Source organism: Vibrio sp. 10N.247.310.98 (assembly GCF_041467395.1).
GTDB lineage: Bacteria > Pseudomonadota > Gammaproteobacteria > Enterobacterales > Vibrionaceae > Vibrio > Vibrio crassostreae_C.
Map to the genome: position 1 here is coordinate 1 of NZ_JBFSUL010000024.1, position 57671 is coordinate 57671.

Genomic DNA, 57671 nt, shown 5'->3' on the forward strand with positions numbered 1-57671 from the left:
GCTGATCAGATCGTAGGTTCTTGATTTAGTTCCATTGAATTACGCAACAAAGCCTTTTAGCATCCAAAGTGGTCTCAGATATTGTTCCATTCACGAGTGAATACATACAGAGCCTATTAGACAATCACTCGTAATTACCGCCTAAGCTCTTGTATCCTTAGCTCTAATCAAATAGAAATATAAAGGCCTTTGGCTATTTGGATGGCACACTTTCATATTGACACTCAAATTGGAAACTGAACTCGATAAATAATAAAAACCCATTAAATCAAATGCTTAAAATTGGCACATAACTTGTAACTGTATCTGTACCTTCCATCACAAGGATGTAGATATGAGAATTACAACGTTAAGTTTGCTATTAAGTGCCCCTCTAGTCGCCAACGCAGCGCCATTCGATACCTGCCCTAGTCAAGCATACCTCTTTCAGTCGAAACCCGTTGAAGTTTGGGGGGTAAACCTTGTAACAGGTTCAACCACTCTGTTGGAAGACGATACGGGTATGAATGCCAATATCAATGGTGTCGGTTTCGACTTTCAAGACAGATATATTTATGGCTATGACACCACCAACAAACGTTTAGTGCGTCTTGGTCAAGACTTCCAAGCAGAAGTTATCAATACCAGTGGCTTACCAACCGATCACACTTTCTATGTCGGCGACGTCTATGACCATGTTTACTACTTGTATCGTACAGGTAAGGGACTATTTACTGTTGACCTCTCTCCTTTAGACTCTGATCCGAATGCGACCGTCACGGTCAACAAAATCGCTGGTAGTCCAGCAACTGTGAGGTTGACCGACTTTGCCTTCCACCCAAGTGATGGCTCTTTATATGGTATCGATAATAACTCGGGTGGCTTGTACCAATTCAACCCAACCACAGGCGCAGAAACCTACATTGGTGACACCGGAGAAACAGGGACATTCGGCGCAGGTTATTTCGATGTAAACGGCTACTACTACGTATCTCGAAATCAAGACGGTAAGATCTACCGTATCAACCTGTCCCCAGATAACGCTGCAAACATCGCTGCAGGTGTCGTTCCTGCTGTAGAGTTCGTATCGAATGGCCCTTCTTCGAATCAAAATGATGGTGCTCGCTGTGCGAATGCGCCTGTCGTAGATGAAGATTCCAAGATCGACTTCGGTGACGCTCCAGATACCTATCTAACGTTATTAGCAAGTAACGGTCCTCGACATGAACTAGATGGCGTGACTTGGTTAGGTACAGACGCGCCCGACGCCGATCTTGACGGCTACGTAACACCGCAATCGGATGAAAGTGTGGGTATTGATGATGAGTGGGCGAACGGTGGTATCGGTTTTGTAACCGCACTTGAAGCTGGTCTTGATTCAAAAGTGGTGATTGAGGCTTCAACAACCGGTTACCTTTCGGCTTGGATAGATTGGAACCAAGATGGCAGTTTCGATGGCGCCAACGAGCAAGTATTTACCGATTACCTGTTAGATGCGGGTGAAAACGATCTGTTCCTAAATGTCGATATCAACGCTCTGACCGGTACGACGTGGGCTCGCTTTAGATTCAGTCAACAAACCAACCTAAGTTACTTTGGCGGTTCAACCTCTGGTGAGGTGGTCGATATTCAAGTCGATGTTCTTAACGATGGTGCCACCGCTCGTTACTTCCCAAGTGCTTCTGGCTACGCAACGCTCGCGTACGAAGATAACTGGCCATATAAAGCAGATTACGACATGAACGATGCTGTTCTTATGTATCGCATTACTGAGATCCTTAAAGATGGAAAAGTCGTTAAGTCCACTATCGACGGCCGCCTAGCTGCTGTCGGGGCAACGTACAGAAATGGTTTTGCTGTTCGACTTCCTAACCTCGACCCGAGCTTGGTGAGTAGTGGTAGCTCTTACATGAAACACAACGGCGTATTCACTGACCTTGACCTAGAAGATGGACGTAGCGAAGCAATCTTTGTTATCGCCAATGACCTGACAGAAAAAATCAGCACTGGCTGTACCTTCTACCGCACCAGTAATAGATGTAAAGAAGATGAGCAGTTCTCGTTCCAAATTGGTATTACTTTAGCCGGTGACGGTGTGAGTACTGGCAGCTGGACCGATATGCCTTACGACCCGTTCATCTTCGCAACGCCTGGGTATTATCATGGTGAAAACCTACCTCTACATCCAGGACGCAGCTGGGAGGTTCACTTGCCAGACCAAGCTCCAACCGAAGCATTTGATACCACTAACCTCTTTGAAGCTGGTTTAGGCGTCGATGACAGTAATCCATCAACAGGTAAATACTTCAAAACAGTAGAAAACCACCCTTGGGCACTAATAGTGACTTCGGATGACGAATGGGAGTGGCCTTTAGAGTACGTCGATATTGTTACCGCTTACCCAGGGTTTAAAGAATACGCAGAATCCGGCGGTGAAACGAACCAAACATGGTACCAATCACCTGCAGACAACCAACGTTACGAACCATAAGGAGAGACGTTATGACTATTCACACTAAACAATATCGAGACAATCATTGCGTTGATTCAAGTCGCAATCTCTTTGAGGAAAAACGTATGTCTGTACAAAGCACTTGGAACATCAAGAAGTCACTAGCCGTTATTTTAGCTGCAGCGCCATTAGTATTAGCCGGCTGTGGAGGCGGCGGCGGGGGCGGAAGTACATCTACGGCATCACCATCTACACCCTCGACACCTGCAACTCCGTCGAATCCGGTAACAGCAACGACTCCGGTAACAGCAACGCCTTCGCCGTCTCCCGCGACAAGTGCGGTAGCAGCCCAGAGCTATACGATGAGTGATTTGGTGGTACCTGATGGATTTGACTACAACTCTGTTGAACAGTTTGATCTCAACATTGACATCAGCAGCATTTCGACAGACCGTTCTTTTGTGACCGTTTATAGCCGCTTTAGTACAAGAGATGACTCAACCTTGAAGCCGGATTACTCCAGCAAGGTCATTGCGGGCCCACTAGATAACGGTGTGTTCGCCTCCAACTTTGCAGCACCAGTAAACCATGACGCACTCTTGATAGAGATTTGGTTTTACGATGGTCAACCTCCATTACAACAAGTGGTTTCTAGCGGCGACTCTCAGATTGTCTGGCAGTAAATTGTTTAACAGCAGGTAACTTGTCGTTAGCGAGATCTCTGACGAAACAGAGTCAAAATGGATTGTTTGTAAGTAGGAAGTGAGCAGAAATGCTCACTTTTTTATTTTCGTCGAAGAGCAGTTAATTCAGCTTTCTTAGCGAGTAGCATTCACTTTACCACCAACCTCACTTATATTTTCAACATAACCTTCAAAGACTTACTCTCATGAAACAGTTAAAAATAGGTCTATTTATCTTAATGTGTGGCGTAGGCGTGTTAGTTGCCCTTGCCTATTTCCCGCTAACATCAGAGACGGGGCAACGTATTCAAGCCAAAGTAATTTCGAACACGCTTACTCAATCCTTAGATGGGCACAGGCGTTATCTGACGGTTCAGACAAAAGATAATGACGTATTTCGGCTCTCTATTGCTCCTACCACAGACTGCCCTATTGATTCTGTGGTCGCGCTTGATACATTAAACAATCAAATAACCGGACAAAGCAGTTATCAGTTCATCCACTGTCGAGCTGCACAGTAGCCATCGATGCAACAACGGTATTCGTAAAGCAACTGTATTCGCAAAAGCAACAGTAATCGCTCTACCACTGTATTCGCTAAAACAGTAAGAATCGCTAAAACAACAAGAATGGATATAACAATAATGAATCAGCCACTCATTTCACCACAACAACTTCAACAACGTTTGCTAGCAGAAGACAATATCATCATCCTCGACGCCAGCATCGAGTTTCAAATTCCAAGCGAGTCAGAAAAGATCAAAGGACAAATGATTCCTGGTGCTATTCGTTTTGACTACGACAAAGACTTTTGTAACAAGCACACTCTGCTTCCTCACATGTTTCCGAGCGAAAAACACTTCAACACTCGCACAAAAGAAATTGGCATCAATCAAGACAGTACGATTGTGGTTTACGATAACTCCGGAACCTTCGCTTCTCCTCGTGCGTGGTGGATGTTTATGGCAATGGGACACAACGACGTATTCATCTTAGATGGCGGTTTGCCAGCTTGGATCGAAGCCGGTTACGCGACCGAGACTGACTATCGCACCGAAGTAAAAGCGGGCAATTTTGAAGGCCATATTCAAGACAACTACTTTGTCAGTGCTCAGCAGATTGAAGGTTACTCAACTGACAAGAGCGCAAACATTGTAGATGCTCGTTCTCAAGCTCGTTTCGATTCAGAAGTTCCTGAACCACGTGAAGGCTTGCGTAGTGGCCATATACCGAATTCTATTTGCCTACCATTTGCCCAAGTACTCAAAAACGGCAAGTTAAAGTCCCAAGAAGAGCTTATTGATATCTTTTCAACGCTAGAATTAACGCCTTCTCAACCTATGTTCTTTAGCTGTGGCTCTGGCGTAACAGCTTGCATCATATTATTAGCCGCTAAACTCGCTGGCTATAACGGTGAAATGGGTGTTTACGATGGTTCATGGACGGAATGGGGTGCTAACGACAAACTCCCTATCGCCGTGACTAAAAAGTAATTCAACTTCGCTTAATGCAACTATTAGAATATACTGCGCATGCATAAAGAGCTTACTGATAATGATGGCCCCACGTCTCATGAAGTAAGCCTCTATGTCGCAGTCAACGCTATGTTCATTTGAGACCAAGACTCGATTCACGCCGTTTGATTTGTAACCCACATCAACTTGCTAACCATAATTCGTGATTAATCATAAACTAATCGTTATCGACGTTATGAATACTAATTTTTCACTCAAGAATCTCTGCTCGTAGTCGTTACACTATTTAATCATTAATACTTTCATCATTGATGTTTGTATTTTTCGTTGCATGAATCGCGCTGACAACCCAATAGTTTGTCACTTGCAGTCTGTTAAAAGTAGTAACCAACAAAGGCATCTCATGGCTCTATTTAAGCAAAATATCTGGTCGCTGTACGCGTTTGTCGTACTACTGACCCTGATACTTTTCGCCGCGTTGGGAATAACAAACTGGAAAGCAAACAGAGACGACTTCATAGAGCAGCAACACATTCAGGTTGAGCTTTTTTCTAGCTCCGTCAACTCGCTGCTGACCAGTCAAGAAGCCTTGTTAGAAGTGGTTGGCCATCAACTGGCTCAACAGTCTGATTTCACACGTACTGCATCTATCCAGATTAGGCCAATATTAGACAAGCTACTTGAGACCCACCCTGCGATAGCAGCGTTTGGCTTGTTGAACACCGACGGTGATTACCTCTCGATTAGCTCAAATCTCGAACTTGCGAATCAAAGGAACTTGCTGCAATACGCGCCAACCAGAGGCTCCTTCCTAGACGCCCTATCAAGCAGTAGCATGGTGCTTGGCCGTACCTATTTTCAAGATTCGTTGAATAGCTTAGTCATCCCGCTGAGAAAATCCATTTCAATCGATGGCAAGAAAACCGATGCAGTAATGACCGCAGGGCTACGATTAGACGCAACGATCGTATTTGAAAATAATGCTCACGCCGGAAGTTTCAATACACTAAGCCTGATCAGAAAAGACAGCTATCGCCAGTTTTATTCAAGTGATATTGAATCTGAGAGTGCCTATTCCTCTCCAGTCGGCAAAGATGTCATACAGCGTATTGCAAGTATCTTTACCGACCACTTCGGAATTAGCGTACAAGAAGCGATGAATGGGCAAGAAACCTATTCTTTTGTCGTCGACGATGAAGAGTACCACTCTTTGATGAGCGCGAAATACATCCCAAACTATAAATTATGGGTGGTAGGACGTACGGATCTAACTCACGTCGATAGTATATTCATACAAGAGTTCAGTATTCTTTTCGTTGCCTTTATTTTTCTTCAGTTTGGTTTCTACTTTTTGGTTAAGTCGATTGCCAAGAATGAACAACGGACTCGTAGCCAACTCATTTATCAGGCGAACCATGACCCTTTAACCTCTCTGCCAAACCGTTTGTACATGCGTAGAAACATTGGTAAATGGATTGACGATGAGTCAGAGCCGTTTTCGCTGTTGTTTATCGATATCGATAACTTTAAATGCGTCAATGATACCCACGGGCATGACTTTGGAGATAAGGTTCTCAAACAGATCGCTTTGCGTTTGATGAGGTTCCGATCTCGCCTCAACCTATTGGTACGTGAATCCAGTGATGAGTTTTTGTTCTTGACGCCCTTGTCGAATGAAGCTGAAATTAAACGACTCGCCAAGCGCATTATTGAAGTGCTTTCTCAACCTTATGAAGTTGAAAGCGCTCAGTTTTTGTTAGGTTGCAGCATCGGCGTAGCGCGTTTCCCAGAACACGGAAAAGATCTGGATAGCCTGTTACGTTCTGCCGATATTTCAATGTACAAAGCGAAACAGCAGCAAAACTCGTACAGTATTTTCACAACGGAAATGCAAGATGCTCATCTCTACAAAATGAAAGTAGAACAAAGGCTACGCATCGCTATCGAGAAACAAACGCTGTTCATGGTTTTCCAACCGCTGGTTCGTGCAAATGAAAGTATTCATGGTGTAGAAGCACTCGTGCGCTGGATTGATGAGGAATTGGGTTTTGTTCCGCCAGATGTCTTTATACCGATAGCAGAGAACACGGGTTTAATGCAAAAACTGGGGACTTTTATTATTGAGTCCAGCATTATGCAGATCGCCCACTTGCACCTAACAACAGAACAAAAAATCGGGCTGTCGATCAACATATCAGTGCGTCAGTTTTCTCATCAATCCTTCTCTGAGCACTTGTTCGCGACACTAGAAAAGTATCAACTCTCTCCTAGCTGTGTAACGCTAGAAATTACCGAGAGCTTGTTCATTGAAGATGTGACTTTGGTGAAACCGACTTTTGAAGCCCTCAAAGAGAAGAATATAAAGATCTCTTTAGATGATTTCGGGACAGGTTATTCATCACTAAGTATGTTGAAAGCACTGCCTATCGATGAACTTAAAATCGATAAGAGCTTTATTGAGAACATTGCTGTCGATCAGCAGTCACTCACCATGGTGCAAAACATCATCGCAATCGGTAAGAACTTCGGCATGGTGGTATTAGCAGAAGGCGTAGAATCAAACGAACACTTCGCAATTCTAAAGGCATGTGGATGTGACTTAATGCAAGGCTATTACTTCTCTCGCCCTATTCCTTATGATGAGCTGGCTACTCACCTAAACAAGAAAGTGACCGAGCACGCGGAATGTTCTGTTTAAGAACGTGAGTTAAATAGACGAGCTAAATAAGGTAGGCGGCTAAACACCTACCTTATTTTCTAGGTATTTTCTGTTCAGTTATTTATTCATTTCACTTTTTATTCATTTCACTATGCATAACATCGATCAACTGCCCGGAAGGATCTCCTGATAATTCCCAAGTAAAAATGCCGCCTAGGTCTGATTTCTTCGCCCATTCTGCCTTTGCTTTAATAGAACGCTGATCTTCAAAAGATATGAATACTTTTTTATCTGGGTTCCACAAATAAGGTGCTTGAGCTTGCTCATCATACTTATACTCATAACCTTGTTTACTGCTGTAGTTATTCATAAGATCCCAAAACATGAAGTAACCGTTTTCACCGGTACCAAACTGCGCCCCTTGTTCAGAAACTAGGTCACCTTTAGGCAGCTCTCCAGCAAAGTCTTTTGTCCCTTGCCAACCTCGACCATAAAAAGCCGCCCCGATCACGAGCTTCTCGCTAGGAATACCTTGCTCTATCATCTGATTAATGAAGACATTAGCTCCCATTCCCCACCAACTACGCTCGGTGGCATGTAAGTTTGTTGTGTGACCTGTTTGAGTTCCCCAGCCTCCGAGGAAGTCATACGTCATCGCAAACATGTTCGTCAAATATGGGCTAGCTGCGTTCCAGTCAACTTGAGCTGCCTTAGCACCAACACCGACAGCCGTTGAAAGCTCGTAATCTCTTTGAGTCGTCTTTGATAGAGCGTCCAAATCACTTCTGATTGTTTTTACTAAAAGAGTAAAAGCTTCACGCTCTAGCGCTTTTTGCTCATCCGTTAGTTTCGTCTCTGGGTTCCAAGGCGAAGTGGTTAAGCCGCCGCCTCCTGGGTATTCCCAATCAAGATCAATACCATCAAAGAAGTCGTATTTTTGGATCAATTCAACAGCAGTTTTTGAAAAGTGCGCAATGGCTTGAGGATCTTTCGCCATCGCATGGAAAGGTTCAGACATTGTCCACCCTCCAAATGAGGGCAAAATTTTGATATTTTGATTGTCGGCCTTCAGTTGAGCTAACTGGGCAAAGTGACCTTTATAGGCGACATCAACACCCACGTCTCCGAAATCGACTTCTAACGCAGCTTCTTTATCCACAATAATCGCGGTATATGGTTGTTTGTCTGCACATTGCTGCTGAATTTGTTTTTGGACGGGCTCACCAGCACCGCTATGAGGACCACACATGCTCAAGAAGGCGTAAATAATATGTGAGAGCTTGTCTGCAGGTATGTCGTCAACGGTATAAGGGTTGTCTTTATTCAGATATTGCCAATCCGCAAAATACCCTGCGACGACTTTATCATCGGCATGTGCCTCAGGTGTGAGCATACAAGCCGTGGTGATTAAGCTAAGCGCAATGACGGAATTAGATTTAAAGATAGAACTTGATTGGTCACTGTTGCTAGAAATAGCGCGTGTGATAAATGACAGTTTCATAATTATCTCCTTTAGTGTGGCTTAACATTAAAGAGTGATAATTCTTTCAACCGCTGAACAAATTCACTATTCGAGTCATGTCTAATAGTTATCCCCCTTATTGCACTGGTTTCATCAGGGGAATTTCCATGATTACTCAAATAGTGAATTCAACGAAGCTTAAGTATCTTACGATTCACTGCTGTTTGGTTTATTCACGCTAAGTTGTTCATCTAAGTTAAGTACCGTCAAAGCATTACTTACGCTGGTCGCTATCACATCGACCACACCGGTTCTTAGTGCGCCTAATAGAGCTAATGGCTTACTGTTCTCCGCTGCAATGGCAATGACTTCCGCTATTGGGCGAAATTCTTCCAAGGCCAAACCAATCACACGGTCACTCATTACTGTGTTTGCTGTTTTACCGTGAACATCGAAAAAGTCATAACCCGCAAAGTCACCGACGACACCTTGTAATAAACGAGATTGAACGACCTCACCTGCGGTAAACCAGCCTAAGTCGACCATATAGCTGTTTTCGCTCATATCACCGATACCGACCAAAGCGACATCGGCTTTTCGAGCGAGATCGAGGGTCTGCTTAACGGTGCTGTTTTCCATGAATGCGGTTTTTTGCGCTTTATTCTCGGCATAAGCGGGCGCGTATAAGGTTTCAGAAGATCCACCGTACTTTTTGGCTAACTGCCTGCATATATGGTCGGCATTAAACATACCGCCTCTTGGGTGAATACCGCCGATACCACACACGAATTTGCAGTCTCGTGGCGTAATGACGCCAGTGTGATGAGCAACAGACGATACGTTTCGCCCTTGTCCTACTGTCACTACCATGCCGTTTTTCAGTGTACTGGTAAGGTAGTTAGACACTAAACCAGCAACCTGTAATCGCTGCTTCTCTTCATTTGGTTGGTCTAGTGCCACAAGCGCACGCTTTACACCAAATCGTTCGATCAAACGTTGCTCGATCTTCGCGCTGAATACTGGGTGATATTTCACGGTGATCTCAACAATGCCCTCATCTCGGGCTTGCTTGAGCATTCGACCAACCTTTGCACGGGAGATAGAGTACTTTTTAGATATCTCTTCTTGCGTGGCACCATCTTGATAATAAGCAACCGCTACTTCAGTGAGGAGATCAGTGTTTTCTTCGGAAACATCTTGGATATTCTTACTCATATACCACTCAACCAATATTTAACAATTATTTTACCTGCTTGAAGAACAAATGTTCGATGCTTAAGCAAGTGATACACAAGTTTACACCCCAAACATATGTAACAGCAAGGTACATTTGCTCATAGTCATAACCATGGTTTTGTTGTTGATTAATTCACCTCACTTTGCTCGTTAAACGTTTGCTTGCATAGCCCATGATTACTAGAGCGAAATATATTTGACTGAAGTCACCATACAGTACTATTTACCGTTGACTTTGGGGCTAGATCGGATAAATATGGCTACATCATTTACTCATCGAGCGATCAAATGTTCTGTGCAAATGTTCGTTCGGAGAAAAATTTAAATTAATGTAAGTTTGGCTCACTGGTACAACCATTGAGAACTTCATTAGTTAGCTTGCAAATGCCCACACCTCTCCCATTAATGAGGTGTTATGCGATACATAGGATGATCAAAATGAGCAATAAATTAGAGCAACTTCGTAAACTAACAACTGTTGTAGCTGACACTGGCGATATCGAAGCTATCAGCAAGTACACTCCTGAAGATGCAACAACTAACCCATCTCTAATTCTTAAAGCCGCTCAAATTGCTGAGTACGCACCTCTAATCGATGCGTCTATCGAATACGCTAAAGCGCAAAGCGATGACAAAGCACAGCAAGTTCAAGACACTTGTGACATGCTAAACGTGAACATCGGTAAAGAAATCCTGAAAGTGGTACCTGGCCGTATCTCTACTGAAGTAGATGCTCGTCTTTCTTACGACATGGAAGGCAGCGTTGCTAAAGCTCGTCAACTTATCAAAATGTACAACGACGCTGGCATCACTAACGACCGCATCCTTATCAAACTGGCTTCTACTTGGGAAGGCATCCGTGCTGCTGAAATCCTAGAGAAAGAAGGCATCAACTGTAACCTAACGCTTCTATTCTCTTTCGCTCAAGCTCGTGCTTGTGCTGAAGCTGGCGTATTCCTAATCTCTCCTTTCGTAGGTCGCATCATGGACTGGTACAAAGCGAAAGAAGGTCGTGATTTCGAAGCTTCAGAAGATCCAGGCGTAATCTCTGTTTCAGATATCTACAACTACTACAAAGACCACGGTTACAAGACTGTTGTTATGGGCGCAAGCTTCCGTAACATCGGCGAGATCCTTGAACTTGCTGGTTGTGACCGTCTAACTATCGCACCTCAACTTCTAGCAGACCTAGAAGCAGCAGAAGGCGAAGTAGTAGAGAAGCTTATCGACTCTAACGGTACTAAAGAGCGTCCAGCAGCGATGACTCACGCTGAGTTCCTATGGGACCACAACCAAGATGCAATGGCTGTTGAGAAACTGGCTGAAGGCATCCGCAACTTCGCCGTTGACCAAGGCAAACTAGAAGACATGATCGCAGCTAAGCTGTAATCACTCTTACCAAATTCAAATAGGGGAACGTTCAGTTCCCCTACTTTTATCAATTTTGTTTTTCTTAATTTTTATTCGGAAGTTCTTATGAATCGCAAACATCTAGCTAACGCTATTCGTGCTCTAAGCATGGACGGCGTACAACAAGCAAACTCTGGTCACCCAGGCGCACCTATGGGTATGGCAGACATCGCTGAAGTACTTTGGCGCTCTCACCTAAACCATAACCCAGCAAACCCAGAGTGGGCTGACCGCGACCGTTTTATCCTGTCTAACGGCCACGGCTCAATGCTGATTTACTCTCTGCTTCACCTAGCAGGTTACGAGCTTTCAATTGAAGATCTTAAAAACTTCCGTCAACTGCATTCTAAGACTCCAGGTCACCCAGAGTACGGCTACGCACCAGGCATCGAAACAACGACTGGTCCTCTAGGTCAAGGCATTACTAACGCTGTTGGTATGGCTATGGCTGAGAAAGCGCTAGCTGCTCAGTTCAACAAAGAAGGCCACGACATCGTAGACCACTACACTTATGCATTCATGGGTGATGGCTGTCTGATGGAAGGTATTTCTCACGAAGCATGTTCTCTAGCAGGTACGCTTGGTCTTGGTAAGCTGGTTGCTTTCTGGGATGACAACGGTATCTCTATCGATGGCGAAGTTGAAGGTTGGTTCTCTGACGATACACCTAAGCGTTTCGAAGCTTACGGCTGGCATGTAATCCCAGCGGTAGATGGTCACGACTCTGATGCTATCAACGCAGCGATTGAAGCGGCTAAAGCAGACCCTCGCCCTACTCTAATCTGCACTAAAACAGTGATTGGCTTTGGTTCTCCAAACAAAGCAGGTACGCACGACTGTCACGGTGCACCATTAGGCGCTGATGAAATCGCAGCAACTCGTAAGCAACTAGGTTGGGAGCACGGTCCTTTTGAAATTCCGTCGGAAGTTTACTCAGAGTGGGATGCGAAAGAAGCAGGCGCAGCTAAGGAAGCAGCGTGGAACGAGAAACTTGCAGCTTATGAAGCAGCATACCCTGAGCTGGCAGCTGAATTCAAACGCCGCGTAAACGGTGACCTACCAGCTGAGTGGGAAGAGAAAGCATCGGCAATCATCGCTGATCTTCAAGCTAACCCAGCAAACATCGCATCACGTAAAGCATCTCAAAATGCTCTAGAAGCGTTCGGTGCTATGCTACCTGAATTCATGGGCGGCTCGGCTGACCTTGCGCCTTCTAACCTGACTATGTGGTCTGGTTCTAAGTCTCTTGAAGCAAACGACTTCTCTGGTAACTACATCCACTACGGTGTACGTGAATTCGGTATGACGGCTATCATGAACGGTATCGCTCTGCACGGTGGTTTCGTACCATACGGCGCAACGTTCCTAATGTTCATGGAATACGCTCGTAACGCTATGCGTATGGCTGCTCTGATGAAAGTTCAGAACATCCAAGTTTACACGCACGACTCTATCGGCTTAGGCGAAGATGGTCCTACTCACCAACCGGTTGAACAGATCGCTTCTCTACGTCTAACGCCAAACATGAGCACATGGCGTCCATGTGACCAAGTTGAGTCTGCTGTTGCTTGGAAACTAGCAATCGAGCGTAAAGATGGTCCTTCTGCACTTATCTTCTCTCGTCAAAACCTTGCACAACAAGATCGTGACGCTGAGCAAGTAGCAAACATCGCTAAGGGTGGTTACATCCTGAAAGATTGTGAAGGCAAGCCAGAGCTTATCCTTATCGCAACGGGTTCTGAAGTTGAGCTAGCGGTTAACGCTGCTGCTGAGCTAACGGCTGAAGGTAAGAAAGTACGCGTAGTTTCTATGCCTGCTACTGATGCGTTCGACAAACAAGACGCGCAGTACCGTGAGTCTGTACTTCCATCTGACGTAACGGCACGTATCGCTGTAGAAGCTGGCATCGCTGACTTCTGGTACAAGTACGTTGGTTTCGGTGGCAAGATCATCGGTATGACAACGTTCGGCGAGTCTGCACCTGCAGGTGAGCTATTCAAGATGTTCGGTTTCACTACTGAAAACGTAGTAAACACAGCGAAAGAGCTTCTAGCTTAATCTTGAATACATTGTCTCGCCCTTCAATGGGTTGATGCATACAGAAAGCCCCGCATGAAAATGCGGGGCTTTTTTTGTCTTTTCTCTCATTCGGATTAAATCTAACGGCTATTTTTCTTCGAAACGCTTTGCCAGTTGGTAGAACTCATTGACTCGTTCTTTTAGCTCTGTGGAGTGGTCTTTCACAGAATGCGTTGCCACTAAGTTTTGTTCTGCGGTCGAGGCGATAGACTGCATATGCAGATTGACTTCACTCGACAGCTCACGTTGCTTATGAGCAGAACTTTCAACAGACTGCATGAGTTCATTCATGGATTGCATTAGGTTTTCGACTTCCGACAAGCGCTCTGCACTCACCTTCGCAACATCACCACATGCGTCCGTTTGCTTACGGTTCGCCAGAATATCTTTTTGCCACCCTTCAATCGTCGTTAGCATGGTATCGATGCTCTCTTTGATCTGAACCGTAGCCTTTGAGGTTCGACCCGACAATGCACGGACTTCGTCGGCAACAACGGCAAAGCCTCGTCCTTGCTCGCCCGCTCTCGCCGCTTCAATCGCAGCGTTCAGGGCCAACAAGTTGGTTTGTTCGGCGATTCCACCAATCTCTTCCATTATCTTGCTTACGCTCTGCGCTTGATCGCTCAGTTGGTAAGTCGTTTGAGTCGCCTTTTCAGCCTGAGAAGCTAGGCTCTCTAAGTTTTGATGAGTTTGATTAATGCTTTCTTTAGCGCCAGCACAGGTTTGCAAAGTCACATCAACAATCTGGTGCGCTTCTTCTGTGCGAGAAGAGACCTCATTGGCGGTGACTTCAACCTCTTCAGTCGCCTCTCGTACTTGAAGAATGTCTTTTGTTTGTTGATCTAAGGCTTCTGATACTTCAAATGACGTCGCATTTAGGTTGTCAGCCAAATCTTGTAACGGCTTGGCTGAGTCTGTCATGCGACCTAATACGGTGTGGATTCTTGCAGACAATAGTTTTAAGTGAAAATCGGCAATAGAGAACTGACTATTACCTGAATAAACAAGACGACTAACACTATCGAATTTAGATTGCAGCTTTTTCAACTGCAGTGGAGTATCAATCAGCTCTTGTCGGAAAAGCAGTGCTAATGCTGAAACAGGAAGTAGGCTCAACAACCATTGTGATACTTGCCCTACTTCAATGAGATTTGAAATTAACGGCGCAGCCAAAGAGCCTAGCAACACGGCGTAACGAACACTGTCACTGATCTTTAATGACCATTGGCGACCCGACTTTTCAGCCTTCAAGAGGCCTTGGTAAGCCTTATCTGCAACTTGTATCCATTCATTCTTTGGCTTAACACGAACAGATTGGTAGCCACTCACCTTACCATTGTCGTAAATTGGAGTTACATAAGCATCGACCCAGTAAAACCCACCAGATTTGGTTTTGTTTTTTACGATGCCACGCCAAGCTTTACCTTGCTTTAGGTTAACCCACATATCAGCAAAAGCGGCTTTCGGCATATCGTTATGCCTTACGATATTGTGGTGTTGCCCTAGCAATTCTTGTTGGCTGTATTCCGCTATGCGACAAAAAGCATCATTACTGTACGTAATCACGCCTTTTAAATCAGTGGTAGAGACAAGTTGTTCGTTTTCGCTGAGAAGCGTTTCACGAGATTGAGTAGATGAGCTGACAGTCATTATATTAACTTAGGTTAATTATTATTTTAGGCGAGGAATATATACAATTATTAAAGTTATGACAAAATGTGAACGTCACATTTTGTGTAAATGCCTGCTATTTATACAAATATTAGCTAAGTACCTCACAAAGCTAATAACTTCACTATCTTCTCATGCCAACAGTCACGACTCATCTAAGTTTACGGCAGTGGTAAATTTCACGGTTCTCATTGAGACAGAGGTATGGAATTTACGAATATTCAGATCTTTGCGTAGTACTCGCTCCACAAAGTCTTCGTAGGCTTGAATGTCTTTGACCGTCACAATCAGCATGAAATCAAAGCTGCCTGATATCTGATAGCACTGCGTGACCTCTCTGCCTTTGAAATAGAATGGCGAAAGATTTGGTAAATATCCCCTCGATCACGCTCCATTTCCACGGACACAACCAAAGTCATCTTACTGCCGGTCAGTTCTGGATTAATGATGGACACACCACCGACAATCACGCCCTCTTCTCTCAGCCGTTTCATTCGCTTTAAGCAAGCAGGCGGTGACAACCCGACCAACTCTGCTATTGTTAAATTTCACGTCATTGAAACACTGAAAGTTACTCTCAATACTCTAATTATTGATATTTTGAGTAAAAATAATTTGAGCATGGGTATTTACTAATGACTCAGTTATTACATGCGTATTTTAAAACACCGATAATAAAAAATCATCTTATTAGTTAGAACCCAACGCCTTGTATAAAGCGCCCTCCAGAATAATAACCACGACCTAATCAATGTTATTAAACATCCAAACTATCAACTATTCATTCAACAAAACCCATTAAATAACTGACAATAGAATAAATAACACTCCTTATTTTATATTAACTCTAAATGTTGAAACCGGAACGAATAATTAATTGTAATAATTATCCATTTGATTGGTAAAATTTATAAATATATTTTGTTACATAATCAAAACTAATGGCTTGATATAAGAATGTCACACAAAACAATGGCTTTAATGGGTCTAATTTTTTCCTCACTGTCACAGGCTTCCACTATTGAGAACGACGAACTATTACTGAAGTCATTGATTAAACGAGGTGTTATCTGTTCAGGCTTAACCTATGAGGAAAATCAAGAAGCTTTGCGTATCTATCTCAACGCTAAAAAAGTGAAGAGCACCCCGTTTGATTCAAAAAATAGAAAAGAGACAACCAATACAAAAGAGATAGAAAGTAAAAAACATACAACAAACACACGTCAGTTAAATAAGGCACCACAAGAGTGTATTAGGCCAAACTCGGACAACAGATCTGAATAAGGCAAGTTGATACTGATATCGACATGGAAATACAAAAAGGAAATATAATGAAAATGATGAGAAAAACATTGTTGGCTTCAGCAATGCTTACTCTATTTAGCGTCAGTGGTTATGCAAAAACACCTATTGATTTAGGCGTAGTTAATGAAGACAAACTCATTGAAATGCTAGTTAGACAAGGCTTAGTCGACCAAGATGCAACCGATGCGGCAAAGCGCGATGCGCTTGACCGTTACTTAAAAAATAAGATCAATTCCGGTTTCAAAGGCGATGCTCAATTCGGTAAAAAAGCACTTGAACAACGAGCGAAAATACTCAAAGCCATTGAGAAAGGATCTGGCGTTAAAAAGGCCAGCGTCTTTGCTTTAGAAGTCGGCACTAAACGTACCGACAAAGTGCTCGCTCTGTTGGTCGATTTCCCTGATTTGAACTGGGATGACAACAAGTTGACCGAAGAGCACACGCAGATGCTCTATGAGAGCTACAATCCAGAGCATTATCAAGAGCTGTTGTTCTCAAATTCTGGCTACACAGGGCCCAACGGCGAGAACCTAATCTCGATGCGCCAATATTACCAAAGCGAGTCAGGTGACAGCTACAGCGTTGCAGGTCAAGCGGCAGGTTGGTATCGCGCCTCCAAGCCTGCGTCATTCTATGGTGGCAACTCCCCTACCACCGACAACGACCTAAACGCCCAAGAACTGGTTCGTGAAGCGCTGAATCAACTAGCTCAAGATCCGAGTATCAACCTTGCCGATTACGACATCGAAGATCGTTACGATTACGACGGTGACGGAAATTTCCGCGAACCCGATGGTGTGATTGACCACCTGATGGTGTTTCATGCATCGGTAGGCGAAGAAGCCGGTGGTGGCGTGTTAGGCCCTGATGCGATTTGGTCTCACCGATTCAACCTTGGTCGCACTCATGTACTGGAAGGTACTTCTAGCTCGCTTCCAGATCGATTTGGTGGCCAATACGCGGCGTTCGATTACACCATTCAACCGATTGATGCGGCTGCAGGTGTTTGTGCCCACGAATATGGCCATGATTTAGGCTTACCAGACGAGTATGACACGCAATACACAGGCAAAGGCGAACCGGTTTCTTACTGGTCAATCATGTCTTCGGGCAGTTGGGCTGGTCAAATTGGTGGTACACAACCAACGGCATTCAGCTCTTGGGCAAAACACTTCCTACAGAAATCGATTGGCGGACGTTGGGTTAACGATGATCAGCTCTCGATTGATGACCTAGAAGACAATCCACAAGTGTATACGCTGTTCCAAACAACGGATAACAGTCGTCCTAACATGATCAAAGTGGATCTTCCTGAAAAGCAGATTGAAAGTCTGAAACCCTTTGAGGGCGAGTATTCATTCCACTCTCAAAAAGGCGATGATCTGAAAAACAGTATGACTCGCAAGTTGATGATCCCAGCGGGTGATTCTGCACTGCTGTCTTTCAAAACTTGGTATGAGATTGAAAAAGACTACGACTTTGCGCGCGTGCTAATCAACGGACAAGCCATTGCAGGAAACATTACCTCAATGGACGATCCATACAACACGGACCTCGTTCCTGCTATTGGCGGCGAATCTGGCGGATGGGTCGACGCTGAGTTCGACGTTTCACAATGGGCAGGCCAAGAAGTGGAACTGTCTTTTGAATACATCACCGATGGCGGCTTAGCAATGGAAGGCTTCTATTTAGATAACCTTGCTGTTGTTGTCGATGGTGAAGTGACCTCAATAGACGATGGTGAAAGCAACTCCACCTTCGCCCTTAATGGTTACAAGCTGAGTAATGGATTCCATCAAGCGCAGCACTACTATCTATTGCAATGGCGCAGCCACATGGATGTTGATGAAGGCCTAGCGAACATCAAACGCATGGGACAACTGATGTCATTCGACCCTGGCTTGATCATTTGGTACGTCGACGAATCACTAACCGACAACTGGGTAGGTAAACACCCTGGTGAAGGTTGGTTAGGCGTGGTCGATGCAGACCAAAATGCCATGGTGTGGGCAAACTCTGGTGAAGCGGCTCAAACACGCTACCAAGTTCGAGACGCAGCGTTTTCACTCAAAGATCATACTCCAATGCGTCTTGTAAACAGCGACAACGATGTACTCGAAGATACCAGTTTGGTTGGCAATGCTAGCTTCTCGGATGACCAAGATTACACATCGCCTCAAGCACCAGATTCAGGACGCATCCTGACGGAGTTTGGTTTAGCGGTCGATATTGTGAATCAGAGTGATAACAACGAATACGGTGTGGTTCGCTTATCTAAAGTAAGCCAACACAACATCGTTCCTACTGCGAACTTCGAGCTTAATGTGACTGGTCTGACTGTTTCTGCAAACAACTTCAGCTCAGACCAAGACGGTGAGATCACCCATTACCTGTGGGACTTTGGGAACGGCACAACAAGTAACGAAGTGGCACCAACTTGGTCTTATGAACAGGCCGGTGAATACACGGTGAACTTGACTGTTGTCGACGACAAAGGCGCTACCGCTTCATTTAGCTCCGTAGTGAGTGTTGAATCTCCAAACGCCCTTCCAGAAGCGAGCGCGAAGTACATTCACTTGGGCCGCTGGGTAACCATGTGGTCTACAAGTTCAGACAGCGATGGTCGTATTGTTGATACCGAGTGGACACTTCCAAACGGAAAGGTGAAACGAGGTCGCACATTCACGTCAATCTTCCCTTCATATGGAAAGCACGAGGTGACACTGAAGATAATCGATGACCAAGGTGGGATTACCACTAAGACAATTTTGGTCGACCTGTAAATCATCGCTGGCTCTGTCATGCGTATTTACAACACAAGCTTAAGTACTGTTGTCACAGGATATAAGCCAAGACAGCAGTTTTAAGAAAACGTTATTATTTAAGCCATAAGAAAAAGTCCTACCTTATTGGTAGGGCTTTTTATTGGTCGCAGTTTGAGATACTAGGGTTTTAATCACAGTAACGAAGTTACTGAACCACCATTAGATGATCCATTACACAGGCTGCTTTTGAATACGCGATTTACGAGCACTGAATGCGAACAGCAAGATAACAGCTAACACGAATGGTAATACGTAGATATTGAGGTTCTGCCACCCTGCTGTCGATTCTAGCCAGCCAGAGAGCATCGCTGTAATCGTCACACAGCCAAAGACAATAAATTCATTAAACGCTTGTGCCTTAGCTTTATTCTGCGATTGGTAGGACTGACTAAACAAACCTGTTGCCGCGATAAACATAAAGTTCCAACCGACACCAAGCACAACTAGAGCCGCTCTGAAGTGCCAGATAGATTCGCCATGAATGTTAATCGCGATACAGACGACGAACAGAACCCCGCCTGCCAAGATCATCATTCTTGAGCCAAACTTCTCGATAAGTGAACCAGTAAAGAATGCAGGAACAAACATCCCCAATACGTGCCACTCAATGACGCCCGCTGCTTTGGTAAAGTCAAAGCCACAACCAATCATTGCCAATGGCGTTGCTGTCATCAGGATATTCATCACCGCATAAGCGACCATGGCAGCAAACACTGCGCCAATAAAGTTAGGCGCTTTTACTATCACACTGAGAGGATCGGATTTAGGTGCCTGACTATTAAAAGAGACTTTTGGAAACTGAATTGTTTGTAAGATGAGTAACGCAAGAATGTTCAATCCAATCAAAGAAGCAAAAGCACCAATGTACAAGCCATCTTGCGACCACTGTTGCGACATAATCGCCAAATTTGGTCCTAATACCGCGGCTAAAACGCCACCAGCCATCGAGATAGAGATCGCTCGGTGACGGGCATTTTCATCACACACCTCGATTGCAGCAAAACGATAAAGCGTGCCAAAACCTATGCCTATCCCAAGTAAGAACGTAGCGAAACAAAACAGATAGAAATTTTGCTGAGACAGTGCGTAGGTGGCAAGACTAGCTCCTGTAATGCCAACCACATTACCAATGCTAAATCCTCTCTTTCTCCCTAACTTGCCTGAAATTAAAGATGCTGGAATAGTGGCTGCCATTAGACCCAAAAACTGCAGTGCAACCGGCAAGGTGATCATGCTGACACTGGGTGCAATCTGCTTACCGATCAAACCAATCACAGAGATCAGTAATATGTTACCCGTCATCAACAAGGCCTGACACAGTGAAAGCAGCCAAACATTTCTATTCATCTTCGTTCCTAAATATGAGCACAGTTGGTCAATAGACCAAAAATTCAACAAAGTCGCAACACTTTGTTACTCATAGCAACTCTACAAAGCGACCAATAGACCAATATAAAGTGCTACCACCACATGACTTTGATTAGCGTTACTTAAGACGCTAGAGTTGAAATTATCATTACTTAAGATAATAATAATTTTCTGTTATTTATTGGCTTTGTTATTTATAGGCTTTAGTATTTGAAGGTGAGTATGATTAATCCACTTTGGCTCAATACGTTTAAGACTCTGGTTGAAGTTGGCCATTTCACCCAAACGGCAGAAAAGTTGTATATGACACAACCTGGAGTCAGCCAACACATCAAGAAGCTTGAACAAGCTTGTAATTGTGACCTGCTATCTCGAGAAAACAAGAGCTTCGAACTGACCGAACAGGGTCGGATTATGTATCGCTATGCGATCAAACTAGAGAAAGACCAAGAAGATCTTTTTGAGTCTCTGAGTTTTGATAACCCTTATGCTGGGCAATGTCACTTGTCTTGCTCTGGCTCACTCTCTTTGCGTCTGTATCCCAAGCTTCTTGAACTTCAACAGCAACACCAAGAGCTCAGCATTAACTTAGAAGCCGCTCCAAACAAAAAGATATTGAATGACCTAAGCGAAGGCACTACCGATATCGGCATTGTTAGGCATTCCCCGAACGACAGCTACTACCAAAGCCAAGTCATCGGCAAAGAAGCACTGTGTCTTATTGTTCACCACAGCCTTGCTGATTTAGAGATAACGCCGCAAGTATTGAATGACATTGGCCTGATTGCCCACCCAGATTCTGCACATTATCTGTCTTTGTATTTCGACCTTTGCGGAGATAAAGACTTAGCGAACATCAACGTTAATGAGATACCAAGATCTGGCTACATCAATCAGCTTCACCAGATCTTGCTACCCGTATCAAAAGGATTAGGTTTTACCGTGTTACCGGCTGGCGCGGTTGAACACTTCCCAGATAGAGACAAGCTACACGTTGTGCCGCCAAAGGTAGAAGTAGAGGAAACGCTGTATCTGGTTCAAAAACGAAACCGAAAACTGCCGCACCGATACGATACGGTTGTTGAGCTAATCAAACAGAACGTGAGTCGTTAGTTCGGTATAGATAGATTTAAAGCCTTTAGCTAGCTAGTTATTTCGCTATAAGAGCTAAAGGCTTTAATGTTGAAGTGATATTTATAAAAGACAACTACTCAGAAGCGCCAAACCCCTCTTTTGCTCGTTCAAAGTCATAATTATCTAACGCACTTCGAACATCTTTGAGAACAACAGAATGTGGATACTGTGCCAATAACTCAGTCACATATTGAGTTGCATCGTTATCATAAGCATCCAGCAGTGATAGCAACTGAGCATGCTGTTCTGACGTGATGCTCGGTGAATCAGAGGTATCAGCAAGACTCGCATCGGCTTCTTCAGTACTTGTCGTATTGAATCCCCCAACACCAGACACATCAAAGCTGATCTCAACTGCTTTAATCAGTTCGATTAACCCAAGTTCGCCTTGCTTAAGATCTGCTTCATCACACGCCTTGTTATGCGCTTTGCTTTCTAAATCACTGAGTAACTCTGCCAATCGCAATCCACCAATCGAAGCTGCCATGCTTTTTAAGGTATGTAGATTACGCTCTAACGTCTCCCAGTCGCCTTGTACTAAGTTATCAAAAGCATCCGACATAATGTCTGGCGATCCTTGGCAGAACCTATCAAGCATTTTGGCTTGCAGCTTCACATCATGATAAGTCAGTTGCTCAAACCTCGACTGAGAGAAAACAGGCGGCTCAATTTGGGGATCGGAGTGCAATTCCGCACTCTCACCAGAATCACCTGTCTGGATCGCATCTGAAGAGGTGTCTGATGGCGCTCGACCTTCAACTAAGACCTCAGGAACAATGTATCGAGTAATCAAAGACATCGCTTTATCAATAACAATAGGCTTATCCAAGAAGTCCGTGATGCCCGACGCCCTCGCTCGTTGTTTCGCATCAGCAAAAACATTGGCTGACATTGCAATAATCGGTACATCTATATCGAATTCACGAATCAAACGGGTAGCTTCAAAGCCGTCCATAATCGGCATTTGAAGATCCATGAAGATTATTTCGTAGTCGTTGTTTTTAGCTAACTCCAGCGCTTCCTTTCCGTTTTCAGCAAGATCGGCATTTAATTTAGAGCGACTGAAAAATGCTAAGGCGAGATCTTGGTTCAGCTCATTGTCTTCAACCAATAGCACTCTTTGCCCTTTGAACTCTATCTGATAATCCAGTTGCAACTCTTGAGCTTTGAAGTCGGCTAACGCATCCGAGCTTGAGCGTGGCAATGTCAGTACAAAGGAGAACTCACTGCCTTGCCCGTAAACACTCTCTACCGTAATTTGACTGCCCATCGCATGAACTAATTTCTGGCTAATGTTGAGCCCAAGCCCTGTACCGCCAAACCGACGTGTCGTTGTGGTATCCGCTTGGCTAAAGGCTTCAAACAGCTTGTGACGGTTCTCATCCGAAATGCCTATCCCGGTATCCATCACACTCACTCTCATGGTTAGGCTGCTGTCGTTCGAGTCAACATGCTCCACCGTTAACGCTACGCTGCCTTTTTCCGTAAACTTAATCGCGTTGCCCACAAGGTTGAGTATGACTTGGAACAACCTCAAGGGATCGCCTTGCAGTGGCGTGTCTAACTCTGGGTCGATGACCATCGACAAATTGAGTTGTTTCTCAGCTGCTTTCGACTCCATTAGTTCAATCACATCTTTAAAGGTCGTTACGGGATCAAACGGGACGTTATCAATAACAAGTTGTCCAGCTTCTATCTTTGAGAAATCAAGGATGTCATTGATGATACCGAGTAACGAATGGCCAGAACGGTGCACTTTCTCAATGTAATTTCGAGCGACAGGATTAGATATTTCGCCAATCGCCAGATAAGACAAGCCAATAATGGCGTTCATTGGGGTTCTTATCTCATGGCTCATATTGGCTAAGAATTCCGATTTAGCTTGGCTCGCCAAATCGGCTCTCTGTTTCTCTTCTTCCAATTGTTCGTTAAGGCGCTTCATTTCTGAAATATCGAATGCCCAAAATAGTGTGGCGACTTCACCATCAATCTCAAAAAGATAGTAACTGACCAAAGCAACAAATCGGGTTCCATCAGACTTTCTGAGTACTAACTCCCTATTTTCAACTTTACCGTTAAGGTCGAGCTCTTCATGCACGCCATCACGAACGCTCAGCGAGTCATGGATAGCGGCAACGTCGATAGAAGACAACGCCTGATCTTCCACGCCAAACAAACGTTTTGCCGTATCGTTCGCGTAACGAACCTCTTCTTCAAATACCACGCTGGCTGCAATTGGAGAGCTATTTAGCATGTTGTAGAGTTGGTTCTGCGCCTTTTCCAGAGCTTCGGTTGCTTCCTTAGCAATACTGATCTGCTTCGCTAATTTACGATTCCAGAAAATAATAAGAAGAAGGATCACCAGAGAGAACACCGAAATGGTGTAAACCAATTGATAATTAACTCTTTCTATCGCTTTTGGCGCCGCCCACTTCGCCGATATCTTTTGATGTTCTTCAGCAGAAATACTCTCAATCGCCTTATTCACAATCGAATAAAGCAAAGGCTCAGATTTGATGACATGTAAGGTGGGTGAAAGGAAAAAATCAAGTCGTCCGACAATTCCAATCTCTCGATGACCAAATGAATCAATGAGGTAATTGAGGACATCAACAGTGTCGACCATGCCGTCTAAGGTTTTATCATCCAATCGGTTGAGCCCATCGGCCGTGGATTCTACCTCTACCCACTCAACGTTCGGGTACTTATCTAAAATCGCGTTAGTATTTGCCGCATTCTTCAATATACCGATTTTCCAACCATCAGCTTCTTCAAGTACCAAGCTACTAACGTCTCTTCTCGATGCAATGGCCAAACGACTTGAAAACAAGCTTTTAGCTGCTTTGACGTTATCTCCTAACGAACGATTCTCTTGAGCTGCTGAGACCAGTTCCACTTCATGATGATCAACCAAGCTTCGGGTCTCAGACCAATTCGCCACGTCAACATGCTGAATACTTAGCCCTGTTTTTTGTTCAATCAGCGTTAGATAATCATCAATCATCCCGATGTATTCACCGGTATTGGATACGGCTTCATAAGGTAACGAATTCGGATCGATACCTATACGTACATCCGGATTATCTTTAATCCACGCCCTCTCTTTTTGGCTTAGATTTAGGATCTCTCCAGTCAAGTTACTCGCTTGATAAACATCCGCAATATAGCGTTTCGCCGCATCTCCGAATGAACTAAATTGTTCGACAGATGGAAAATAAACATAGTTCCGCTCTAACGAATTAACATCAAAGTAGAAAGTCATCGAACCAGAGTTGATACTCCCTCCCTTGGTCCTATAATTCGCCACCTTGGTGACTGATGAAAAGTGAGAGGTATTTTTCTTCTCTCCATATTGATCAACTAGGTTGCCTATGTACCAAGATTTGATCGGGCGACTATTGTTATCCGCTTGTGCGGTGATCACCTGAAAAGAACTGTCCGTGTCGAAAATTTCAAACACTTCCGTCAACTCTTCAAAGCGGTCGTTGACGATAAAATACGCAGATATTTGCGCGATAATATTCGCTTTTTTAAGGACTAGGCTTAAATCACTCTGAACCTGCATCTCGATAATTTGGTTTAAGCCGTCATCCTCCTGTTTAAGCCTTTTAATTGCGGCATTGAAGCTATCTCTGATTTCTTCACTCTTAAAGTCCACATAGATCGGATACTCAACTTTATACTCGTCATGTAGCGTTAGCTCTGCCATTTCAATAAAACGAGTATTGGTGATAAACCACTCTAGCACTCTTCGTTCAACCATTAGCAGGTCAACATTTTGAGCCCTCAACTGCGAGAATGCTGATTCAAGATCTTCGTAATCTTCAACACGATCAATGTCTAACTTACTCTTCAGAACTTCAACAGAGTTTTTAATTGTGGATGTTTCGTCGAACAATAACGCCCCTAATGATAGGTCTTTTGGGGATTGAAGTTGGAGTTTGCGGCGAGTTAGTGAAACAGGAACAAACTCAACATTAAAAACGTTATCACTTAAAAAGTGCGCATTAGGATCATCAAACTGAACACCAGAAAAAAAGGCTATAGAATTATTGTTATCGATGGCTTTTTTAGCGGCGCTAGGTGGAAGTGTGACAACGTCACCTAGTTTATATCCCATGTCATTCAGTGCACGCTGAAGAATGTCGTACTGTAGCCCGACTGCGGTGCTGTCTGGGTAAATATACGGAGGGTTACCAAAGCCAAACACGCCTTTTAGCGGCACTCGATAGGGGGAACTGTCTAGCCACTTCGATAAAATCTGGTTCTTGTTATCAACGTCGAAGGTTTCAATCTGTTTGTTGATTAGCGTCAGCAGTTCTGGTTCATCGGTTCGAATCACCATTGATGCTTCAAACCTTTTCCAATGCTCCAGAACATAATTTACCGCTAAATCATGAACGCCAATCTTTTTCGCAAGATCCATAGTGGTGATAGGTTCACCGACCATGCCTTCGACATCCCCGGCCCCTAACGCACGTACTGCATCAATAACGTTATCAAAATTCACTCGCTCAATAGAACTCAATTTGACACCGGCTCGCTCCAAGTCGATATTTTCATTAACCATCGCGATGCGGCGCTTTTGAGTTTGGTCGATGTTGGTATCTATTTTGTTGTCGATGGGAACAATCACTGCGACCTGATAAGGAATATAAGGATCACTCGCAAGAAAACGGCCACCTTCACTTGGGTCGAACTGTTGGAATGGGAATACATCGCCTCGCCCGTCGACTAACGCGGCTTTAGCCTCGACACGCGAGTTAACTGTGACAAACCGAACATGAACACCAAAACGCTGTTCAAGATCCAGTGTCCAATCTTTGATGATCCCAGAAACTTGCCCATCATCATCGATGAATGAGTAAGGATAATGGTTGGCCAAGACAACAAAAGTTACCGTTGGTTGGTTTCCCAACCACTGATTTAACTCAGTATCTGTTACCTCAGCAGCATTCGTAGATCGCATTAGCAGTGGCCACACCAAAAGTGTAATGGCCAGAAAAACAACCAAACGATTTAGCGACAACATCAAGCCATCACTCATCTCTAAATTTCTCTTTAATTGCTAGAATCTCAGGTAACTTCAGAAAAAACACATCAACGATAGTTGGATCAAAATGTTTGCCTTTCTGTTCTTCAAACAAGTTCAGCGCCTCATCAATACTCCAAGCTTTTTTATAAGGGCGCTCTGCGGTCAGGGCATCAAACACATCAGCAACAGCCGCAATTCTTCCAACCAATGGGATACCTTCACCAGCTATCTGGTTTGGATAACCACTGCCATCCCATTTTTCGTGATGATATTGCGCCACCTGAATAGCCATACGCATCAGTTTGGAATCACTCTGCCTACCAAGTATATCAACACCATATTCGACATGCTTTTGCATAATTGTCCACTCGTCGGCGTCCAATTTACCCGGCTTGAGTAATACGCTATCAGGAATACCGATCTTGCCAATATCATGCATTGGTGCTGCATCACGCAACGTCTCGGCATCTTCGTCAGTCATTCCCAGGGCTTTAGCTAGCACTTCACAGTAGTGACTCATACGCTTAACGTGCATGCCTGTTTCATTGTCTTTAAATTCAGCAGCTCTACCCAGTATGTTCAGTGTTTCTAGCTTACCGAGATTGATCTCTTGAGTTTTCTCTTTTACCTGACTAAACAACGCGCGTTGTTGGTCATAAAGTGCGATATGCGTTTTCACACGCTGGAGTGCAATTGCAGGGGTTATCGGCTTGGTTAGGTAATCGACAGCCCCCAAGGAGAGCCCTTTTACTTCGGCTTCTGGACCAATTGTGGCGGTCACGAAAATGATAGGAATGTGAGCCGTATTCGGCTGAGCTTTAAGTTGGCGGCACACCTCGTAACCATCGATGTCAGGCATCATGATATCAAGGAGGATAAGGTCTGGCTGCGGCACCATCTTCGCAATTTTGATACCAATTGTGCCGTTAATCGCTACTTTCACTTGATAAGTATCTTTGAGTATTGCCGTTAACACATCCAAGTTACTTGGGGTGTCATCCACGACTAACACTATAGGTTTCCGACTCATTGATACCTCGTATACAAATCAAACAGTTATAACCCTAGTGTAGAACGGTTTCCAGAGGTTAAGTAGAAAAAAAAACAATTGATTTTCAAAAATGAAGAGTAGATCTGTGAGTGACTTCAAACTGGCGTTATTAGAAGTACGACCAGTCAATATTACGTCAGTTAAGTTATTATTATACAAGGGGAATCACCTTTGCATTGCAACATTTCACTAACAACACAGATACTATCCGAAAACAAAAAGAGCTCCTCATATGGGAGCTCTTTTCGTTCAACGGCTAGAAAGCAAAACAACCGAGTTATTCAGTAATCTAACGACCAGAATAATACATACAGATTCGAACACCATCGAACTCACGAATCTCAAATGGGATCTCGTAGATAGACTCCATCACTGATTTTTCAACCACTTCCGAAACCTTACCCGACTTAACCACTTTGCCTTTCTTCATCGCAACAATGTTATCTGAGTAACAAGAAGCGAAGTTGATGTCATGAATCACGATAACGACCGCTTTATTGAACTCATGCGCTAAACGACGCAACGTCTGCATAATTTCGACCGAGTGTTTAATATCAAGATTGTTCAGAGGCTCATCTAAGAACACATAATCCGTATCTTGCGCCACAACCATCGCGATAAACGCCATTTGACGCTGACCGCCACTCAACTCATCAAGGTATTTGTTTTGGATGTCAGTAATGCCAAGGTGTTCTAGTGCTGTATCGACGATCTTATGATCTTCGTCTTTCAAGCGACCTTGAGAGTGTGGGAAACGACCAAAACACACCAATTCGCGAATCGTAAATCGCATGTTGATGTTGTTCGACTGCCTTAACACAGCAAGGTGCTTCGCTAGCTCTTTGGTATCCCACTCAGCCAGTAACTTATCGCCAATGACCACTTCACCCGCGTCGCTGTCTGTTAAGCGGCTCGCCATTGAAAGCAGTGTACTTTTACCCGCACCATTTGGGCCAATGATAGAAGTCACTTCGCCTTTCGGGAACATAGCACTGGCATCATCAACCACGAGTGACTTGCCATACTTCTTACTTAAACCTGTTAATTTAATCACTACTTACTACCTTTACTGAATTCTGGTGCGTAACAACAAGAACATAAAATACAAACCGCCGACCAAGTTAATAATCACACTCACAGTGGTTTCAAACGCCATCACTTTTTCGATAAACCATTGGCCAGAAACCAATAGCACGATCGCTAGTAAGCTGCTTGCGATGATAAGCACACGATGCTGATAAGATCGGAATATCTGGCGAGCTAAGCTTACGGTGATCAAGCCAAAGAACAGCACAGGGCCAACCAGAGCCGTAGACACCGCGACCATCACTGACACAATCACCAAGGTAATCTGAGTCAATCGCTTGGTGTTCACACCCAGGCTTGTCGCGTTATCAACACCAAGCCAAAGTACATCAAGCTTAGGCGCCAACAACCAAAGGCCAAGCAAGCTCAAACCCAAAGGAATAAGGCTGAGGTAAACCAACTCGCCTTTCACGTTATTGAAACTTGCGAACATCACATTCTGCAGCACCGCGAACTCGTTCGGGTCAATCAACATCGCCAAGAAGTTAGACAAACTCGAGAATACGCTGCCACATACGATGCCTATCAACAGCAGTGTGAATACGTTGTTTCGCTTGCTCTTAAAGTAGAAATGGAACAGAGCAAACGAGAACAAGATCATCACAGTCACAGACATCGAAAAGTTTGCGATCGAGTCAATCACCCAGAAGCTAGCACTGCCAAACACAAACAGAAGTACCGTTTGTACCAGCATATACAAGCTGTCAAAGCCCAAGATGGAGGGGGTTAGAATTCGGTTATTAGTAATGGTTTGGAAAACCAATGACGACGCCGAGATCGCTACCGCCGCCAACACAATCGACAGCAATTTTGGTAGGCGCAGAGACAAGAAGAACTCGTAGTTATCCCACGTCAGCCCCTGCCCGATGAATAGCGCTGTCATACCCAAAGACGCGATAGCCAGAATCGCAATTTTTACTGAATCACGCATTCGACTTGTCTCTCATGATTAGGTAAATAAAAATCATGCCACCAAAGATGCTGATTACCATCGAGATTGGAATCTCATAAGGGAAGATGACGATTCGAGCTAGCAGGTCACAAGCCAACACCAAGATCACCCCCCAGTAGGCAGTCCAAGGCAGAATCTTCTTCATGTTATCGCCCATCATCAGCGACACGATATTCGGCACGATAAGGCCAAGGAATGGGATAACACCAACGATCATCACCACAGAGGAGGCACTGATAGCCACTAACGCAACACCAATGAAGACGATCTTCTGATAATTCAAACCGATGTTTTTCGCGAAGCTCTCACCGATGCTCGCCGCACTGAACTGTCTCGCGAAATAGTAAGCCAATACACAAGCAGGCACCGCGAGATAAAGGATTTCATAGCTGCCCTGCAACACGCTCGCAAAGTTCGCCATAGTCCATGCCGACATGGTTTGTACTAAGTCGTACTTATAAGCAATAAAGGTTGTTAGAGACGAAACAACGTTGCCATACATAATGCCAATCAAAGGCACCAATACCGCGTTCTTAAACTTGAGGTGTTGTAGGAAGCGAACCAATAGCATGGTGCCAAACACTGCAAACGCGAAGATAAAGCCTAAGTAGCTCCATTGCGCAGCATTGCCTAGCACTAGAATGCCGACAATGTAACCCAACATCGCACAGTCAATGGTGCCCATCGTCGAAGGCGCGGCAAACTTGTTCTGTACGATTTGCTGCATGATCAAGCCAGAAACACTCAATCCCGCTCCGGCAAGCACGATCGCGAGTAGTCGAGGGATCCGACTAACAATATAAATAGAGTTGGCGTGTTGGTTGCCATTGAAAAAGTCACTAAAACTGATTTCAGCGACTCCAATCATCAATGACGCAACGCATAACACAACAAGAAATACAGCAGCTGCAATGGGTTTCAACATAGGAATAATACTAAAGATAAGTCTCGGGTAGCCCGTATAAAAAAGTGAAAAAGGGCTTATAAGAACACTCTTATAAGCCCGAAAATCTGATGGTTAGTAACTATTGAATCGTACGTTCAATGTCACTAAGCATTCTATGAATCGCTGTCACACCGCCACCAGCCAAATACCAAGCACTTGAATCAAGGTAAACGATATTGCCGTGCTGCGCTGCAGGTGTTGCCGCAACCAGTGGGTTATCAAACAGTTGTTGTGCGCGTCCTTCTGATTTACCAATCGCTTTTTCGCGGTCAAGCACGTAAAGCACTTCAGGTTTTGCATCAGCTATGTATTCAAAAGAGATTAGGTTGCCGTGTGTTCCTTTAATCGGAGCCACGGTTGCACTCTTTGATTCCACGAAACCAAAGTCATCAAAGATGATTGAGAAACGGCTGCCTTTGTTGAACATCGCAATGTTGTTACCGTTGTTCATTAGCATCATTGCTGAAGTTTCGTCAGACGCTACTTTGTCGTTTACCGCTGTGATAGAAGCTTGAGTCTCTTTAATGATCGCTTCGACTTCAGCTTGCTTACCAAAGATGTCGCCTAGCACACGCCAGTTTTGCTGAGCATCAGCCCAGTACTTGTCGCCTTCAATAGAAAACATGACAGTAGGAGCAATTTGTGCCAGTTTGTCGTAAACCTTAAGCATGCGGTTTTCCGCGATGATGATGTCAGGCTTCAACATGTAGATAGCTTCAAAATCAGGTTCGCTTAAAGAGCCTGTATTTACCGTCGTATCTTTGTACGAAGCTAGGTAATCAGGCAGCAAGCTATGAGGCGCGCCAACTGGCTGTACACCAATTTTATCGAGCACGTCTAAGCTACCGTGGCCTAGAACCACCACTCGCTGTGGTACTTCAGTAAACTGCGTTGTGCCTTTCACATGCTCAATGGTGACGGTTTCCGCATGCGCGGTCATCATGAATGATGATGCTAGAACGATGGCAAGCCCGCTCAATAACTGGCGAACTGAATTGATTGTTTTCTTCATGTTTCTTCCTTTGCCATTGATACAAACCACCACTCATGACAATGAAAGTCACATTACTCATAGACGAGCATGGGGCGTACACAACTGCTAAATAACGATAATTTAAAGTCTGTCATTGGATTGACAACAAACTTGTAACGCAAGTGAGAACTATTATCAATTATATTTGCACTAAATTGGCGATACAACAACTTTATTATTCAGAAACGTAAAAGTGAGTATTCATATTTTGCGTAGTCAGGAGAGGTATTAGGAATCAGAAATATCAAAAAGACGCGAAGAGGAAAATACTCATCAACCTGAAGAAAAAAACAGATGGGGAAAGCACCCAAAAACCCTGTAATTACAACGCTGAACCCCAAAATCATGGATTGTAATTTACAATGTAAAGATCATATACAACAGAGACTTAATCATCACCAAATTAGCTGATCAATTAAACCCACTAATGACAACGAATACGAACAGCTGAAAAGCCAAGACTCAGTCAGATATCATGGTCAAATCCCTGACCTTCGCTCATTTAACCTTCAGTAACCGATGGTAAATCACCCAAAAATATTTTTGAATTTAATTCAAAATAGGGTTGTAATTTTGAAAACTAGGCGTATAGTTCGCCACCTGGCTCTAATCTATAGAGCTGTTAATGCTAAAGTAAGTCCAAGTTCCACATAGACAGTTCTCGATTCCCTCGTTACACCATCTCTGCGTCAGCTTTCACCCAGATAGTCATTCAATAGCTTTTAAATTCGATCCTACTACCGATCTATCGTCATTTGCTCTTTTGTCAGCGAAGTCAGAATAGATCGAGCACTTAAATACAAATGTAATAAACACAAGGCACAGTTATGTCACGCAGAACAACACGACAAACCCATTGGTACCAACTATCACGCGAAAAAACAGTCAATAAACTAAAAGGTAATAAATGCTCAAGATTAAAATAGATTTACACAAAGAAGAGATTTCATGGGTCACCGAGATTCGACAGCTCAATAGCGATATACTCCACCGCCACATATTGCCCAAGCTACAACATCACAGCTATCTCATCGACTTTGAATTTAATGAACGAGAAAGCATCGGAACTATCGTTTCAGGCAACGGAAACACCCTAGGACATTTCACACTCCTATAGCATTTCCCAAAGGCTACAAAAGAAACACCATCTAGTCCCAAAGATGTAAAAGATGTCACCCTCAATTCGCTCTAGCAGAACAAAATAGAGTAGAAGTAAAACAGATCTGAAACCTAGCCCTTTTTGCATTTCACACGCGGCTAACGCTAGCTAGGTTATCGTACTTCTATTGAAACCAACTTATATCAAACTCTAAATCACCATTGAGTCATTATCAGTGCATTCATGGACTAATAAGTTAACGGCATCGACCTTAACTTCTGATCAAGAGTATATAAGTGTTCTGCAGCTTGCATGTGTTGAGGGTAATCACTGAACTTCTCACGATTCTCCTCATTCATCTTACATGTCTCATCCACCAGCATTAACTTCCAATACAGCTTCGTTGTATGCAACATCGCCAGTAACGGTTTGAACACCTCTTTCTCATAAGCTTGAATCAACTCTTCAATCAACTCGTCACGTTCGTCTTCGCTTGCGATTGAACCCTCGGTTGCCGACAACACTTTTTGATACTTCAGGTTTTGTTGCAGCTTATCCATGACCGTTTGGTTTTCTTCCGCTAAGTCAACAAGCTTCGACTTAATGATGTTTACCCAATTCGCTTGGCTCAGTACTGTGTCATCAACGCTGGTAAAGTCTTCTCGTATTTGTCGTTCAACATCTTTTTGAGCTTTCTTTAAAACCGCACGCACCTTTTGGAAAGGCAGCTGATACTCCTTACTTAGCTCGATAATCAGTTTATGAAAGCCACCATTTGGAAGGTGTAAGTTTTCTTTAAACGTCGCCATTGCAGCTTCTTGCTGTTCGGTAAGGTGAGTCATTCTGTTTCCTATTCTTTATCACTTATGGTGCTGAGCCCGCGATCATACCATTATTACCCTCGTTTTTTCGGTAACTTGATCAGTTACACCTCGCTATGCCGTTAAATTCTCTCAGCCCTTTCTCTTTTGGCTAGTTATTAACCCACTTGGCATAAAATGGTAAATCTCTATCGGCGAAAGTTCGTACATTACGCGCTCAGGGGATATCGCCAGACAGGAGTCGTTACTTACATATGAAAGACAAGCGCGAGAAATGAGAAAACAGATGACCTATTCAGAATACAAAGAATCCGATTTGCATAAGTGCGTGAGCATTGGTTCAGAAGCAATGGTATCCATTGCCAAGTTTGCCTTTAAAGCCACTACCCTTTTATTTCGATTTTTCCGCTGGCTTGTCGTATCGGCTTATACCTACGTGATGAAGTAATTCTATATGGGAGTCGTTGTTTTCATTACGACTTATCTAAATACCCCAAAGCGCGCCCTATTAGGTCGCGCTTTTTTTGTGCCCAGTTTTATACCTAGCTTGATGCCAAAAGTCCGAGTGCATTTTATATCGTCAGTGGCGCTAAATGGTAAAACTGACCATCGAATAAAAACCATACTACACCTGTTCCAACGAAACAGACTTCTAACTTATACAGGTACTAAAATGAAAAAGATTGCACTTAAAATTGTAGGACTAACGGTTTTGGCTTCTGCGCTAACTGGTTGTATCGGCAGCAACGCCGTAACAGGGAAAGTGATGAAATTTAACGTTGAAGTTGTCGATAACCGCTATGCCCGTGCAGGTGTAAACTTCTTATTAGCGCCTGTATACGGTATTACTACCGCAGCAGACTATGTGGTATTCAACTCACTTGAATTCTGGACAGGTAAAAACCCTATCAGCGGTTCACCACACGTATTTGATACAAAAACAGACACGCACTTCAAAGTGAACGATGAGCTGGACCCAAGCCTGAAAGAAGCCCCTGTCGGCCCAATTTCTAACAATCGCACCATTGAAACGGGTGAGATGATTAAGATCGACGAAAACACGATTCAAATGGACATCGTCTATACATCTGGTGAAACAGCGACTCTAACGGGCATCAAAGACGGTCAAAACGTTACCTATTACATGGATGGTCAGCTTGTATCGCAAACAACTATCGCTGAATTAGAGAAGATTCAAGGCACTGAAGCTTAAGGTTCATCGCCCACACAGAGTTCAAACTTAAAGAGACTTTTGAGCTCATAATCGAGTAGGAGGAGGCCTCACGGCCTCCGTCCTCTCACACCACCGTACAAGCGTGGGTCGCATACGGCGGTTCCGAATATATTTTCAGTGACTCATACCCATCTCGCAATGAGTACAGGCCCAACTCCTCGAACCATTTTATTGGCATGGCGTGATTTAACTGCGGCGTTAAGGCCAAGTGCCACCACCCTTTATCTGACATCGCTACCTTCCACGCATTGCGCTCCGTTACACCTTGTTGTTGTAACCATGTCGCTATGCCGTATCTGCGTTTGCGTTGTTTTAAGCGGTAACATCGTAGCCGTCGCCGTATCCATTCGTCTAAGCGCTGCAAGCTGCTTTTCCGTATGGCGAGTTTGAAGTAGTGTTGCCAACCTCTTAGGTATTGAGTTAATTCCGCTATGACTGCTTGCAACTCTCGCCCTCGGTTTCGCTTCGTTATCTGCCGCACTCGCTTCTTCATTTGAGTTTGTGCTGCCTTCGATAGATGGATTGTTCCATCTATCCCGAAGCGGTGGCTTAAGTAAGTCCGCTCTGTCACTCTTGTCGCACCACTTTTCTCTCGATTTACCGTGAGCTTCAGCTTTTGCTCCAAGAACTCCGTTATCGACTCTTTAACTCGATAAGCGGCTTCTTCACTATGAACGTAGATTTGGCAGTCGTCTGCATATCGACAGAACTTATGCCCTCTGCGCTCTAACTCTTTATCCAGTTCATCTAATACGATATTGGATAGCAACGGGGATAATGGTCCACCCTGTGGTGTCCCTCTTTGTCTCTGTTCAACCATCCCGTTTCGCATTATGCCTGCCTGTAGATATGACCTGATGAGCTTCAACACTCGTTTATCACTGATGTCCTGTGACAGTCTGTACATCAGTCTATCGTGATTCACTGTGTCGAAGTATTTCGCTAGGTCGATATCTACAACATAACCTCGACCTTCTCGGATGTAATGACTGGCTGCCGTTAATGCATGGTGCGCACTGCGGTTTGGTCTAAATCCGTAACTGCTATTGGAGAACTTGGGGTCATAGATATCTGACAGTACTGAGGTCATTGCCTGTTGGACAACTCTATCAAGCACGGTTGGGATACCTAGTTGCCTTACGCCACCACTAGGTTTAGGGATTTCTACACCAAGTACCGGTTGAGGTTGGTAGCTTCCTTCCAGAAGACTCTGGCGAAGCGCTTGCCCATTTGAAGCCTGTCGAAGTGTTGAGATAGTCGCATCTATGTCGAGTTTGTCGACACCTGCACATCCTTTGTTCTTCTTCACTCTTCGTAGAGCTTGATTCAAGTTGGTTGAAGAGCAGATTTGCTCCATCAACGACGTTGAGATCACCAAGACTCGTCCTCCTGTTTACGCCAATCATGCTTGTCATTCTTCATCACCATGAGCTTTACTTGCTGTATCGCCCATTGGGACGTAGAGATGGTTTTCATCTTGCTATGACCCCACATGATTGAGTGTCTAGTGACTGCTTCTTGATATATTCAGTTCGGGCCTTCCCTTAAGTTGTACTTCCTTAAGGTATTATGCCTTCTGCTGACTTCTTATTGCTCGTCATACCGCATCGCTGCTGTATTAGTCTCTATCGAGACAAGTAATAAGATCTCCCGAGGTAAGACGTTGCTCTTTCCCTTGGCCGTGCCTGATTTATCACTACACACTTCCCGTCGAGGCATCGGGCTATTCTATCTATTGCTAGGTTGCCCAAGTTGTAATGACCTACTATCAGATTTCTGTTCGTCACAACCAAGTTTTGCCATTTGCTTCCTTCAGATTTCACCTCACGGTGAACACCCTTGCATAGGCTAACGGTTCTCGCTCGACTGAGCCCGTAGAGGACTTTCACCTCCTAGATCAACGCCATGCTCGGCGCACAAATAGAACAAGCCCGGCGATTGCCGGGCTTGTTTGTATGTGCTCTATTATTTGTAAATGCTCTATTGGGACTGAGACTGTGCAAGTCGAATGCTCACCAAACTCGCCACCATGATAGCTAAGTAAAAGCTGCCGATAATGGATTCCATAAACACAAAGAATTGAGCAATAGGCAGAGCTGGTGATATGTCGCCGTAACCAACCGTAGTCAAGGTGATAAAGCTAAAGTACATCGCATTAAACAAGTTCGTCAGCCAGACTTGCTCTTCTAACCCGTTAAAGGCATTAGGAAATATCTCTAAAATTAACAAGTAGATGGTCGACCAAGCAAACCCTAGCAACAAGTAAATACAGATGGAGCCGATGATGTGATTGGGTGTCACCGTTTTGGCTTTCATCACCTGCTTCAACGCCGAGTAAATGTGTGAAAACAAGAACACAGCCAACGCCGATAGCGTCACTATCGACAGGTTATAGCCTTCCAAAAATGAAAACACGCCAGACACGAGCGCCGTAATCAATAACAGCCCATACCAAGAGCGATACAAGGCTCGCTCTTTATGAATACCGGCAATTGAACTCGCCAACGTAATAATGATAAGAAATAGGATTGTTTTCTGGCCTTGCGGATAAAACTGCTGCATCACCGCGCAACCAAGAAACAACACCAACAGTGCATAGAATAAGAAGTAGAAGTTGTCGTCTTTAGAGACTGGCTTCATCTATTTTCCCTCGACCTCTGCAGGTTTTTTCTCAGTTTCTTGTTGGTTTTTCTCTTCAAGTCCAAGCCACGCCATCATCAGCTCATAGCTTAAACTCAGTATCACAGCACCGACAAACAGACCGACGATGCCTGACATCGCCATTCCGCCCAGTGCACCCAATAGAATTACCAACATTGGAATGTGAGAGCCACGGCTCAGCAATACTGGCTTTAAGATAGCGTCACTGCCGCTCACCAAAATACACCACACTAAGAACAAGCTCGCCGCCAGTGTCGATTCAACGCTGAACATGTAGATAATCGCCGGTAATAGAGCGAGAATCGGTGGAAGTTGGATTATCGCAATGAGCAGCACAGCTAGCGCCCAAAACGCAGCTGCTGGAACGCCTGCAATCACCAAACCGATTGCCGACATCATGGATTGAATCACAGCCACACCAATCACACCTTGCACAACGCTTCGCACGGTCGATTTAGAGAGCTCTACCAACTCTTCACCTTTACCGCCCGTTAAACGCGCCACTAAGTGAGTCACGCCGGTTTTGCATTTATCGGCATTACTCATGAATGCACCCGCAATGATGGTAGAGATGATGAACTGAATAAAGCCGCCACCTAACGAGCCAAGAACAGAAGCCGCTTTCGTCGCAAACTGTTTAAGTTCATCCGCATACTTTATGAAAGTGCCTTCAATATTGTTGGAGGCGGCAACCAAGGTTGAATAAACCTTCTCACCTATGAATGGAATATCTTGTAAGGACTCTTTCGGTTTAGGCAATGACAATGTGCCATCTTGAAGCCCTGTCATCAGGTCAGTCGCGCTGGTGTAGATACCAGAAGAAAGCGCCGCCAAAGGAATAAATAGAAGAATCACACCAATAAAGCTCAGCAATGCACTGGCTTTACCTTTCGACATCCCTGTTTTATTTGAAATTGCGACCGCCACTGGATACAACGCAGTCGCAATGATCGCACCCCATATCACCAGAAGAATGAATGGGCGCAAAATCGAAAAACACCAATACACGAGCATGGCAATCGCTGCGATCTTGATGGCAGCGTCTATCGCCTGTTTTGAAAAATCATCGGTTAACTTCATGAGACGTCCTTGTTAGACAAAATTAAGGCTGATTTTGTAGAAACTTCCAATTCCGTGTTTCTAGGAATAGAGAAGCCAAAATCATATATATGCCAATTAACACTAATTGGAATATGCGTATAAGAGTGTTGCTATCGATGTCACCGGAGCTCATCAACGTGCTACCAACCAGTACGAGCAACGTACTAAATGCAGTGGCGAAAATAGGTGCTTTTTCGGGAACCGTGTAGATCTTGGTAGCCATAAGAATGGCAATAAGTCCTATAAACAAAGAATAGAAGACAATGTTGGGTACTATAGAAAGAATTGAAAAAGCAGCAATCGCCAGCAATCCCCCGATACCGTTACTTATCACCAAAAAAGCGCTCAACTTTATCGACTTCTCTGACGTAATCATCAACGATAACAACGCAATGAACATCATTGCCAGTAAAGCTTCAGATATTTGAAAAATAAAGAAAAAGCACACCACTGGATAGGAGATAATCATCGCCCTAAAGGCCGCATACCAACGCTGTTTCTTTTCGAGTGGCGCAGCAGCGAAGCCTGAGAACGCCGATTTTGGCTCAGGGAAAAACACATGCACTAACGCAAAAAGCATGACTGAAACCACACCAGAGGTCGCTAAGCCAGAGGCCAGCATGACTGAAACGCCAGGGTTATCAATCGCCATGAATGGCAACATCAAGACCGCAATCAACAGTATGGTGGCGAACAGGTTCCATTTGGGGTCGACAAACAAGTAGTAACCCCACAGCATCATTAACCCCACTAAAATCAGCAATGGGATTGGATAATGGGTAATTCCTCGCGACAGTAATAAACCTAACCCCATTGTCACCACAACGGCCAAGAGCAATTCGTAGACCGTTTCTTTATGGAGATTTGGTTTATCAATTAAGAACTTAGCTGTGAACACTGGCGCCACAAACGCAAGTGGCCAGTTTATCCACGCCGCCAAGAAAACAGCCAACGTGACCCCGACCGTAAATCGCAGGATCCGTTGCTGTGTTTGCTGGTCAGGAATTGGCTTATCGGACATAAGACAATACGCTAATCAAACGAATCCATACCTTGCCTATCGCGTTGAACACAAAGTTATCACCGCTATAAACAATCACATCCGCTTGGCCACCCACTCGGAGCATGCCTGTCACTTCTTCATTATCAAATTCAATGGTGATAGGAAGCATCTGTGTTTGGCGCAACCAACCCGTTTGTTGGCTAGCTTGAGCAAGCTTACCTGCTTGGTCATTTTGCCCCCAATCAACACCCCAATCGATACTACTTACGCGCCCTTTTACCACTTTGCCCGGTGCGAAATCTAACGCCACTTCAACTTCATCACCGACCGTTACATTACCTAGGCTGTTCTCTCGATAATAAGCTTCAATCCAAATATCTTCGGTTGAAACAAAGGTCATGATTGCTTGCCCTGCTGATGCATAGAAACCTTCAGACAGGCTAAAGTTAGAGACACCACCTTGTGTCGGTGCAGTAATCACGGTGCGCTCTAGATTCAATTGAGCTTGTTCAAGTGCCAGCAACGCCGCTTTCACTTGGCTATTTTCTTCGCCTTCTTTACCCATTTGTTTCTTAGCACGGTCAAGGTCAGCTTCTGCATTCACAACCGCCGCACGAGAGGTCGCTAATGCTGCTCGCGCTTTATCTGCATCTGATTTAGAAACGACACCTTTATCGGACATCTCTAAAACACGCTTGGCTTGCAGTTTGGTGTTTTGTCTTTCAACAATAGCTGAAGTGAGTTTTGCTTGAGCTGAAGCAATGCTCGCGGTTTGCGCGCCGACATTTTGGCCAGCAATCTCTAAATTTTGCTCGGCTTGTTGTACGGCGATGAGGTAATCAGACTCGTCGAGAATCGCAAGCTTATCGCCTTGATTAACGAGTTGGTTAGGTTGAACAAGAATATCGAGTACTTTACCCGACACCTCAGGCTTGATTGGGACGATATAGCCTTTAACACGAGCATTATCGGTAATAGGGATGATGCGGTCTGAAATGACACTGAAGATCAGCATGAACGCCACAAACAACAATAAGTAGTTTGTGACCTTTCTTACTTTGTCTTTTCCGTTTTCTTGCTGGCCAACGTCTTCCTTGGCTTCTTGCGTATTCCCGTCGACTTCTGACATGGGACTCCCTTATAGATAACTAACATCAACAAAATTAATACTTTAAAAATAAACCCAGCAATGGAAAACTCAAGTAAATGAGGTTAGATTTAGTAAACAAAACGTTGCAAATGATATGCTCGTCTAATAACGCGACAATATATACAGGATTGTATTCTCATGACCTCTAGTCACTACCAAGTCCCGGTAATTCAAACGAACTACGCTAAAATTCTGGTTCAAGTTTTTTCTGACTATGGTCTTGATTTACATCTGTTGCTCAAAGATTCCGGTTTACCGCCCGATCTCATCGAATCTGAAAGTGACTTTGTGCCGTCAGAATCCATTAAGCGTTTGATCTATCTCACGTCGGCACAACTTGGCGTATCACGGTTCACCGATATTCTTGGACTGGCATTTCGACGTCGAATCATCCCAAACGTCTTGCATCAATTTACCGAATTCGAAACCATTGGCGATGCACTAAAACAGATCAATTCAATCTTTGCCTACGACTCCCCAGGCAGCAAAGTCGAGTTTATTCAAGAACACGGTCAGAGCTGGTTTTGTCGAACCGCCCCGGAAGACAATTCCCCTATGTTTCAATGGGGAGAAGCTTTTGCGATTACATATATCATTGAATTAATAACCATTTTATCCCAATCGCCATGGTTACCTAATAAGGTGCGTCTGCAAGGACATGACATCGATGTCGTCAAAACACTGGTGCCAAGTAGCTGCCAACTGTTTGTTGATCAATCGTCGACGGCTGTACTTATTCCTGAAGAAATATTACAACTCCCAATTCGCCTAACCTCTAAAGAACTCAGTGCTAAACCGACACTGATTGAGTGGCATACCAGCTTTACCGATAGCGTTTATGAGCTTCTAAAGCCGTACATGAAAGAACAAGATCTCTCTCTTGAAGAAGCCGCTGAGCTACTCAACTTTTCGGTGCGAACGTTCCAACGCAAACTCAAGAACGAAAACACCACTTATCGAAAAATCAAAGAGAACCTGATGTTTTCGGTAGCTTGCGAACTGATGGAAGAAGGCCACACGCTGACCTACATTTCTAGCCAGCTCGGTTACACCAACATCTCTCATTTTTCTCGTGCGTTTAAGCGTGTGTCTGGTCTTACGCCGAAGATTTACCAACGCTCAATCTCGGCTTAGGCTTCGCTCGATTGATTAACCAAGCACGGCCTACATCTAACCAAGGGCAATTGGAGTAGCACAGCCTGGGCTAGAGCTACACACTCTATTTCGCCCGTTACCTTTAGCGCGGTAAAGTGCCTTATCTGCACTGCGATAGGTCGCTTCGGCTTGCGCCTGTATTTCAGACACACCACTGCTCACGGTCAGGTTCAATGTTGTCCCTTTGGTAATCACTTCTTTCAGTCGATACATCGCCTCAAACGCTTCTGCCAAATTGGTTTCAGGCATCAAGATAGCGAACTCTTCTCCGCCTACTCGCGCGACGATATCAGTGTCTCGGCTGTTGTTTCTCAACAGTTCAGCGACCTCTTTCAGCGCTGAATCACCTTGGTCATGACCGTGATTATCATTGATAGCCTTGAAGTGATCTAAATCGATCAACGCCAAACAGGAATGTGTGTAACCATAACGCTCTGCCAGGTTAGAATAATGTTTTAAGTCGTTATCAAAGCGGCGTCGATTCCAGCACCCTGTCAGTGAATCCGTTTCCACCAGCATTCTTAATCGACGCTCCAATATCTTGCGTCGGCTAATATCCGTAAAGGTCACCACGTACTTGTTATTGTGCGGCAGAATTTCAGTTAGCTTTTCCACCACAACGTTTACGGTAAACTGCTCACCAAGTCGACTGACGCCACTCAACTCACCTTTCCATCTCTGGTTTTCCTTCAGTGAGCGAGTAATGGTCGTGATTAGGCTGCTGTTATTCATAAAACAGAGATCAGAAATCGGACGAGATTCGACTTGGTCAAAGGCATAACCTGAAACCCGAGAGAATTGTTGATTCACTTGTATGACCCTCAATTGACTATCGAGGACAATAAAACCTGCGACACCATCAATGATCGCTTCCGACAAGTTATTCTTGCTTTGAGCCATTTCATGTCGATAAAGGCGTGCGGTAATAAGAGTGCTAAGTAAAAACAACGCACACACCGAAAAAAACATGGCTGGCGTAGAAGCAATACTCAGCAACCACAAGCTAAATGCCATATTGAGGACAAGTGCAGACACCACGTATAGCGGCATTTTTCGGTCAAAACTTAACTTATTCATAGTCTGCTCTAGTGATGGGCGAATGACTATGATGGCTAAGTTTCCACTAAGATATTTACCATTTTACGACACATACAAATTCAAATTACATATCGAACATTAAGCGCATAGGCTTATGCTAACTATTGATCAGAAGAAACGAGTTGTTTAATAGAAAGAGCTAGTTATTAATCGGGAACAACTAATTATTGAGTAAGAACAACAAGCTACCACCGCTCAACGAGCTGCCATAATTGAAGTTAATTCCAATCCCGAAGTTGTCAAAAAAGTAAGAGTCATAAGGCACATCAAATACTAATCCTGCCCCAAATTCATAGTAATAGTGCGTATCTAAAGGAGCCGTCAAATCACCCGCGACATCGATTCTTGTTAAGTTATAGTGGATTTGAGGGTTATTCAGCGACCAAGCATCGAGCGCTACATTTTGCCTAAACTCTAGTTCATTAATGAATCGCATCCCTTCTGGGTTACCGATATCGCCATCGTTCGCTTCGCCCCAGCCTGTTCCATAAAAGTAACGAACTCTTGAAGACACATTCCAACTGCCCCACTCCTTTGGTTGCAAGTATTGAAGTTTGACTGAAGGTTCTGCAACAAGCGCCCATGCTGATGTATTCAACGCGTAGCCGTCTAGCTGAGATTGAAATGCTTGAGAGTAGCTGTTGTTGTATTCGTATTTATTGCGGTAATAGAGCAAGTGAGTGCCTAAGCCATAGGCGATAGACCAATGTTGGTTTAAATGGTTTTGCCCTCCAAAAAAGCCATACAGGCCCAATACCGAGTCTTCATTTGGGTTAACACGACGGTCAGGAGTCACATCTGATGAGATCTCAATATCCTGTTCAGAAAGCGCATAAGACCCTCGCACAGACCAAATAAGGTCGAAGTCAGGGTCATCCGTTTTAATCACGGAAGAGTAAGGGATGGAGCCCACACTCACTTGGCTTCGAGTATCGATGGTTTTATCGGAACCAAAACCACTGTCGTTTAAATTGATAAACGAATTAGGATCAAAATCCACAAAGCCAATTGAAATGGCATCGCTGTCAGTCAGCGCAATTGACACAGAAAATATCTTCTCTAAGCGGTTCTGAATCAATTCATTGGATGCATAGGCCGAGGAAGAACTGAGGCCCATTAAGAGTAGAATAATAGAACGGGGATAGTGCGATAGGGGTGAAAGCATTAAGTTGACTCCATTCAAACTTATGCTTCAAGTGTAATTGGTAACTTAACTAATTCAATCAGAGAGTTAACGGTGTGGTTGATACTGCTCTCATTTGCAGCTGCGATTCTGCTACAACTCCTGCTCAAACTGTCTATTGGCTTAGAACATAAGCTCGCAGATTACTTCAAGTCTAAACCCGGCACTGCGCCTAAGATTTATCGTGGTTTATCCAGTTACGTCATCTTAGTCGGTTCTAAGTTTGTAATGCTGGAAGCCATCAATATCTTGTTTGGCGACAAGGTAGACTTTACAGGCCCATGGAATGGTGTGGTGGCGTTCTTCGCTGTGGTATTCACTATTTTGGTCGCAGAGATTATCGTTTCAAAGATCTACTTCGCACTCGATGATACGCCCAAAGCCGAAAAAGCATAGCCGCTTTTCTTTCACATCTAAGACAAAAAAGTGAGCCTATCAAGGCTCACTTTTTACATCTATTCTTTACGTTTCAGCGATTAACAAGCAGAGCTGTTAGATAAAGACTCTCGCTCTAACACCGAATACCCAAGCGCTGCTTTCATTGGAGAATGCAGGATCCTTTATGTACTGGATGTCAGGCGTTACTTGGAAATGGTCACCAAACTGCATGTTGTAGTAGATCTCTGCTATCCACTGCTCTGTACTACCGCTTATAGCTTTCGCATCAGCTGCAAAAGAATCACCATTCACTTCCGCCCAGTTTAGCGCTACACCAAGGTTGTTGGTCGGTTTTCCTAATCCAAAGTACCCCATACCAACAGAAATCGACTTATCGTAAAGGGCAACATCCCCTTCAGAGAAACCACCTCGCACAAACGGCATCACTTGATCAGTCATGAACTGGCTCCATGAGAAGTTAACGCCCGAGCCACCTTCCGCAGCAAGGCTATTACTATGACGAGTATCGTCACCAAAGTCCCAGAAAGTCACATGGAAGTTATCGGTGTAGATCTGCTCTTGCGAAGCCGTCCAGCCTAACTCCAGTGTGGTGAAGTAAGAGGCATCGCTGCCAAAAGCGGTATCAAAGCCATCAAAAATGTCATCTGATTTACCCTTTGCGTCCGCGATACCACCGACCACATAAAAATTCTCACCCAACATATGACCAGCAGAAAGCGCAAGTACACCATCATCAGGTAAGCCCATCGCACCAGAGCCTGTCGAGAATGCCAAATTAGTAAAGCCAGACCATGGGCTTGCTAGAGCGTAAACATCCGCATAGTTAGTTACATCCTGCCAACCGACAACAATAGTGCCTTTGCCATCGTTAATTTTTTGCTTCCAATTTAAGTCCGTAACACGAAACCCTTGGTCACTGTATGCAGGGCCAATTGAACCGACATAGCCAAGTGGGCCGAATGAATAGTCTTTTGGCGCAGTATCACCATAGGCATGTCTATGTTCCACCTTCCAAACTAAGCTACCTGAGTTCTGTGTGTCCTTTCCGTATAGATGCCATGAACCGTATAATCGAGCCACACCCGACGATGCATCAACGCTATCGCCGCCAACCCCATCTCCTGAGGTCAGCCCCAAAGCAAAGTAATCTGCACCAAATGTAAAACCATCCTCAGCTAATGACTCCCTCCAAGATTTCTTTTGTGCTTTCTGCTCTGCAATTGTATTTTCAACAGAATCTGGGCCTTCAAAGTTAGCGCCGTAAACAACGCCGCTCATTGGGCTAGCCGCCATCACAATTGCGATACTTACTTTAGAAAATCTTGAGTTCATCATGTCACCAGTGCTTTTTAAGTTAGTTTTATTTTAGTTATTACTCACATTGAAAATTGTCATTTGATGACAACCATTAATTTTCTTTTTCATAATAGTCTTCGATCATCGAAGCTTTCATTTCATAACCCATGGTGAGGTTACTTTTACCATCGACTAGGAAGACCTCTTCAGTCACTTTGTTGGAGCTAAAGTCACCTTCTACCCACACTGGATACTGAACGTTCTGTACCTGAAAGCCTTCAGGAAAAGACACGCGCACAATCTGGTTTGCAGGAGGCGGTGGCATGTGGATGCACGCACCCGCCACAGGCACTAACAGAAACTCTGTTGCTGTCATTCCCTCTGAGAATTCCAGTGGAACGATGAAACCGGGAACTCGTACTTTCTTGCCATCAAACTCTGTCGTAATAGCTTCGGCGTTTGCTTTCATGGTTTGCATGTATTCATCACGCAGTGCGATCATTTCGTCTGCGTCCACGCCTTGCTCTTTTAGCGTTTGTTTAAATAATAAAGCCTGTTGTTGAGCTTGCTCTTCCTCTGATGCACTCATTGCTATCACACCTTGTAATAGACGCATTTGTTGATCGGTTAGATCCGGCATTTCTACTTTCATTTCGTGAGACTCTGAGTTCAGATCTTGCCACTCAAGATTCATCGCTGTTTCAGCAAAAGTAGGTAAAGCAACGGCCGTAAGTGATGCCACCGACAGGATAAGAGAAAGCATTTTTTGCATATAGAACACCTTGAAGAGGGGTGACCTACCCAAATAGGTCACCCATTAAAGCTTAATTTTTAACTGAGTTGTCGAACTGAGTTACAGCGTGTTTTTGTAGACTTTGCCGTCTTTCATGATGACTTTGATGGTATCGATTTCAGGGCTGCGCGGCTCTGCATCAAACCATTTTTCGTTTGCCCCAATCACTGACAAGTCTTCAAGTGGGTTGCCTTCAACAATAATGATATCGGCGTATGCGCCCGCTTCAATCACGCCTAACTTACCCTCTGGGTATGGGTCCATCACGCCAGATAACTTAACGATCTCACCGTTTACCGATGTCATCCCTTTCAAAGTGAAGAAGCTGCCTAACTCTTTACCTGCAAGGAAGATCGTGTGGTCGGTTTGTTTGATACAAGAAACCACGTCACCGACACAGTCTGTGTGGAAACCCCATTTCGGTTGGTACTTGTTTACATTCGAGATGTAGTCTTTGAATGCTTTGGTTGCCGACTCCGCTTTACGCTTAGAGGCTGGGTTCGAGTTAATCGCTTCGATCTGTGTCAGGTAAGGTGAAAACGCGGTCATGTTAGTTGTGATGTAGGCGTCTTTATCTTCCATCTTGTCGGCGATATCGCCATCGAACATGAAACCGTGCTCGATCGTTTTAACACCCGCATCCAAGTTACGCATGATCGCTTTTTTGCTGTAAGCGTGAGACATCACGTAAGAGCCATACGCATCAGCAATTTCAACGGCGGCTTCAATTTCTTCCGCAGACATCGCATTCAGCTGCCAAGGGTCAAATGATGATGCCACACCACCTGATGACATGATCTTAATTTGCGTATTGCCTTGCTTGAAGTTTTGGCGAGCAGCCGCTTTGATTTCGGTAATACCGTCGGCATTAAAGCTGACGCTATTTCGCGCCATACTGGTCGTTGAACCAAAGAAATGTTGATTAGCCGTTGTTAGATTACTGAAGTCAGCGTGAGAACCCGTTGGACCAATAAACGCACCTGACGTGTAGAGACGTGGCCCTGGCAACATGCCTGAGTCTATCGTTTTACGTAAGCCAGTGTTTAAGCCACCCGCATCACGCCACGTGGTGAAACCCGATTGAAACGCGGCGTTCGCGTTGACTGTCGCTCGCGCGGCTAACTCTTCGATCGTTCGGTTGTTTTCGTGGTCGCTTAGGTTACCGCCGTTAAGCAATAAGTGTCCGTGGCCTTCGATTAAACCTGGCATTAACGTTTTGCCTTCGCCGTCAATCACTACAGCGTCACCAGCCTCTATCGGGCTCGCAGAGATTTGTTTGATAAGATTGTCTTCGACTAATACATGATGGTCTTCGTACAATTTGTTTTCAGTACCATTGAACACATCGACGTTAGTAAATAGCGTTGATGCTGCATTTGCAGAAAGAGCAAATGAACACGAAAGAGCAACAACAGAGAGCTTTAAGCCTGCATTTTTCATTTTTACACCTTGATTCCGTTTGTTAGTGGCGTCCACTTCCCATAACGATTCCGTAACTACTAATGAGTGTCATGAGGTTTCAAAGATGTTTTTATTGGTCGCGAAACTCGCTAAAAAAAACAACTCATCCACATTCAATAACTTAGTAGTGATATTGCCAGTATTCAAGGTTGATAAATGGCCATTTGGTGACAATAAATAATTCTGCGTGCAGGCTCCTGTTTTTACTTACTGGTTTTAGCTGTGCTCTTTTCGGTACTGTCTTGGCGTCATGTTCATCTGTCGTTTGAACGCTCGGGTAAAGTGGGAAGAATCGGAATAGCCCATTTTCGCACCTACTTGCGTGATCGATAGATCTGACTGCTTAAGCAATTCTAAAACCTGCTCAAGAACCATCTCTTCAATCAAGGTTTTGTAGACCACCCCTTCACTTTCCAATCGACGCTGGATCGTTCTGACATGAATATTCAGAATCTCAGAAGCTAAGCTAATTGGCAGTTTACCCATCGTGAGATAAGGTTTAATAACAAGCTTAAAAGCGCTCAAGAATGAGCTAGGTAAAGGCTTAGTGAGATCTGGTACTTGAGCAATTTTGGGTAAAACAATCGGTGCAAGCATGATATCTTCAGGGATCTCAAAGGCAGTGACCGGCCTATGCGTATAAAACTGAGCACTGCCCATTTGTGGTAGAGATTGAAAGCATTCGAGATCGCCATTCTGAATGCCAACCTCAGACGGCTTCCAACGCCCTTGCGTTAATACTAAAAGTAGCTCGTTGATGAAAATGACAGAGAACAGCTCAGCGAACTTAAACCAAGGCGCGTTAGTAAACGGCTTCTCGCGAACCAACCACCACTTGCCTCCTGATTGCTTGGTATAGACATTCGCACCATTGGATACGAGCTTCAGCTGCTCACCAAATTGGTCTAGCGCGCTTTTCAATGAATCCTGCTGACTTAGCTTAGCCACAAACCTTGGTACATAGGTTTGCTTGCAAAAACTCCACATAAACAGCGAAAACTCTTCTCTCGACGCAGATTCCCCCATAATCTTGACCACGTTCTTAACCGTTGTCTCAGGGAGATAATCGTAATGGTCATTACTGGTGAGAATATCATTAGGGATTTGGGCACTGCGTAGTAAGGTGTAGATTTCACCATCAATATGTTTGAACAGTTCCGCGAACAGCTCGACTTCCTTCTTATCTACCACTGTCATTATCTGAGAGGTATCTGGCATCCTTTCCTCTTAATCTGTTCTTTCAAGCACTCAAATTATCACCTTATTTAAGATAGCAGAACAAACGATGGGTTACCTAGGCCTACTAACCGAATATCTCCGTCAAAATAACGAATAAACAAACGGTTAGTGGCCAAGCTCGTGTTTACTGACTTGGTAGATTACTGAACGGCTAGCTCCCCTCTGCATACCCAGAATGCTCGAACATGGTCATAAATCAGATTAAACACAAACGCGTAAATGGTAATAAAAATGGTCACGCCGATGTCCATCAAAAATGCTTGCCATAACCCCACGTTAAGTAAGTATGCCATCACAGGGATTGTCGCGATCAACAAGCCAGCCTCAAATAGCACGACATGAAAAACACGTAATTTGAGCGAACGCTTTGATTTTTCACCCGTGAAATAACGATCAAAAATACGGTTAAAACAGTAGTTCCAAATCATCGCGATAGTCGCAACAACTATCATGGTTCCTGATAAGGCATTCACATCGTGATCAGTAAATATCGCTAAACCTATAATTGACAGTGTGACGGCCAATACTTCAAACAACACCGAGTGGAAAACTCTCTCTAACGTACTCATACATTCCTATAGCAATTTATAACATGGTGGACTTACCGAAATTATGTCACCGAAAACAATAAGAGAAAGTTAACAGCCATCACGTTTAGTGATAGCTTAAGTATAAGTACCCCATTTTGTATTGAGCGAGAGATAACATGTACAGTTTTGAGCAACTAAAAGTCTTCGTCACGGTGTGTGAAAGTGGCTCTTTCTCTGCCGCCGCTCGCAAACTGAAACGAGCTCAGTCTGGGGTAAGCCAATCGATAGCCAACCTCGAAATTGCCATTGACCAAGAGCTGTTTAACCGAGAGAAAAACATCCCCGTTTTAACCAGCAAAGGTAAAGCGTTATTGCCTGTGGCTAAGTCCATTCTTGACCAGCAAAAGTACTTCGATCAAAAAGTAGAATCGCTGACCCAAGAAGATGAGCACGAACTGATCATTGCGGTTGATGAAAGCATCATAGATAAGAACTTTATTAAGATAATCAGCTCACTCGCCGATCAATTTCCAATCACACACTTCGATATCATTACCACCTCAACCTTTGATGTTGAAGACCTAGTAAGACGCGGAAAAGCACAGATTGGCATCATCTACGCGGATGGCGAACTGAAGGTCGATATGGATTTCTTTTTGCTGGGCCAAGCGCGTTTCCTAACTGTTAGCTCTGCCACTCACGAACTGAGTCGCATGTCCGTTGTACAAGACTCAGACCTAAAGCGCTATCGCCAATGTGTGCATCGCAGCTCAAAACAACGCGAACTGTGGTTCACCTACGGTATTAGCTCGATGCTTTGGTACGCCAACAACCACAAGACCATTGTTGATCTCGTTGAACAGAACGTGGGTTGGGCTAATGTGCCCGAGATGATGGTGATGGAAGGCATTCAAAAAGGCGATCTTGTGGCGTTGCCTGTCTCACACGAGCATGGTGGTTGGATTACTCCAGTGGGTTGTTTAGTTTCTCGCAGCCACATCAATGGCCCAGTTCTCACCAGCCTTATTGAGCAACTTAAGGGACACTCACTGCAATACAATCAATGGCAGGAAAACTAACCTCCCCTATTCTTCACACATCGTCAATTCAGAGATTCAATATCGGCGCTGAACTCACCACCGCTACCTCATTTCTGCTTATCTTGCCGATAAATATCTTTGTCGTGTGGATAAAACACCCTAGTTGATGTCCAAAAGTGACCTAACTACACTGCGATCCCAACGGGTTTGTCTTTTCAAACAAATTTAGACGGACCCAAATCGCTCTTTAACACCACTGACCCAACTTCAAATCTCTCAGATAAACGCTCTGCCTTGCAGTCGCTTATTCCGGTTTCAAATAGATCACTTTTTGAATATTAATTCGCACCCAGTTTATGAGCGCTCTTTGAGTGCTTTTTTATATCTAAATGAACCTTTTGGAAAATTTGTCGTGAACGTTTTAAGAAATATTTGCCCTGAGAAAATGGGTAAAGAGCGTAACAAACGAGAGTATGATTTACGCGTACTTAATTGTGTCAGTGAAAGCGAATATGAATCGCGTATGGCGGTTTGGAATAGCCTAGCGTTAACTGCTACTCCGTCTGCTTCGGAAACAAAGGGCTTCATCGATGAGTCTTTCAACAAATTACAAAATGACTTAAAAGAGACAAGTCGTGAGTTATCCATTAACTACACCGACTTTATTGCGATGGCACATGAAGAAATCAATTACATCAAGATTTTCGTTGCCGATAAAACCTCGCAATACGGTTGGTACGCAGCCATCGCTCTGATGATCATCGGCACCGTTGCTCTGTGTATTCAGTAAGTTAGGTTCTATCTTCAGCTGAAGATCCCTTGAGCGCTTTCATACGCGCTAACTAGAAAACAAATGACTCGCTTCATTTGTTTTCTAGCCACCACAAACTCACTCTCCCATCAGATTTAGCAAGTCTTGCGTCGCCTTTTTAGGATCTTCGGCGTGACATATCGCAGAGACTAATGCCAACCCATGGATGCCTGTTTGCGTTAACTGAGGGATATTCGATTCGTTGATTCCACCAATACCGACAATCGGCAGCTTCGTTGTCTCCAAAGCCATTTGAATACCTTCATAACCCCAATGCTTTTTTAGATTAGTCTTGGTCGGTGTTGTAAAAAGCGCACTGAGACCAATGTAATCAATCGGCAAATCGTCAGCTTGTTGAAGTTGTTGCTCATCTTCTATCGACAAACCTAGAATCTTATCTGGTCCAATCAACTGACGCGCTATGATTGGTGGCATATCCGATTGACCCAAATGTAAGCCATCGGCATCCACCGCCAATGCAACATCGACTCGGTCATTAATGATCAAAGGTACGTCTGTTCCTGCCAAAATAGACTTAACAGCTTGTGCTCGTTCAATGAACGCTCTTACATCTCCATGCTTTTCTCTTACTTGGACCATGGTGACGCCACCAGCAACTGCTTGTTCAACCACGAACTTGAGCGTATCTAAATCTTGTTGGTCATCCGTTACTAAATAGAGTTTATAAAGGGTCATATCGCACCTTTGGCGTTGAAGTCTAAATTGAGTTGTTACCATTTTACCGACAATTATCATCATGTGCATGGACGTTAATACTAAATTAGCTCAATTAAGCGCGCGCCATTAAATATGCAACCCGTTGAAACTGTGTTGAAAAAACTGAATTACTTAACTAAAGCGTTACTTTTTACACAAACTATTCACTTTGAGTATGCCCGACACACCGTTTTATGAAATACTGCTCTGTGAAGGAATCAGGTCAATATAGGGATAGTTATGCGCCACCTTTCTATAGCGCTCAAGATCAAGCTGGGTTATGCCATCTGCTTGCTCTTTTTCGTCATTTCAGGCTTTGTGAGTTACAAAGGTATCCAAACCTTGTCGAACGGTTTTAGCCAATACAGTGAGCTCAGCCATAAAGCGACATTATCAGGCAACATTCAAGTGCACTTTCTTCAGATGCGTTTAGCCTCTGAACGTTACTTAGAGTCATTGGATGAGCAATACGAAACGAATTATCAATCAAGCAAACTCGCGATTGATGAACTGCTGAACAATCTAATCCAAACCACCACCAATACCGATAGTCTCTCGAGCCTGCAATTAGTGCAAGACAGCGTTGCAGCTTTTGATTCGGCTTATGGGTCAATGAAACAAAGCCAACTCCTCATTGACCAGTTGGTAAATGTGGAGATGGTCAAAAGGGAAACCAACGCACTGAAAGCAGCTCAGAGCTTGTTGTATGAGTCTTACAACAACAACGATCCAAACGCGAGCTTATACGCCGGTATGTTGATGGAGAATTTCCTCGCCGCCAAGATCACTGTGCTGAGTTACTCAAACAACAACGACCTCAAAACCTATGAGGCCGGTAAAGACATTTTTGAATATGCTCTACCAGGTATCGAAGGTGATATTGAATCTCTTAAATCATCCCCTTATCAAAGTGAACTGATTGAAGATTTCTCTAACCAACGTGAAGCGTACGCGAAAGGTTTTGAGCAAGTTCATCAGCAGATGATTGAGAACACCCAAAGAACCGCTACCCTCGCCTCTATTGGCGATAGCTTAGCTATTTCGGTAGCTGATGCTCAAAGTATTCTCGAGCAGCAGAAACAAGCACTCACGCCAGTACTGCAAGCCAGTGAAAAACGTTCAGTTCAAATCATCATCTTGCTAACGGGTGTCGCTTTAGTGATTGGCATGACGAGCGCCGTTTTGGTGACTCGCTCTATCACCAAAGGCATCGCACAAGTTAAACAGATCACTAACGAGCTTTCTCAGGGCAACCTGAATGTGGAAGTGAACATTGAGAGCAAAAATGAGATTGGCGAACTGCTGACTAATATGGAGATCACCATTGAATCTCTGCGCGATATTGTTGGCCAAGTGAACCGTTCTAGCGTGCGTATTGGTGAGATGTCGGAGTCACTCAATCAAGTGACAAATAACAGCTCGACCAACGCAACACAATTGAACAGTGAAATGATCAATATCTCTTCTGCCGTTGATCAATTAGCTTCCAGCACATCAGAAATTGCGGCAAGTGCTAACCACGCGTCTCAAGTTGCCAACCAAGCCACCGAGAATGTGGCGATGGGACTGAAAGAAGTAGATAAGACACTGCATGAAATTGGCAGCGCCGATGAAAGCATGCAGGTCAGCAGCCAGAAAGTGACTGACCTACACAAAGAGTCGATGAACATTGGTGCCATTCTTGAAGTAATCAAAGGCGTTTCTGAGCAGACCAACCTGTTGGCATTGAATGCGGCTATTGAAGCTGCGCGCGCAGGTGAACAAGGTCGCGGATTTGCAGTAGTAGCCGATGAAGTAAGAACGCTCGCTAAACGTACCCAAGACTCTGCTAGCCAGATTGATGAGCTCATCACCTCACTACAACGTGGCGCTAAAGATGCGTTAGAGTCTATCAAAGAGAGCCACAGCACGGTTTCAGACGCTTCAACGCAGGCGCAGCAAGCTTCTCAGAACTTACATGTGATTAATCAACACATCCAAGATCTGAACCAAGCCAACAGCCAAATCGCGGTGTCGGTTGATGAGCAGGATCGTCTTACCAAATCACTGGGTGAAAACGCGCAAGGTGCAAACACTATTGCTCAAAGCAACCAAGAGTCGGTAAGCAGCATTTCAGGTGCAGCGAGCGACTTAACCGAGGTTGCTCATCACCTAGAGAGCCAAGTTAACCGATTTAGAACCTAGCCAGCCAGTCTATACACAGCTGACACAGTTCCAAACCAGTAATAAAAAGCCCCCTACACATAAGTGTCGGGGGCTTTTTTAAGTTAATCTAACTCTAACTTGTGGCTTAGAGTTAGATTAGCCCTACTGAATCTTCAAGCGTTGAATCAGAGTCTCTTCGTCTAACTGATACAACTCATCAAGCAAGTTAATTTGCAAGCTACCTGGGCCGCGAGAGTTTTCAGCCGCGATTTCACCAACCACGCCTAATACCGCTGCTGCAGCTAAACCACTATCATCACCAACAGCCGCGAAAGCACCCGTCAATGCAGTTAAAGTACACCCCATACCCGTCACATACGGCATCATTTGGTGTCCATTGTTTAACGTCACCACGCTGTCTTTGGTGACAACGTAATCTGTCTCACCAGATATCACCACATTTGCACCGTATTCAGCCACTAAGCACTGTGCAGCACCTAACGCAGCATCACTGCTATCAAGCGCATCAACGCCTTTGCTCTGCGCTTGTTCGCCCGCTAACGCGATAATCTCAGACGCGTTACCACGAATGATCAACTTATCGGCTAAGCGTGCAATTTCACGAGAAGTCTCGGTACGCAACGTACTTGCCCCACAACCCACAGGGTCAAGAACCACAACCTTGTTGTTCGCGTTCGCTTGCTCAACAGCAAAACACATTCTTGGCGTCCAAACACTGTCGAGCGTGCCGATGTTAATCACCAAAGCACCAGAGAAAGACATCATCTCTGCCAGTTCTTGTTGCGAGTGCGCCATAATAGGCGAAGCGCCAATCGCCAATAACGCGTTGGCCGTGTTGTTCATCACTACATAGTTAGTGATGTTCACAACCAGTGGTTTTTGCTCTCGTACTGCGCGTAGCGATTGAATAATTTGTTCAGTAAGCATGGGTAAATCCTTATTCGTGAAAGTCGCTTTTAAGCCGCTGTTGAATCATCAAGAGCGTTCAGCCCTTGCTGCCAAAAAGCCACTTCCATACGCGTTGCCGTTTTGAAGATATGAACGATGTTCTGACCGCGCTCGCTGTTGATATCAATTTCAGCAAGCAGCTGGTTGAAGTATTCCGCGCCCGTTGCCACGCCAGATTGGAACTCTTCTCCGCCGTATAGTTGCAGCCAGCTTGCGTACGAGTTGCCTTCTAATACAGTATCACTGCTTTCTAACAGCGCTTTACCAATCACGGCATAACCGATTGAACACGGAGCCAGTGCCGCATATAAGTCGACAAGATCACCCGTCATACCCGTATCTAGAACGTAGCGCGTGTAGGCAACAGTGCCGAAATCTTCAGGTTCGTTTTCTAAATCCGATTCGGTTAAACCCCACTGACCACAGTAAGTCACATGGTGAGAGATTTCAGAATCTAGCAACGCATGAACACTTGGCAGTGCACGACGCATATCAGCCAAGGTTTTAGCCTTGTAAATTGCCAACGCATAAGCGCGAGCATATTGCTTCAAGAACAGAAAATCTTGTTTCAAATAATGCAGGAAACACGGCTGAGCGAGTGTGCCGTTTGCCAGCGTTTTAACAAAATCATGCTCAGTGTAGTCTTGCCAATCTTGTTGACAGGCTTGGATTAAGTCTTGGTATTTCATGAGATTCCTTAGTCAAAAGTCGGTACGTAGTCAGCGGCTTTTGGTAGTGATTTGATAATGCCTTTGTCGAACATGAACTGTGCATAATCGTCGTAACGCTTTAGGTCTACAGCAGAAGGACGAAGTGCAAAACGAGTCAGCGTGTCGTTCCATGCGCGTTGGTTAAGTTCATTGTTCAACGTATATGGTGAATACGCGACAAACTCGCTCCATGACTCTTGTGGGTGGTTCACGATGTAAGTTGTTGCTTGTTCCAATGCTTTGTTGAACGCTTTGATCGCTTCATCGTCGCGCTGCTTTGCGTTCGCAACAAAGATAAGCTCATCGTAAGCTGGCACACCGTGCTCTTCTGGGAAAAACGCTTTTGCTTTAAAGCCCTCAAGGGCTAGCTGGTTAGTTTCAAAATTACGTAAGCCACCCCAGATTGCATCTACCTTGCCTGATGCCAATGAAGACGACAGTGCCCAACCGACATTGATGGTTTGCACGTCTGTAAACGCAACATTTTCTTGCGCTAACATAGTGCCGATAGTCGCTTCTTCGTTTCCTGCGATCGCAATACCGATCTTCTTGCCTTTCAGGTCCGCTAGCGAATCGTTCTTGCCGTTATCCAGTACCATTAGTGTGTTTAGTGGCGTCGCGATAAGGGTTGATGCACGAACCAAAGGAAGACCCGCCGCTACATCCATGGTTAAACTTGGTTGGTAAGTTACCGCTAAATCGACCTTACCTGCCGCAACCAATTTTGCTGGCGTGCTTGGGTCAGCTGGTTCTTGGATTTCAACCTCTAGGCCTTGGTCAGCAAAATAGCCACGCTCTTGAGCAATCACAATTGGGCCGTGGTTCGGGTTCACAAACCAATCCAACATCAGCGTCAGTTTCTTCTGTTCAGAGTCCGCTAGAGCATGACCTGAAACCAATGAAGCAAGCAGTGCCACTGCACCTATCAATTTTGTATTTTTCACGGTTAACCTTTCCTTTTGAATATTATTCTTATGTTGAGCGAAGCCATCATTGGTTTTCCCAAGGGATAGCTTTTTTGAGTAATTTATCTGTAACGAAGTAGAGCGAGATAGACAGCACCGCCAAGATGAACAAGGCAGCAAACATCTCATCAATGATCATGCGTGCGTTGGCTTGCAGCATTAGGTAACCCAGCCCTTCACTCGAACCAACCCACTCCCCGACGACTGCGCCAATTGGAGCAATCACCACAGCGACACGAATGCCAGACGC

At 44.4% G+C, this 57671-nt stretch carries 44 protein-coding genes and 3 pseudogenes (1 of these 47 running past the window's edge); 18 read left to right on the plus strand and 29 right to left on the minus strand.

The genetic code is table 11. The features are described from left to right. Nucleotides 1–334 precede the first annotated feature (334 nt). From AB6E78_RS11535 to AB6E78_RS11555, 5 genes are all read left to right on the plus strand, one after another. Nucleotides 335–2470 carry an LruC domain-containing protein gene (locus AB6E78_RS11535; protein WP_372133581.1) on the plus strand — a complete coding sequence of 712 codons (2136 nt, stop codon included), beginning with the start codon at nucleotides 335–337 and terminating at the stop codon, nucleotides 2468–2470. 11 nt (nucleotides 2471–2481) lie between these two features. Further along, nucleotides 2482–3114 carry a hypothetical protein gene (locus AB6E78_RS11540; protein ID WP_017071461.1) on the plus strand — a complete coding sequence of 211 codons (633 nt, stop codon included), beginning with the start codon at nucleotides 2482–2484 and terminating at the stop codon, nucleotides 3112–3114. 206 nt (nucleotides 3115–3320) lie between these two features. After that, nucleotides 3321–3635, plus strand: coding sequence for a hypothetical protein (locus AB6E78_RS11545; RefSeq protein ID WP_017061706.1), 315 nt, complete (start codon nucleotides 3321–3323; stop codon nucleotides 3633–3635). A 123-nt stretch (nucleotides 3636–3758) separates the two neighbouring features. Then, on the plus strand, nucleotides 3759–4607 hold the full coding sequence (locus AB6E78_RS11550) for a sulfurtransferase (protein WP_017061707.1): 849 nt from the start codon (nucleotides 3759–3761) through the stop codon (nucleotides 4605–4607). 385 nt (nucleotides 4608–4992) lie between these two features. Then, nucleotides 4993–7287 carry a putative bifunctional diguanylate cyclase/phosphodiesterase gene (locus tag AB6E78_RS11555; protein ID WP_372133583.1) on the plus strand — a complete coding sequence of 765 codons (2295 nt, stop codon included), beginning with the start codon at nucleotides 4993–4995 and terminating at the stop codon, nucleotides 7285–7287. Between the two features lie 91 nt (nucleotides 7288–7378). On the opposite strand, the gene AB6E78_RS11560 is transcribed toward AB6E78_RS11555, so the two are convergent. Both AB6E78_RS11560 and AB6E78_RS11565 read right to left on the minus strand, forming a co-directional pair. Then, nucleotides 7379–8749, minus strand: coding sequence for a glycoside hydrolase family 18 protein (locus AB6E78_RS11560; RefSeq protein ID WP_372133585.1), 1371 nt, complete (start codon nucleotides 8747–8749; stop codon nucleotides 7379–7381). 168 nt (nucleotides 8750–8917) lie between these two features. Next, entirely contained in the window at nucleotides 8918–9925 is a 1008-nt protein-coding gene (locus tag AB6E78_RS11565) for a sugar-binding transcriptional regulator (protein ID WP_017061711.1), read from the minus strand. A gap of 459 nt (nucleotides 9926–10384) precedes the next feature. Between AB6E78_RS11565 and tal the strand changes: the two genes are divergently transcribed. Further along, nucleotides 10385–11335, plus strand: coding sequence for a transaldolase (tal, locus tag AB6E78_RS11570; RefSeq protein ID WP_046209277.1), 951 nt, complete (start codon nucleotides 10385–10387; stop codon nucleotides 11333–11335). A gap of 87 nt (nucleotides 11336–11422) precedes the next feature. Further along, a complete protein-coding gene (gene tkt / locus AB6E78_RS11575; RefSeq protein ID WP_372133588.1) occupies nucleotides 11423–13414 on the plus strand; it encodes a transketolase in 1992 nt (663 codons plus the stop codon). A gap of 108 nt (nucleotides 13415–13522) precedes the next feature. Here tkt and AB6E78_RS11580 read toward each other — a convergent pair whose 3' ends face one another. Together AB6E78_RS11580 and AB6E78_RS11585 are read right to left on the minus strand one after the other, a co-directional pair. Further along, on the minus strand, nucleotides 13523–15085 hold the full coding sequence (locus AB6E78_RS11580) for a PAS domain-containing methyl-accepting chemotaxis protein (RefSeq protein WP_017071362.1): 1563 nt from the start codon (nucleotides 15083–15085) through the stop codon (nucleotides 13523–13525). Between the two features lie 165 nt (nucleotides 15086–15250). Next, a pseudogene (locus AB6E78_RS11585) lies at nucleotides 15251–15654 on the minus strand (Lrp/AsnC family transcriptional regulator); the annotation flags it as partial. Between the two features lie 409 nt (nucleotides 15655–16063). Here AB6E78_RS11585 and AB6E78_RS11590 point away from each other — a divergent pair. Together AB6E78_RS11590 and AB6E78_RS11595 are read left to right on the plus strand one after the other, a co-directional pair. Continuing rightward, nucleotides 16064–16390, plus strand: a complete 327-nt coding sequence (locus tag AB6E78_RS11590) for a hypothetical protein (RefSeq protein WP_029235426.1) — start codon at nucleotides 16064–16066, stop codon at nucleotides 16388–16390. A 47-nt stretch (nucleotides 16391–16437) separates the two neighbouring features. Next, nucleotides 16438–19194, plus strand: a complete 2757-nt coding sequence (locus AB6E78_RS11595; protein WP_372133590.1) for an immune inhibitor A domain-containing protein — start codon at nucleotides 16438–16440, stop codon at nucleotides 19192–19194. Between the two features lie 213 nt (nucleotides 19195–19407). Here the strand turns inward: AB6E78_RS11595 and AB6E78_RS11600 are convergent, their stop codons facing one another. Then, nucleotides 19408–20583, minus strand: coding sequence for an MFS transporter (locus tag AB6E78_RS11600; RefSeq protein WP_017064421.1), 1176 nt, complete (start codon nucleotides 20581–20583; stop codon nucleotides 19408–19410). A gap of 243 nt (nucleotides 20584–20826) precedes the next feature. Between AB6E78_RS11600 and AB6E78_RS11605 the strand changes: the two genes are divergently transcribed. After that, nucleotides 20827–21717 carry a LysR family transcriptional regulator gene (locus tag AB6E78_RS11605; protein ID WP_017061891.1) on the plus strand — a complete coding sequence of 297 codons (891 nt, stop codon included), beginning with the start codon at nucleotides 20827–20829 and terminating at the stop codon, nucleotides 21715–21717. A 94-nt stretch (nucleotides 21718–21811) separates the two neighbouring features. On the opposite strand, the gene AB6E78_RS11610 is transcribed toward AB6E78_RS11605, so the two are convergent. The 6 genes from AB6E78_RS11610 to AB6E78_RS11635 form a co-directional block, all read right to left on the minus strand. Continuing rightward, nucleotides 21812–26707, minus strand: a complete 4896-nt coding sequence (locus AB6E78_RS11610; RefSeq protein ID WP_372133630.1) for an ATP-binding protein — start codon at nucleotides 26705–26707, stop codon at nucleotides 21812–21814. Between the two features lie 70 nt (nucleotides 26708–26777). After that, complete coding sequence (locus AB6E78_RS11615) at nucleotides 26778–27803, minus strand: HD-GYP domain-containing protein (protein WP_029235511.1); 1026 nt, start codon at nucleotides 27801–27803, stop codon at nucleotides 26778–26780. A 310-nt stretch (nucleotides 27804–28113) separates the two neighbouring features. Next, a complete protein-coding gene (locus AB6E78_RS11620; protein WP_017061894.1) occupies nucleotides 28114–28878 on the minus strand; it encodes an ABC transporter ATP-binding protein in 765 nt (254 codons plus the stop codon). A gap of 12 nt (nucleotides 28879–28890) precedes the next feature. Continuing rightward, nucleotides 28891–29841 carry an iron chelate uptake ABC transporter family permease subunit gene (locus tag AB6E78_RS11625; protein ID WP_136978264.1) on the minus strand — a complete coding sequence of 317 codons (951 nt, stop codon included), beginning with the start codon at nucleotides 29839–29841 and terminating at the stop codon, nucleotides 28891–28893. Continuing rightward, entirely contained in the window at nucleotides 29834–30787 is a 954-nt protein-coding gene (locus tag AB6E78_RS11630; protein WP_372112978.1) for an ABC transporter permease, read from the minus strand. The genes AB6E78_RS11625 and AB6E78_RS11630 overlap by 8 nt, the downstream gene beginning before the upstream one ends. A gap of 100 nt (nucleotides 30788–30887) precedes the next feature. Continuing rightward, complete coding sequence (locus AB6E78_RS11635) at nucleotides 30888–31820, minus strand: siderophore ABC transporter substrate-binding protein (RefSeq protein WP_372112977.1); 933 nt, start codon at nucleotides 31818–31820, stop codon at nucleotides 30888–30890. Nucleotides 31821–32748: 928 nt separating this feature from the next. Here AB6E78_RS11635 and AB6E78_RS11640 point away from each other — a divergent pair. Continuing rightward, the gene (locus AB6E78_RS11640) at nucleotides 32749–32958 is read left to right on the plus strand and encodes a hypothetical protein (protein ID WP_004731601.1); all 210 of its coding nucleotides are present in this window, start codon (nucleotides 32749–32751) and stop codon (nucleotides 32956–32958) included. A 230-nt stretch (nucleotides 32959–33188) separates the two neighbouring features. Here the strand turns inward: AB6E78_RS11640 and AB6E78_RS11645 are convergent, their stop codons facing one another. Then, complete coding sequence (locus tag AB6E78_RS11645; protein ID WP_017061898.1) at nucleotides 33189–33782, minus strand: hypothetical protein; 594 nt, start codon at nucleotides 33780–33782, stop codon at nucleotides 33189–33191. A gap of 265 nt (nucleotides 33783–34047) precedes the next feature. Here AB6E78_RS11645 and AB6E78_RS11650 point away from each other — a divergent pair, with 265 nt between their 5' ends. Further along, nucleotides 34048–34209, plus strand: a complete 162-nt coding sequence (locus AB6E78_RS11650; protein WP_170962358.1) for a hypothetical protein — start codon at nucleotides 34048–34050, stop codon at nucleotides 34207–34209. 225 nt (nucleotides 34210–34434) lie between these two features. Beyond that, a complete protein-coding gene (locus AB6E78_RS11655) occupies nucleotides 34435–34974 on the plus strand; it encodes a DUF3332 domain-containing protein (RefSeq protein ID WP_017061899.1) in 540 nt (179 codons plus the stop codon). Nucleotides 34975–35059: 85 nt separating this feature from the next. On the opposite strand, the gene ltrA is transcribed toward AB6E78_RS11655, so the two are convergent. From ltrA to AB6E78_RS11680, 5 genes are all read right to left on the minus strand, one after another. Next, nucleotides 35060–36352: a group II intron reverse transcriptase/maturase gene (ltrA, locus tag AB6E78_RS11660; RefSeq protein ID WP_170962452.1), complete on the minus strand. Its 1293-nt coding sequence runs from the start codon at nucleotides 36350–36352 to the stop codon at nucleotides 35060–35062. Between the two features lie 623 nt (nucleotides 36353–36975). Further along, nucleotides 36976–37635 carry a potassium channel family protein gene (locus tag AB6E78_RS11665; protein ID WP_017061900.1) on the minus strand — a complete coding sequence of 220 codons (660 nt, stop codon included), beginning with the start codon at nucleotides 37633–37635 and terminating at the stop codon, nucleotides 36976–36978. Next, on the minus strand, nucleotides 37636–38736 hold the full coding sequence (locus AB6E78_RS11670) for an AI-2E family transporter (RefSeq protein ID WP_017068458.1): 1101 nt from the start codon (nucleotides 38734–38736) through the stop codon (nucleotides 37636–37638). A gap of 22 nt (nucleotides 38737–38758) precedes the next feature. Continuing rightward, complete coding sequence (locus tag AB6E78_RS11675) at nucleotides 38759–39778, minus strand: DUF2955 domain-containing protein (protein WP_372133593.1); 1020 nt, start codon at nucleotides 39776–39778, stop codon at nucleotides 38759–38761. Next, nucleotides 39768–40889 carry an HlyD family secretion protein gene (locus AB6E78_RS11680; RefSeq protein WP_372113171.1) on the minus strand — a complete coding sequence of 374 codons (1122 nt, stop codon included), beginning with the start codon at nucleotides 40887–40889 and terminating at the stop codon, nucleotides 39768–39770. Before AB6E78_RS11680 ends, AB6E78_RS11675 begins: the two co-directional genes overlap by 11 nt. Nucleotides 40890–41048: 159 nt before the next feature. On the opposite strand from AB6E78_RS11680, the gene AB6E78_RS11685 reads away from it, so the two are divergent. After that, a complete protein-coding gene (locus tag AB6E78_RS11685; protein ID WP_004731614.1) occupies nucleotides 41049–42044 on the plus strand; it encodes an AraC family transcriptional regulator in 996 nt (331 codons plus the stop codon). 36 nt (nucleotides 42045–42080) lie between these two features. Here the strand turns inward: AB6E78_RS11685 and AB6E78_RS11690 are convergent, their stop codons facing one another. Both AB6E78_RS11690 and AB6E78_RS11695 read right to left on the minus strand, forming a co-directional pair. Further along, entirely contained in the window at nucleotides 42081–43142 is a 1062-nt protein-coding gene (locus tag AB6E78_RS11690) for a diguanylate cyclase (RefSeq protein ID WP_372133596.1), read from the minus strand. A 181-nt stretch (nucleotides 43143–43323) separates the two neighbouring features. After that, nucleotides 43324–44328 carry a Solitary outer membrane autotransporter beta-barrel domain gene (locus AB6E78_RS11695; RefSeq protein WP_054545669.1) on the minus strand — a complete coding sequence of 335 codons (1005 nt, stop codon included), beginning with the start codon at nucleotides 44326–44328 and terminating at the stop codon, nucleotides 43324–43326. A gap of 87 nt (nucleotides 44329–44415) precedes the next feature. Here AB6E78_RS11695 and AB6E78_RS11700 point away from each other — a divergent pair. Further along, nucleotides 44416–44742 (plus strand): annotated as a pseudogene (locus AB6E78_RS11700) (hypothetical protein); the annotation flags it as partial. Nucleotides 44743–44838: 96 nt separating this feature from the next. On the opposite strand, the gene AB6E78_RS11705 reads toward AB6E78_RS11700, so the two are convergent. From AB6E78_RS11705 to AB6E78_RS11725, 5 genes are all read right to left on the minus strand, one after another. After that, nucleotides 44839–46038 carry a carbohydrate porin gene (locus AB6E78_RS11705; protein WP_372133632.1) on the minus strand — a complete coding sequence of 400 codons (1200 nt, stop codon included), beginning with the start codon at nucleotides 46036–46038 and terminating at the stop codon, nucleotides 44839–44841. Nucleotides 46039–46153: 115 nt separating this feature from the next. Beyond that, entirely contained in the window at nucleotides 46154–46813 is a 660-nt protein-coding gene (locus tag AB6E78_RS11710; RefSeq protein ID WP_102393604.1) for a DUF3299 domain-containing protein, read from the minus strand. Nucleotides 46814–46894: 81 nt separating this feature from the next. Beyond that, nucleotides 46895–48274, minus strand: a complete 1380-nt coding sequence (locus AB6E78_RS11715; protein WP_372133598.1) for an amidohydrolase family protein — start codon at nucleotides 48272–48274, stop codon at nucleotides 46895–46897. A 237-nt stretch (nucleotides 48275–48511) separates the two neighbouring features. Then, a complete protein-coding gene (locus AB6E78_RS11720) occupies nucleotides 48512–49492 on the minus strand; it encodes an AraC family transcriptional regulator (RefSeq protein WP_102456572.1) in 981 nt (326 codons plus the stop codon). Between the two features lie 182 nt (nucleotides 49493–49674). Further along, a complete protein-coding gene (locus tag AB6E78_RS11725) occupies nucleotides 49675–50103 on the minus strand; it encodes a PACE efflux transporter (RefSeq protein WP_372133600.1) in 429 nt (142 codons plus the stop codon). 137 nt (nucleotides 50104–50240) lie between these two features. Here AB6E78_RS11725 and AB6E78_RS11730 point away from each other — a divergent pair, with 137 nt between their 5' ends. Both AB6E78_RS11730 and AB6E78_RS11735 read left to right on the plus strand, forming a co-directional pair. After that, the gene (locus AB6E78_RS11730) at nucleotides 50241–51143 is read left to right on the plus strand and encodes a LysR family transcriptional regulator (RefSeq protein WP_372133602.1); all 903 of its coding nucleotides are present in this window, start codon (nucleotides 50241–50243) and stop codon (nucleotides 51141–51143) included. Nucleotides 51144–51549: 406 nt separating this feature from the next. Continuing rightward, nucleotides 51550–51894, plus strand: coding sequence for a thiamine-phosphate diphosphorylase (locus tag AB6E78_RS11735; protein ID WP_372133634.1), 345 nt, complete (start codon nucleotides 51550–51552; stop codon nucleotides 51892–51894). A gap of 99 nt (nucleotides 51895–51993) precedes the next feature. On the opposite strand, the gene thiE is transcribed toward AB6E78_RS11735, so the two are convergent. Continuing rightward, nucleotides 51994–52611, minus strand: a complete 618-nt coding sequence (thiE, locus tag AB6E78_RS11740; RefSeq protein WP_372133604.1) for a thiamine phosphate synthase — start codon at nucleotides 52609–52611, stop codon at nucleotides 51994–51996. A gap of 261 nt (nucleotides 52612–52872) precedes the next feature. On the opposite strand from thiE, the gene AB6E78_RS11745 reads away from it, so the two are divergent. Then, nucleotides 52873–54816 carry a methyl-accepting chemotaxis protein gene (locus AB6E78_RS11745; protein ID WP_372133606.1) on the plus strand — a complete coding sequence of 648 codons (1944 nt, stop codon included), beginning with the start codon at nucleotides 52873–52875 and terminating at the stop codon, nucleotides 54814–54816. A 123-nt stretch (nucleotides 54817–54939) separates the two neighbouring features. On the opposite strand, the gene thiM is transcribed toward AB6E78_RS11745, so the two are convergent. The 4 genes and pseudogenes from thiM to AB6E78_RS11765 form a co-directional block, all read right to left on the minus strand. Beyond that, nucleotides 54940–55725 carry a hydroxyethylthiazole kinase gene (gene thiM / locus AB6E78_RS11750; protein ID WP_017064406.1) on the minus strand — a complete coding sequence of 262 codons (786 nt, stop codon included), beginning with the start codon at nucleotides 55723–55725 and terminating at the stop codon, nucleotides 54940–54942. Between the two features lie 29 nt (nucleotides 55726–55754). Continuing rightward, nucleotides 55755–56435: a thiaminase II gene (tenA, locus tag AB6E78_RS11755; protein WP_372133608.1), complete on the minus strand. Its 681-nt coding sequence runs from the start codon at nucleotides 56433–56435 to the stop codon at nucleotides 55755–55757. Between the two features lie 8 nt (nucleotides 56436–56443). After that, the gene (locus AB6E78_RS11760; protein WP_372133610.1) at nucleotides 56444–57400 is read right to left on the minus strand and encodes an ABC transporter substrate-binding protein; all 957 of its coding nucleotides are present in this window, start codon (nucleotides 57398–57400) and stop codon (nucleotides 56444–56446) included. A 46-nt stretch (nucleotides 57401–57446) separates the two neighbouring features. Then, nucleotides 57447–57671: pseudogene (locus AB6E78_RS11765) on the minus strand (ABC transporter permease) (its annotated part continues 510 nt past the right edge of the window); the annotation flags it as partial.

Bases quoted from the DNA above. Each gene is read 5' to 3' on its own strand.
- AB6E78_RS11655 (WP_017061899.1), top strand. From the start codon at position 34,435: ATGAAAAAGATTGCACTTAAAATTGTAGGACTAACGGTTTTGGCTTCT.
- AB6E78_RS11560 (WP_372133585.1), bottom strand. From the start codon at position 8,749: ATGAAACTGTCATTTATCACACGCGCTATTTCTAGCAACAGTGACCAA.
- AB6E78_RS11715 (WP_372133598.1), bottom strand. From the start codon at position 48,274: ATGAAAAATGCAGGCTTAAAGCTCTCTGTTGTTGCTCTTTCGTGTTCA.
- AB6E78_RS11595 (WP_372133590.1), top strand. From the start codon at position 16,438: ATGAAAATGATGAGAAAAACATTGTTGGCTTCAGCAATGCTTACTCTA.
- tkt (WP_372133588.1), top strand. From the start codon at position 11,423: ATGAATCGCAAACATCTAGCTAACGCTATTCGTGCTCTAAGCATGGAC.
- AB6E78_RS11745 (WP_372133606.1), top strand. From the start codon at position 52,873: ATGCGCCACCTTTCTATAGCGCTCAAGATCAAGCTGGGTTATGCCATC.
- AB6E78_RS11730 (WP_372133602.1), top strand. From the start codon at position 50,241: ATGTACAGTTTTGAGCAACTAAAAGTCTTCGTCACGGTGTGTGAAAGT.
- AB6E78_RS11590 (WP_029235426.1), top strand. From the start codon at position 16,064: ATGTCACACAAAACAATGGCTTTAATGGGTCTAATTTTTTCCTCACTG.
- ltrA (WP_170962452.1), bottom strand. From the start codon at position 36,352: ATGGAGCAAATCTGCTCTTCAACCAACTTGAATCAAGCTCTACGAAGA.
- AB6E78_RS11645 (WP_017061898.1), bottom strand. From the start codon at position 33,782: ATGACTCACCTTACCGAACAGCAAGAAGCTGCAATGGCGACGTTTAAA.
- AB6E78_RS11725 (WP_372133600.1), bottom strand. From the start codon at position 50,103: ATGAGTACGTTAGAGAGAGTTTTCCACTCGGTGTTGTTTGAAGTATTG.
- AB6E78_RS11625 (WP_136978264.1), bottom strand. From the start codon at position 29,841: ATGCGTGATTCAGTAAAAATTGCGATTCTGGCTATCGCGTCTTTGGGT.
- AB6E78_RS11680 (WP_372113171.1), bottom strand. From the start codon at position 40,889: ATGTCAGAAGTCGACGGGAATACGCAAGAAGCCAAGGAAGACGTTGGC.
- AB6E78_RS11605 (WP_017061891.1), top strand. From the start codon at position 20,827: ATGATTAATCCACTTTGGCTCAATACGTTTAAGACTCTGGTTGAAGTT.
- AB6E78_RS11540 (WP_017071461.1), top strand. From the start codon at position 2,482: ATGACTATTCACACTAAACAATATCGAGACAATCATTGCGTTGATTCA.
- AB6E78_RS11630 (WP_372112978.1), bottom strand. From the start codon at position 30,787: ATGTTGAAACCCATTGCAGCTGCTGTATTTCTTGTTGTGTTATGCGTT.
- tenA (WP_372133608.1), bottom strand. From the start codon at position 56,435: ATGAAATACCAAGACTTAATCCAAGCCTGTCAACAAGATTGGCAAGAC.
- AB6E78_RS11670 (WP_017068458.1), bottom strand. From the start codon at position 38,736: ATGAAGTTAACCGATGATTTTTCAAAACAGGCGATAGACGCTGCCATC.
- AB6E78_RS11690 (WP_372133596.1), bottom strand. From the start codon at position 43,142: ATGAATAAGTTAAGTTTTGACCGAAAAATGCCGCTATACGTGGTGTCT.
- AB6E78_RS11600 (WP_017064421.1), bottom strand. From the start codon at position 20,583: ATGAATAGAAATGTTTGGCTGCTTTCACTGTGTCAGGCCTTGTTGATG.
- AB6E78_RS11545 (WP_017061706.1), top strand. From the start codon at position 3,321: ATGAAACAGTTAAAAATAGGTCTATTTATCTTAATGTGTGGCGTAGGC.
- AB6E78_RS11650 (WP_170962358.1), top strand. From the start codon at position 34,048: ATGACCTATTCAGAATACAAAGAATCCGATTTGCATAAGTGCGTGAGC.
- AB6E78_RS11675 (WP_372133593.1), bottom strand. From the start codon at position 39,778: ATGTCCGATAAGCCAATTCCTGACCAGCAAACACAGCAACGGATCCTG.
- AB6E78_RS11565 (WP_017061711.1), bottom strand. From the start codon at position 9,925: ATGAGTAAGAATATCCAAGATGTTTCCGAAGAAAACACTGATCTCCTC.
- AB6E78_RS11615 (WP_029235511.1), bottom strand. From the start codon at position 27,803: ATGAGTCGGAAACCTATAGTGTTAGTCGTGGATGACACCCCAAGTAAC.
- AB6E78_RS11705 (WP_372133632.1), bottom strand. From the start codon at position 46,038: ATGGCGGCTAGCCCAATGAGCGGCGTTGTTTACGGCGCTAACTTTGAA.
- AB6E78_RS11685 (WP_004731614.1), top strand. From the start codon at position 41,049: ATGACCTCTAGTCACTACCAAGTCCCGGTAATTCAAACGAACTACGCT.
- AB6E78_RS11635 (WP_372112977.1), bottom strand. From the start codon at position 31,820: ATGAAGAAAACAATCAATTCAGTTCGCCAGTTATTGAGCGGGCTTGCC.
- AB6E78_RS11710 (WP_102393604.1), bottom strand. From the start codon at position 46,813: ATGCAAAAAATGCTTTCTCTTATCCTGTCGGTGGCATCACTTACGGCC.
- thiM (WP_017064406.1), bottom strand. From the start codon at position 55,725: ATGCTTACTGAACAAATTATTCAATCGCTACGCGCAGTACGAGAGCAA.
- AB6E78_RS11580 (WP_017071362.1), bottom strand. From the start codon at position 15,085: ATGACTGTCAGCTCATCTACTCAATCTCGTGAAACGCTTCTCAGCGAA.
- AB6E78_RS11720 (WP_102456572.1), bottom strand. From the start codon at position 49,492: ATGACAGTGGTAGATAAGAAGGAAGTCGAGCTGTTCGCGGAACTGTTC.
- AB6E78_RS11610 (WP_372133630.1), bottom strand. From the start codon at position 26,707: ATGCGATCTACGAATGCTGCTGAGGTAACAGATACTGAGTTAAATCAG.
- thiE (WP_372133604.1), bottom strand. From the start codon at position 52,611: ATGACCCTTTATAAACTCTATTTAGTAACGGATGACCAACAAGATTTA.
- AB6E78_RS11735 (WP_372133634.1), top strand. From the start codon at position 51,550: ATGGGTAAAGAGCGTAACAAACGAGAGTATGATTTACGCGTACTTAAT.
- AB6E78_RS11535 (WP_372133581.1), top strand. From the start codon at position 335: ATGAGAATTACAACGTTAAGTTTGCTATTAAGTGCCCCTCTAGTCGCC.
- AB6E78_RS11555 (WP_372133583.1), top strand. From the start codon at position 4,993: ATGGCTCTATTTAAGCAAAATATCTGGTCGCTGTACGCGTTTGTCGTA.
- AB6E78_RS11550 (WP_017061707.1), top strand. From the start codon at position 3,759: ATGAATCAGCCACTCATTTCACCACAACAACTTCAACAACGTTTGCTA.
- tal (WP_046209277.1), top strand. From the start codon at position 10,385: ATGAGCAATAAATTAGAGCAACTTCGTAAACTAACAACTGTTGTAGCT.
- AB6E78_RS11640 (WP_004731601.1), top strand. From the start codon at position 32,749: ATGCTCAAGATTAAAATAGATTTACACAAAGAAGAGATTTCATGGGTC.
- AB6E78_RS11665 (WP_017061900.1), bottom strand. From the start codon at position 37,635: ATGAAGCCAGTCTCTAAAGACGACAACTTCTACTTCTTATTCTATGCA.
- AB6E78_RS11695 (WP_054545669.1), bottom strand. From the start codon at position 44,328: ATGCTTTCACCCCTATCGCACTATCCCCGTTCTATTATTCTACTCTTA.